The sequence below is a fragment of the Streptomyces sp. NPDC001056 genome (assembly GCF_053598955.1).
Genome location: NZ_JBSFLI010000009.1, coordinates 113,671 through 171,341 on the forward strand (window position 1 = coordinate 113,671; position 57,671 = coordinate 171,341).

At 73.5% G+C, this 57,671-nt stretch carries 46 protein-coding genes and 2 pseudogenes (2 of these 48 only partly in view); 15 read left to right on the forward strand and 33 right to left on the reverse strand.

What is annotated here, in order from left to right; genetic code table 11:
* The 11 genes from ACWDD7_RS13720 to ACWDD7_RS13770 all read right to left on the reverse strand — a co-directional run.
* Positions 1-1,111, reverse strand: partial view of an ATP-grasp domain-containing protein gene (locus ACWDD7_RS13720; RefSeq protein WP_450457463.1) — the 5' portion only. 125 nt of this gene lie to the left of the window's left edge; the window shows 1,111 of its 1,236 coding nt (coding positions 1-1,111); it begins with the start codon at positions 1,109-1,111; its stop codon lies off the left edge, out of view.
* Positions 1,112-1,218: 107 nt separating this feature from the next.
* Entirely contained in the window at positions 1,219-2,580 is a 1,362-nt protein-coding gene (locus ACWDD7_RS13725) for a methylaspartate mutase (protein ID WP_450457464.1), read from the reverse strand.
* Positions 2,577-3,068 (reverse strand): cobalamin-dependent protein, encoded by a 492-nt coding sequence (locus ACWDD7_RS13730; protein ID WP_450457465.1) that lies wholly within the window; start codon positions 3,066-3,068, stop codon positions 2,577-2,579. Before ACWDD7_RS13730 ends, ACWDD7_RS13725 begins: the two co-directional genes overlap by 4 nt.
* Positions 3,069-3,146: 78 nt before the next feature.
* A complete protein-coding gene (locus ACWDD7_RS13735) occupies positions 3,147-3,665 on the reverse strand; it encodes a hypothetical protein (RefSeq protein ID WP_450457466.1) in 519 nt (172 codons plus the stop codon).
* Between the two features lie 43 nt (positions 3,666-3,708).
* Positions 3,709-4,971 carry an ATP-grasp domain-containing protein gene (locus ACWDD7_RS13740; protein WP_450457467.1) on the reverse strand — a complete coding sequence of 421 codons (1,263 nt, stop codon included), beginning with the start codon at positions 4,969-4,971 and terminating at the stop codon, positions 3,709-3,711.
* Positions 4,971-6,335 (reverse strand): TrpB-like pyridoxal phosphate-dependent enzyme, encoded by a 1,365-nt coding sequence (locus ACWDD7_RS13745; RefSeq protein ID WP_351865253.1) that lies wholly within the window; start codon positions 6,333-6,335, stop codon positions 4,971-4,973. Before ACWDD7_RS13745 ends, ACWDD7_RS13740 begins: the two co-directional genes overlap by 1 nt.
* Positions 6,336-6,349: 14 nt before the next feature.
* Positions 6,350-7,063: a transglutaminase-like domain-containing protein gene (locus ACWDD7_RS13750; protein ID WP_392216355.1), complete on the reverse strand. Its 714-nt coding sequence runs from the start codon at positions 7,061-7,063 to the stop codon at positions 6,350-6,352.
* Positions 7,054-8,235, reverse strand: a complete 1,182-nt coding sequence (locus tag ACWDD7_RS13755; protein ID WP_351865257.1) for an acyl-CoA dehydrogenase family protein — start codon at positions 8,233-8,235, stop codon at positions 7,054-7,056. Before ACWDD7_RS13755 ends, ACWDD7_RS13750 begins: the two co-directional genes overlap by 10 nt.
* A gap of 1 nt (position 8,236) precedes the next feature.
* Complete coding sequence (locus tag ACWDD7_RS13760) at positions 8,237-8,614, reverse strand: ectoine synthase (protein ID WP_351865259.1); 378 nt, start codon at positions 8,612-8,614, stop codon at positions 8,237-8,239.
* A 29-nt stretch (positions 8,615-8,643) separates the two neighbouring features.
* On the reverse strand, positions 8,644-8,919 hold the full coding sequence (locus ACWDD7_RS13765; RefSeq protein ID WP_450457468.1) for an acyl carrier protein: 276 nt from the start codon (positions 8,917-8,919) through the stop codon (positions 8,644-8,646).
* On the reverse strand, positions 8,916-10,364 hold the full coding sequence (locus ACWDD7_RS13770) for an AMP-binding protein (RefSeq protein ID WP_450457469.1): 1,449 nt from the start codon (positions 10,362-10,364) through the stop codon (positions 8,916-8,918). Before ACWDD7_RS13770 ends, ACWDD7_RS13765 begins: the two co-directional genes overlap by 4 nt.
* A gap of 337 nt (positions 10,365-10,701) precedes the next feature.
* Here ACWDD7_RS13770 and folP point away from each other — a divergent pair, with 337 nt between their 5' ends.
* Positions 10,702-11,559 (forward strand): dihydropteroate synthase, encoded by an 858-nt coding sequence (folP, locus tag ACWDD7_RS13775; RefSeq protein WP_450457546.1) that lies wholly within the window; start codon positions 10,702-10,704, stop codon positions 11,557-11,559.
* Positions 11,556-13,643, forward strand: a complete 2,088-nt coding sequence (gene pabB, locus ACWDD7_RS13780) for an aminodeoxychorismate synthase component I (protein ID WP_450457470.1) — start codon at positions 11,556-11,558, stop codon at positions 13,641-13,643. Before folP ends, pabB begins: the two co-directional genes overlap by 4 nt.
* Positions 13,644-14,649: 1,006 nt before the next feature.
* Here pabB and pdxR read toward each other — a convergent pair.
* Entirely contained in the window at positions 14,650-16,194 is a 1,545-nt protein-coding gene (gene pdxR, locus ACWDD7_RS13785) for a MocR-like pyridoxine biosynthesis transcription factor PdxR (RefSeq protein WP_351865266.1), read from the reverse strand.
* A gap of 46 nt (positions 16,195-16,240) precedes the next feature.
* Between pdxR and ACWDD7_RS13790 the strand changes: the two genes are divergently transcribed.
* Positions 16,241-17,443: an MFS transporter gene (locus ACWDD7_RS13790; protein WP_450457471.1), complete on the forward strand. Its 1,203-nt coding sequence runs from the start codon at positions 16,241-16,243 to the stop codon at positions 17,441-17,443.
* Positions 17,444-17,471: 28 nt separating this feature from the next.
* On the opposite strand, the gene ACWDD7_RS13795 is transcribed toward ACWDD7_RS13790, so the two are convergent.
* From ACWDD7_RS13795 to ACWDD7_RS13810, 4 genes are all read right to left on the reverse strand, one after another.
* Complete coding sequence (locus tag ACWDD7_RS13795; protein ID WP_450457472.1) at positions 17,472-18,740, reverse strand: condensation domain-containing protein; 1,269 nt, start codon at positions 18,738-18,740, stop codon at positions 17,472-17,474.
* 11 nt (positions 18,741-18,751) lie between these two features.
* Positions 18,752-20,296: an amino acid adenylation domain-containing protein gene (locus ACWDD7_RS13800; protein WP_450457473.1), complete on the reverse strand. Its 1,545-nt coding sequence runs from the start codon at positions 20,294-20,296 to the stop codon at positions 18,752-18,754.
* Positions 20,289-20,564 (reverse strand): phosphopantetheine-binding protein, encoded by a 276-nt coding sequence (locus ACWDD7_RS13805; protein ID WP_450457474.1) that lies wholly within the window; start codon positions 20,562-20,564, stop codon positions 20,289-20,291. The genes ACWDD7_RS13800 and ACWDD7_RS13805 overlap by 8 nt, the downstream gene beginning before the upstream one ends.
* Positions 20,565-20,949: 385 nt before the next feature.
* The gene (locus ACWDD7_RS13810; protein ID WP_450457475.1) at positions 20,950-21,705 is read right to left on the reverse strand and encodes a thioesterase II family protein; all 756 of its coding nucleotides are present in this window, start codon (positions 21,703-21,705) and stop codon (positions 20,950-20,952) included.
* A 586-nt stretch (positions 21,706-22,291) separates the two neighbouring features.
* Between ACWDD7_RS13810 and ACWDD7_RS13815 the strand changes: the two genes are divergently transcribed.
* Positions 22,292-24,070, forward strand: a complete 1,779-nt coding sequence (locus ACWDD7_RS13815) for a GAF domain-containing sensor histidine kinase (protein WP_450457476.1) — start codon at positions 22,292-22,294, stop codon at positions 24,068-24,070.
* 166 nt (positions 24,071-24,236) lie between these two features.
* Here ACWDD7_RS13815 and ACWDD7_RS13820 read toward each other — a convergent pair whose 3' ends face one another.
* The gene (locus tag ACWDD7_RS13820) at positions 24,237-24,626 is read right to left on the reverse strand and encodes an STAS domain-containing protein (protein ID WP_351865285.1); all 390 of its coding nucleotides are present in this window, start codon (positions 24,624-24,626) and stop codon (positions 24,237-24,239) included.
* Between the two features lie 175 nt (positions 24,627-24,801).
* On the opposite strand from ACWDD7_RS13820, the pseudogene ACWDD7_RS13825 reads away from it, so the two are divergent.
* The 4 genes and pseudogenes from ACWDD7_RS13825 to ACWDD7_RS13840 all read left to right on the forward strand — a co-directional run.
* Positions 24,802-25,221: pseudogene (locus ACWDD7_RS13825) on the forward strand (pyridoxamine 5'-phosphate oxidase family protein); the annotation flags it as partial.
* Between the two features lie 194 nt (positions 25,222-25,415).
* Positions 25,416-27,677, forward strand: coding sequence for a formate C-acetyltransferase (gene pflB / locus ACWDD7_RS13830; protein WP_450457477.1), 2,262 nt, complete (start codon positions 25,416-25,418; stop codon positions 27,675-27,677).
* A gap of 20 nt (positions 27,678-27,697) precedes the next feature.
* On the forward strand, positions 27,698-28,423 hold the full coding sequence (gene pflA, locus ACWDD7_RS13835; RefSeq protein WP_450457478.1) for a pyruvate formate-lyase-activating protein: 726 nt from the start codon (positions 27,698-27,700) through the stop codon (positions 28,421-28,423).
* 91 nt (positions 28,424-28,514) lie between these two features.
* Entirely contained in the window at positions 28,515-29,333 is an 819-nt protein-coding gene (locus ACWDD7_RS13840; RefSeq protein ID WP_450457479.1) for a universal stress protein, read from the forward strand.
* A 64-nt stretch (positions 29,334-29,397) separates the two neighbouring features.
* On the opposite strand, the gene ACWDD7_RS13845 is transcribed toward ACWDD7_RS13840, so the two are convergent.
* The gene (locus ACWDD7_RS13845) at positions 29,398-29,874 is read right to left on the reverse strand and encodes a pyridoxamine 5'-phosphate oxidase family protein (protein WP_450457480.1); all 477 of its coding nucleotides are present in this window, start codon (positions 29,872-29,874) and stop codon (positions 29,398-29,400) included.
* Between the two features lie 437 nt (positions 29,875-30,311).
* On the opposite strand from ACWDD7_RS13845, the gene ACWDD7_RS13850 reads away from it, so the two are divergent.
* From ACWDD7_RS13850 to ACWDD7_RS13880, 7 genes and pseudogenes are all read left to right on the forward strand, one after another.
* Positions 30,312-31,007 (forward strand): response regulator transcription factor, encoded by a 696-nt coding sequence (locus ACWDD7_RS13850; RefSeq protein ID WP_351874850.1) that lies wholly within the window; start codon positions 30,312-30,314, stop codon positions 31,005-31,007.
* Positions 31,008-31,700: 693 nt separating this feature from the next.
* The gene (locus ACWDD7_RS13855; protein WP_450457481.1) at positions 31,701-32,321 is read left to right on the forward strand and encodes a hypothetical protein; all 621 of its coding nucleotides are present in this window, start codon (positions 31,701-31,703) and stop codon (positions 32,319-32,321) included.
* Between the two features lie 114 nt (positions 32,322-32,435).
* Positions 32,436-33,341 carry a universal stress protein gene (locus tag ACWDD7_RS13860; protein WP_450457483.1) on the forward strand — a complete coding sequence of 302 codons (906 nt, stop codon included), beginning with the start codon at positions 32,436-32,438 and terminating at the stop codon, positions 33,339-33,341.
* Between the two features lie 22 nt (positions 33,342-33,363).
* Entirely contained in the window at positions 33,364-34,386 is a 1,023-nt protein-coding gene (locus ACWDD7_RS13865; protein WP_450457484.1) for a zinc-dependent alcohol dehydrogenase, read from the forward strand.
* Between the two features lie 5 nt (positions 34,387-34,391).
* The gene (locus tag ACWDD7_RS13870) at positions 34,392-35,255 is read left to right on the forward strand and encodes a universal stress protein (RefSeq protein WP_450457485.1); all 864 of its coding nucleotides are present in this window, start codon (positions 34,392-34,394) and stop codon (positions 35,253-35,255) included.
* Between the two features lie 142 nt (positions 35,256-35,397).
* A pseudogene (locus ACWDD7_RS13875) lies at positions 35,398-36,190 on the forward strand (acetate--CoA ligase family protein); the annotation flags it as partial.
* A gap of 245 nt (positions 36,191-36,435) precedes the next feature.
* Positions 36,436-37,641 carry a globin domain-containing protein gene (locus ACWDD7_RS13880; protein ID WP_450457486.1) on the forward strand — a complete coding sequence of 402 codons (1,206 nt, stop codon included), beginning with the start codon at positions 36,436-36,438 and terminating at the stop codon, positions 37,639-37,641.
* Between the two features lie 9 nt (positions 37,642-37,650).
* Here ACWDD7_RS13880 and ACWDD7_RS13885 read toward each other — a convergent pair whose 3' ends face one another.
* The 15 genes from ACWDD7_RS13885 to ACWDD7_RS13955 all read right to left on the reverse strand — a co-directional run.
* A complete protein-coding gene (locus tag ACWDD7_RS13885) occupies positions 37,651-37,782 on the reverse strand; it encodes a hypothetical protein (protein ID WP_450457487.1) in 132 nt (43 codons plus the stop codon).
* Between the two features lie 84 nt (positions 37,783-37,866).
* Entirely contained in the window at positions 37,867-38,619 is a 753-nt protein-coding gene (locus ACWDD7_RS13890; protein WP_450457488.1) for a 4'-phosphopantetheinyl transferase family protein, read from the reverse strand.
* Positions 38,619-40,238 carry a condensation domain-containing protein gene (locus ACWDD7_RS13895; protein ID WP_450457489.1) on the reverse strand — a complete coding sequence of 540 codons (1,620 nt, stop codon included), beginning with the start codon at positions 40,236-40,238 and terminating at the stop codon, positions 38,619-38,621. The genes ACWDD7_RS13890 and ACWDD7_RS13895 overlap by 1 nt, the downstream gene beginning before the upstream one ends.
* Positions 40,235-41,512 carry an ATP-grasp domain-containing protein gene (locus tag ACWDD7_RS13900; protein ID WP_450457490.1) on the reverse strand — a complete coding sequence of 426 codons (1,278 nt, stop codon included), beginning with the start codon at positions 41,510-41,512 and terminating at the stop codon, positions 40,235-40,237. Before ACWDD7_RS13900 ends, ACWDD7_RS13895 begins: the two co-directional genes overlap by 4 nt.
* Positions 41,512-42,315 (reverse strand): thioesterase II family protein, encoded by an 804-nt coding sequence (locus ACWDD7_RS13905; protein WP_351874874.1) that lies wholly within the window; start codon positions 42,313-42,315, stop codon positions 41,512-41,514. Before ACWDD7_RS13905 ends, ACWDD7_RS13900 begins: the two co-directional genes overlap by 1 nt.
* Positions 42,312-44,123, reverse strand: coding sequence for a non-ribosomal peptide synthetase (locus ACWDD7_RS13910; protein ID WP_450457491.1), 1,812 nt, complete (start codon positions 44,121-44,123; stop codon positions 42,312-42,314). Before ACWDD7_RS13910 ends, ACWDD7_RS13905 begins: the two co-directional genes overlap by 4 nt.
* A gap of 53 nt (positions 44,124-44,176) precedes the next feature.
* The gene (locus ACWDD7_RS13915) at positions 44,177-44,440 is read right to left on the reverse strand and encodes an acyl carrier protein (RefSeq protein WP_351874880.1); all 264 of its coding nucleotides are present in this window, start codon (positions 44,438-44,440) and stop codon (positions 44,177-44,179) included.
* Positions 44,437-46,347, reverse strand: a complete 1,911-nt coding sequence (locus ACWDD7_RS13920; protein ID WP_450457492.1) for an HAD-IIIC family phosphatase — start codon at positions 46,345-46,347, stop codon at positions 44,437-44,439. The genes ACWDD7_RS13915 and ACWDD7_RS13920 overlap by 4 nt, the downstream gene beginning before the upstream one ends.
* A 24-nt stretch (positions 46,348-46,371) precedes the next feature.
* Entirely contained in the window at positions 46,372-47,388 is a 1,017-nt protein-coding gene (locus ACWDD7_RS13925; protein WP_450457493.1) for a 3-oxoacyl-ACP synthase III family protein, read from the reverse strand.
* Between the two features lie 72 nt (positions 47,389-47,460).
* Positions 47,461-48,939 carry a M20/M25/M40 family metallo-hydrolase gene (locus ACWDD7_RS13930; protein ID WP_351874888.1) on the reverse strand — a complete coding sequence of 493 codons (1,479 nt, stop codon included), beginning with the start codon at positions 48,937-48,939 and terminating at the stop codon, positions 47,461-47,463.
* Between the two features lie 60 nt (positions 48,940-48,999).
* Entirely contained in the window at positions 49,000-54,351 is a 5,352-nt protein-coding gene (locus ACWDD7_RS13935; RefSeq protein WP_450457494.1) for a condensation domain-containing protein, read from the reverse strand.
* Between the two features lie 16 nt (positions 54,352-54,367).
* Positions 54,368-55,609 (reverse strand): MFS transporter, encoded by a 1,242-nt coding sequence (locus ACWDD7_RS13940; protein ID WP_450457495.1) that lies wholly within the window; start codon positions 55,607-55,609, stop codon positions 54,368-54,370.
* Complete coding sequence (locus ACWDD7_RS13945; protein WP_450457497.1) at positions 55,606-56,364, reverse strand: thioesterase II family protein; 759 nt, start codon at positions 56,362-56,364, stop codon at positions 55,606-55,608. Before ACWDD7_RS13945 ends, ACWDD7_RS13940 begins: the two co-directional genes overlap by 4 nt.
* A gap of 39 nt (positions 56,365-56,403) precedes the next feature.
* On the reverse strand, positions 56,404-57,648 hold the full coding sequence (locus ACWDD7_RS13950) for a cytochrome P450 (protein WP_450457498.1): 1,245 nt from the start codon (positions 57,646-57,648) through the stop codon (positions 56,404-56,406).
* Positions 57,645-57,671, reverse strand: partial view of an amino acid adenylation domain-containing protein gene (locus ACWDD7_RS13955; protein ID WP_450457499.1) — the 3' portion only. 1,707 nt of this gene lie beyond the right edge of the window; only the last 27 of its 1,734 coding nucleotides appear in the window; its start codon lies beyond the right edge, outside the window; the stop codon is at positions 57,645-57,647. Before ACWDD7_RS13955 ends, ACWDD7_RS13950 begins: the two co-directional genes overlap by 4 nt.

Sequence of the window (57,671 nt, forward strand, 5' to 3'; positions counted from 1 at the left end):
CGTCGCCCGGACCCACCCACAGGTCGACGCCCACCGTGTCCGGCTTGGCCAGGATCTCGTCCAGGCCCCGGACCTCCCGCACCTTCCCGGGCTCGGTCACGACGAGCCAACTGGCCGCGCCGCCACGGGGCTTCGGCCGCTCGGTCAGCGCCCGCGCGGTGCCGAGCGGCCAGCTGAAGGCCAGCTCCTGGAGGTCCACTCCGTAGACGGTCTCGATGAGGTCCCCGAGCAGCGCCCCGCCGACCCTGGACTGGGACTCGATGATCACCGGGCCCTCGGGGGTCAGCTTGAACTCGGTGTGCGAGGCGCCGTCGCGGTATCCCATCGCGTCCAGGAAGGCCGCCGTCACCCGCACCACGTCCCCCTCGACCGCCGGGCTCACCCGCGCCGGAATGGCGTGGCCCACGTGGACGTGGTTGCTCTCCTCCGTGATGGCCTCGGTGACGGTCGCCACCACGTGGTGCCCGGCGAAGCTGAACGCCTCGGCGCTGCACAGCGGCCCGTCGATGTACTCCTCCATGATGAACTCGCCCAGGTCGTAGGCGTGCACGAGCGGATGGTCGGAGTCGCGCAGTCGGCCGATCTCCTGCCACGCCGCCGCCGTTCCGTCCTCCGTGTCCACCTTCAGCACGCCGAAACTCGCCGTGCCGCAGGTCGGCTTCACGATGAACGGGTAGCCGTGCGCGGCGCCGAAGCCGCGCAGGCTCTCCTCGTCCTCGACCAGCGCGGAGGCGACGATCCGGATGCCGGGCACCGCCGCCTCCACCAGGCGCCGGCGCATCAGGTTCTTGTCGGTGAACCGGTGCGCGACCTCGTAGCCGGTGCCGCCGAGGCCCAGCAGGTCGTTGATCCGGGCCGCGGGGTCGAGACCCGGCTCGGTCAGGGACACCACGGCGTCGAACGGCCGTACCGCGTGCGCCTCCTGGGCGATCCGGCGCAGCGTCTCCTCGTCCGCGTAGTCGGCGTGGACGACCTCGACGCCGCGCTCGGTGTCGGCCGGCCCGGTCTCGTCCGGCATCCGGACCCAGAGGATGTCGGCACCGCTGGCCCGTGCCTTGGACAGATGGGTGGCGGAACCGCCCACGAGGAGCAGGCGCTTGGCTGGCGTCATGGGATGTGTCGCTTTCTCACTGCGGATCGTGGCCGATCCGTGAACGGTTGGGTGCGGAACCGGAGTCGTGCGGGTGCCGCATCGAGACGGCGCGGAGAAGGGGGCGTTCAGGCGCGCGGCTCCCCGAAGAGATCGGGGAAGTAGTAGATGTCCGCGGTGACCGAGCCGAGCATCTGCCCGATGGGCCCTTCGCCGCGGCGGTCCAGCAGATCGGCGTTGCGCCGCAGGGTGCGCCGGGAGAACGGCAGCGCGCCGGCGGACAGATAACGGATCGCGCCCTCCCGGTCCCGCCCCGGAATGATCTCCGAGCGGGCGTGGCGGCTCGCGCTGAACGGGATGTCCAGCCTCCCCTCGGCGAACGCGTCCACGATCGCCGCCTTCAGGTCGCCGCCCCGGCCCAGCACCGGCGCCACCAGCTCGTCCACCTCGTCCAGGATCCACGCGCGTTCGGCCGCGACCCGCTCCTCGTCCACCGTCACGAAGCCCAGCAACGGGGAGTTGGCCCGGTCGGCCAGCCGGATGCCCTCGGCGTTGGCCTCGGTGTCCGGGATGCCCGCGGCCTCCTGGTGGGTCTTGGAGATCACCTTCCACGCCCCGCCGAGACGGGCCACGAGGGCGCCGTAGAGGATGAGGTCCTCCGCGTGGCCGCGCAGCCGCGGGAAGACCCCCATGAACTCGTGCAGCACCGGGGGCACCAGGACGTCCGGGCCCAGGTACCTGGCCGCCAGCTCGGGGATCGCCCGCAGCGCGGCGACGTCCTGGATCACGTGCCCGCCCTGCGGATAGGCGACGGAGACGCAGCGGACGCCCGCCCGTACCGCGAGGACGGCCTCCAGGACGCTGACGGCCAGGCTGATGGACGGCGGGACCAGCACGGCGGTCAGGGTCCCGAACAGCTCCCGGTCGACCACCACCCCCAGCTCCGCCAGCTCCCCGCACCGGCGGTCGACCTCCTCCCACGCCGCCAGCGACGCGGCCAGCGGAACCGCCTTCGAATAGGGCAGGTTGTAGGAGATGCCGCCGCCCTCGAACGAGGTGATGCCGGACGCCACGGCGACCTCGAACAGCAGCCGCGCGTCGGGTGAGCCGTGCCGCACCTCCAGGGGCGCGGCCACCGCCTCGTTGAGCTCCCGGCCCCGCCGCCAGCCGTGGGTGACCAGCGGATAGCCGTTGAGGTCCGTCGGATCGTCCAGCAGCGCGCGCCGGGCCTGCCCGAACCGCAGCAGCCGGGTGTGCGAGTCGATGGTGAGGGTCAGGACGTCGGGCGCCGCCCGCGCCTCCAGCGTCGTCAGCAGCCGCTTCATCTCCTCGTGCCCGCCCACCCCGCAGCGCGGCTGGACGGCGACCCGCCCGGCCTCGTGCGCCTGCCGCAGCACCTGCGCCACCGTGGGCTTGCCGAGCCGCTCGACGTACGCCGCGGACTCCCGCAGCGAGGGCGGCGCGGGAGCACGCGGGAGGGTCCGCTTCACGCGGCACCCAGACCGCTGTCCGGGGCCCGCCCCGCCGCGCGGGCCCGCCGCGCACGCAACTCGTCCAGGACGGCCGGCAGCAGCGAGGGGTCGGTGACGACCCGGTCCACGCCGAGCGCCAGGAGCCGCTCGGTCGCGGCCGCGTCCTTCGTGCTGCCCACCGACAGGTTGCCCCCGAGGATCACCGGGCACGGGACGGCGCCCGAGGCCCGTGCGGCGGGCAGCTCCCTGAGGTCCTCGTAGGCGTGCCCGTTCATGCTGCCGATGAGCACCGCCTCCGCCTCGGGATGCTCCCGGCACGCGGCGGCGAACTCCGCGACCGGGGTGCACGTCCCGAGGTTCACCACCTCGAAGCCCTGGGCCCGCAGGCCGTGGGCGATGAGGTGGTTGGCCACGGCGTGGCTGTCACTCGCGGCCACGCCGAGGATGACCAGCCTGCGTCCGGATGCCGCGTCGGCGCGCTGCCTCCGGTGGGCGGGACCTGTCACGGCTGCTCCTTCCGAGGAGACGACTTCAGGGGTACGAGGGTTCGCTTCAGTGGTACGACGGCGGGGGCGCGAACACTCTCAGATGAGCTGGCCCGTGCAGGCGTCGTCCAGGTACGCCTGCTTGGCGGCCTCGTCCCGGGAGGACTGGAGATAGCGGGACCAGCCGCGGCGCTCGTGCGAGGTGGCGTCCAGCTCCACGACCTCCTGGGTGGCGCGCAGGGTGCCCGGCGCGGCCTGGTAGGGGCCGTAACCCGACTCGTCACGGGCGAAGATCGCCTGGCACATCTCGTTCCTGTTGCGCCAGACGCACACGATCATGAAGTACTTGTCGCCGCACCGGTGGTTGAGCACGAAGCCCATCTCGTTGCGGAACTCCAGCCGCCCCGCGTCCACTTCGCCGCGCAGGAAGGCACGTGCCTCCTCGGTGACCTCGGGCGTGGCCTCCTGCTCCGCCGTGCGGATGTCGTACCACTTCAGCAGGGCGCCCGGCAGGCTCAGGTGCTCGCCCGGGTGGATGCGCTTCTCGGTGTGCCGCCAGTCGGCGGGGTAGGCGGCCAGCTCGGCCAGGTTCGCCACGGGCGTGGTCTCGACGGTCATCGTGCCAACTCCTCGAAAAGGGATGTTCGGTAAGGGAATGAGGTCAGCGGTCGCCGGCGGCCACCGGCGCCGCGTACAGGCCCGTGCGCTCCAGCTCGCGCAGCCGCCGGTAGTCGGCCTCGACCTGGGCGGCGTCCGGCGCGCTGAGGTACACGTAGCCGGGCGAGCTGCTCAGGTCCACGGTGGGGCGGACGGGCGAGCCCTCCGGTGCGGCCAGGACCAGCTCCGTGAAGGACGGCAGGGCGCGCACCGGGGCCAGCCGAGCGGCGTCGGGCACGACACCGTCGACGTGGCTGATCAGCGACACATAGCGCAGCGGGGTGCCGATCCGGTAGCGCGGCAGGGTGCCGTCGGCCAGTTCCCCGGGCCGGGCGATCACCCGGGCGAGCAGGTCGATCTGATTGGTTCCCAGGCAGCGGGAGACCACGTCCGGGGCGTGTGCGCCGCCGGGGCGTGCCGCGCACTCCACGAGCACCGGCCCGTCCGCGGTGAGCATCACCTCGGTGTGCGCCGCCCCGTTGCGGATCTCCAGCGCGTCCAGGACCGCCAGCGCGTACGCGGCGACCTGCCGCACGCCCGGGGCGTCGGCCGGTACGGGCTCCTCGTAGTCGTACATGGGGACGGTTCCGGCGATCAGCGACTTGTGGTAGCGCCAGACCTCGACCACGTGGTGGACGCCGTCGCGGCTGACGGTGTTCACGAAGTACTCCTCGCCGTGCAGGTACTGCTGGGCGAGGACCGTCGTGTTGCGCCCGCCGTAGCGGTCGGTGGCCGCGCTGATGGCCGCGAAGGCCGCGTCCACCTGCTCGGCGGAGTGGCAGAAGTGGACCTGGTCGGTGCCGGCGCTGGCCCGCGGCTTGAGCACCACGGGCCACTCGCCCCGCTGCCGCACCCACGCGCGCAGCTCGGCCGGCGAGCCGGTCACGAGCGAGGCGGCGGTGGCCAGGCCCGCCCCGGCGACGGCCTGGGCCATCGCGTACTTGTCACGGCGTGCGGTGGGCCGGGACATGCCGTTGCCCGGTGTACCGAGCGCGGCCGACAGGGCGTCGGCCAGCAGCACCCCGGACTCGGTGCCCGCCACGACGAAGTCCACCCCGCGCCCGCGCAGCGCCGCCGCGGTGGCCGACACGTCACCGGTGTGCACGACGTCGTACGATCCGGCCCCGTCCGCGTCGCGGGCGAAGCCGGCGTCCGGGGTGTCGGAGCGTACGACGACGCAGCCGAGCCCCTGGCGGGCCAGCGCCCCGGGCAGATGGGAGCCGATGCCGTCGGCGTCGACGACGGCCACCGCGCGCTGTGCGCCCATCAGCGGCCCACGTGGGGAATGCCGTCGGCCGCGTCGGCCAGCAGCGCCTCGTCCGGGCGGTCGTCGGCCAGCGTGCCCGCGAAGTACCGCTCGTAGGCGGCGAGATCGAAGTGGCCGTGGCCGGACAGGCCGAACAGGATCGTCTTGGCCGTGCCCTCCTCGCGGCAGCGCAGGGCCTCGTCCACGGCGACCCGCACGGCGTGGGTGGACTCCGGGGCCGGCACGATGCCCTCGGTGCGCGCGAACTGGACGCCCGCCTCGAAGCACTCGGTCTGGGGCACCGCCCGCGCCTCCATCAGCCCGTCCTCCACACAGCGGCTGACCAGCGGGCCGATGCCGTGGGCGCGCAGTCCGCCGGCGTGCACGGCCGGGGGCACGAACCCGTGACCCAGGGTGTGCATCCGGAACAGCGGGCCGAGCCGGCCGGTGTCCGCGTAGTCGTAGGCGATGGTGCCCTGGGTGAGGGTCGGGCAGGCGGCCGGCTCCACGGCGATGACGCGCACCTCGCGGCCGCCGCGCAGCTTCTCGCCGAGGAACGGGAAGGACAGCCCGGCCAGGTTGCTGCCGCCGCCGGAGCAGCCCACGACGATGTCGGGGTAGTCCTCGGCCAGCTCCATCTGCCGGATCGCCTCCTGGCCGATCACGGTCTGGTGCAGCAGGACGTGGTTGGCGGCGCTGCCGAGGACGTAGCCGAGGTCCGGGTCCTGCGCGAAGGCCTCCAGGGCCTCCGAGGTGGCGATGCCGAGGCTGCCGGGGCAGTCGGGGTCGTCGGCCAGGATCTTGCGGCCGACCTCGGTCTCCGTGCTGGGGCTGGCCGTGCACTGCGCGCCGTACGTCTCCATCAGGGCCCGGCGGTACGGCTTCTGCTCGAAGCTCACCTTGACCATGTAGACCTTGGCGGTCATCCCGAAGAAGGACGCGGCGAGAGCGGTGGCGCTGCCCCACTGCCCGGCACCGGTCTCGGTGACCAGACCGGTCTTCCCGGCCAGCTTGTTGTAGTAGGCCTGCGGGATCGCGGTGTTGGGCTTGTGGCTGCCGGTCGGCGCGCCGCCCTCGTACTTGTAGTAGATGCGCGCCGGAGTGCCCAGCGCGCGCTCCAGGCGGCGGGCGCGGAACAGCGGGGAGGGCCGCCACAGCGCGTACAGCTCCCGGACCGCCTCCGGGATCTCGATCTCGCGCTCGGTGCTCAGCTCCTGCTCGATGAGCGGCTCCGGCATCGTGTGCGCCATCTCCGCGCGGGTCAGCGGCTGATGGGTGCGCGGGTTGAGCGCGGGCGCCAGCGGGGCCCCGGGCAGATCCGCGGCCAGGTTGTACCAGGTCGTCGGAGCATCGTTCTCGCCGAGCGAGAAGCGCGTCCTGTCCATGCTGAAGGTCCTTTTCAGAGCGCCCGGCCGGCCGCCTCGGCGGCCAGCGATCCGGGAGTGGTGGTGTGCGAGCCGGCGAACAGCCTGGGGTGCGCCGCCCTGATCCCCTCGTAGACGAGGTCGTAGGGAACGTCGTCGAACTCGCCGTGGACGTGGAGGAATTCCATGTGCCGGCGGTTCTGCTCGTCGTAGGGGTGGTAGATGCTGTCGGCGCGCCCGTCGAACTCCAGCGGCTTGATCCCGTACAGCTTGCACAGCATCTTGTTGAACACCGGCGTGGCCTTGGTCCAGCGGCCGTCGAGCCGCACCACGGCCAGGCTGTGGAAGCGGAAGACGTCACCGCCGACCAGCTCGCGCAGCCGCGGGGAGGCGAGGTGGTTGCGTACGTCGCCGTAGTAGAGCCGGCTGGGGACGCCCACCGCGCGCACCGCGGCCGCGTACAGGGCGGACTTGTGCACACAGAAGCCGAAGCCGTGGGCGAGCACGCCGCTCGCACTGAGCCCGGTGCGGGTCAGGTCGGCGCCGTAGACCTCGTACGGGATCGAGTCGCGGACCGCGTAGTAGAGCGCGACCGCGTTGCGCCGGGCGCGGTCGGCGTCGGGGTCGGCGCCCTCGCCGGTGAAGACGTCCCCGGCGGGCAACACCTCGGCGACGAACGCGCGTACCGCCTGCGAGGTGTGGTCCAGGAACTCGGTCGGTGCCAGTGTCGTCTCCTGGCTCACTGCCATGTCTGCCCCTTCTTCCAGGTCGCGGTGAGGGGACGGTCGAGCCCCATGAGCACGGCGAGACGCTCGCGCTGGATCTCCGAGGTGCCGGAGTAGATCGTGCCGCCCACGGCGTCCCGCAGCTCCTTCTCCAGGCCGTACTCGGTCGTGTAGCCGTAGCCGCCGAAGATCTGTACGGCGGCCAGCGCCGAACGGACGTTGGCCTCGCTGACGATCAGCTTGGTGGTGGCGATGTCGGCGGCCACGTCCTCGCGGTCCTGGGCCCGGCGCGCGGTGTCGTGGAGCCACTTGCGGGCGGTCTCCACGTCGATGCGCAGGTCCACGAGCTTGTGCGAGACGGCCTGGTGGGAGCCGATGTGGACGCCGAACTGCTTTCTGCTGCGGGCGTGTTCGACGCAGCGCTCCAGCCGCCTGCGCATCTCGCCCGTGGTGACGGCGAAACCGCACAGGATCTCCCACTGCATGACGTGGTCGAAGACGAGGAATCCCGCGCCGACCCCGCCGATCACATGGTCGCGGGGCACCCGGACGTCCTCCAGGAACACCTCCGCGAGCGGCGACGTGCGCAGGCCGAGCTTCCCGACCGGCTGTCCGACGGTCACGCCCGGGGTGTCCCGGCGCACCAGGAAGGCCGTGAGGCCGCCGATGTCGCCGGGCTCGCCGGTGCGGGCGTACACCACGATCAGGTCGGCGAGGGGGCCGTTGCTGACGAACGCCTTGTTGCCGTTGAGCACGAAGGCGTCACCGTCGCGGGTGGCGCTCGTGCGCATGTTGGTCATGTCGGACCCGCCGTCGGGCTCCGTGATGGCATGGGCGCCGATCGTGGTGCCCGCGCAGACCCCGGGCAGATAGCGGGACTTGAGGTGCGCCGAGCCGAAGCGGTGCAGCGGGACGCCGGTGCTCACCAGGTGGGTGGTGGCGGAGAAGCTCAGCCCGGTGTCGTGGCAGCCGTACCCGAGTTCCTCCAGGACGGCGACCGTGGTGACCAGGTCCTCGCCGAGGCCGCCCCATTCCGTGGCGAACGGCAGCCCGAACAGGCCGACGTCGCACAGCCGTTTCCAGCCCTCCGTGTCGAACTCGCCGGCCCGGTCGCGCTCGATGTGGCCCTGCCCGGCGGACCGGGCCACGTCGCGGATCGTGCGCAGCAGTGCGCGCTGTTCGTCGCTCTGTGGCATCTCAGTAGTGGGAGAAGCCGTCGGCGCCGAGGTTGTGCCGCTCGTCGCCCCGCAGCGGCGGGTTGAAGACGCTGATCAGCTCCATGTCGCCGTCCGGATCGGCGATCAGGTAGTGCGCGTCGTGCTCGTCGAGCGCGTACAGCATGCCGGGCCGGATGTCCTGGCCCACGCTGCCGTCGGCGGTCTCCACCCGGCCGGACCCGGAGATGCAGTAGCAGGCCTCCAGATGACGGCGGTACTCCAGCTTCGACTTGGTGCCGGCCTTCACGATGGTGTGGCAGACGGTGAAGCCCATCCGGTCGTGCTCCACGACCATGCGGTAGCTGAGGCCGTTGCCCCACTCGACCGGCTCGATGTCTTTCTTGTCGCGAATGAACATGTTGTCGCTGGCCCCCGTTCGTCCTCGGATCAGTTGGCTGGAAGGGATGACGTGCCGAGGGACCGGCGGTGCCGGTCGATCAGCTCCACGATCGCCCCCACCGAACGGAAGTCGTCCGGGGTGACGTCGAGTTCGTCGAAGGGAACGTCGTAGTGGTTGCCGAGCCAGGCGATGAGCCGCAGCAGTTGAAGGCTGGACACCACGCCGTTGCGCAGCAGGTCGTAGGAGTCCTCCAGCTCCTCGGGAGGAGTCCCGGGCAGGTACTCGTCCACGATGTGCCGGGTGATCTCTTGGTTCAGACTCATGTCACGTGCTCCTGGAGACGGCGACGGTCCACCTTTCCGGTCGGCCCCACGGGCAGCGGACCGGACAGGAGATGGAAGCGGCTGGGGATCGCCACCCGGTTGAGCCGGGCGGCGCAGAGGGTGCGCAGCTGGAGGCCGGTCACCTCGGCGCCGCTGGGGCGCACGAAGGCGTGCAGGGCCACGCCCGCGTCCGGGTCGGGCAGGGCGACGACCGCCGCCTCGGCGACCTCGGGGCGGTCGGTGAGGACCCGCTCGACCTCCTCCACGTTGACGCGGACGCCGCGCACCTTGACCTGGAAGTCGGTCCGGCCGACCAGCCGCAGCCGTCCGTCCGCGCCACGCTCGACCAGGTCACTGGTCCGGTACCAGGTACGGCCGTCCCGCTCCGGGAAGCGGTCGCGGGCCGCGGGCTCGGCGAGGTATCCGGGGGTCTGGAACGGCGTGGAGACGAGGAGTTCGCCACGGCCGGGACCGCTGATGTCGCGCTCGCCGTCGCGCACGGCGATCAGCGTGCCCTGGACCGGCTCTCCCAGCGGCAGCACGTCCTCGTCCGCGGCCTCGGCGGGACCGAAGCTGTGGATCATGCTGTCGTTGGTCTCGGTGCAGCCGTAGACGTTGTGCAGCCCGGCCCGAGGGAACAGCCCCGGCAGCTGCCGGCGCACCTGCCGGGGCACGTGGTCGCCGGTCAGCAGGACGTGCCGGACGCCGTCGCCGCGCAGGTGCGCGCCTGCCTCGGCGAGCAGCCGGAACAGCAGCGGCACGCCCTGGACGACGTGCGGCCGGCCGACGCGTATCAAGCGGGCCAGATACGCGGGCTCGGCGGCCCGCGCCGGGTCCACCAGGAGCACCCGGCCGCCGTGGCGCAGGGTGGCCCAGATGTCCAGCAGGCACAGATCGAAGTTGAGGGGCGCGTAGTTGAGCACCCTGCTGTCGCCGTCCAGACCGAGGAAGGCGCCCGCCCACGCGGTGAAGGCGTCGAGCGCGCCGGCGGTCAGCGGGACGAGTTTGGGGACTCCGGTGGAGCCGGAGGTGGTGAGGACGAGGGAGGTCCCCCCGGGCAGCGCGGCGGCGGTCTCCGGGCCGTCCGGCAGGGTCGTCCAGGTCAGCCGGCCCCCGTCCACCGTGGCCAGCGCCTGCGCCCCCGCGCGTCCGACCAGGGTGGTGACGGTCTCGTCGCCGAGGTCGGGGGAGAGCAGCAGCAGCGGTCGGCCGGCCGACAGACAGGACAGGATCAGGGCGATCGAGGCGGGCGTCTTGGCGGCCACGAGGGCCAGGGGGCGGTCCGCGGCGAAGGAGGCGTCGAGAACGCGCCCGGTGCGTTCGGCGAGCGCGGCCAGTTCCCCGTAGCCGACGTCGGTGTCCTCGCCGGGCATTCCGGCCAGAGCCACCGCGCCGGGTCGCAGCCGCGCGGTGGCGAGGATGTCGCTCGCGAGTGTTGCCGACACAGGTCCCCCGGTCCGTTGGAAAGCGATGCGGTGACGGTCGGATTCGGCCATCGGTCCGTCGCCGAGGAGTCTGCGTCCCCGCCCCGCGCCGCGTCTTCGGTCCCACGGCGGGGTCGCACCTGTACTCGGGGTCGGGTCCCCGTCGCCGTGAGCTGGACCTGGATCGGAAGACGGCGCGCCGACGGGCGCGCAGACTGCGGACGGGGGAGTCGGCGTGAGCAAGATATTGCCGAGTGACCGCCCTCACGGCCGGAGAATCTTCCGCCGAAGGCCCTTCGAATGCGTAACCTTGCTGCGCCGAACCGCTTTTGAAGGACGGAGAAATTCCATGCTCCCTATGGCCCTCGGTGCGCCCTTGGCGACGAGCGACCGCCGTGGACCGCTGCTCGTCGGCATCGTCAACATCACGGAGGACTCCTTCTCCGACGGCGGCCGCTACCTGGACGCCGAGGCGGCCGTGCGGCAGGCGCTGCGGCTGCGGGCGGAGGGGGCGGACATCATCGAACTCGGCCCCGCCGCGAGCAACCCGGACTCCGCCCGCGTGCCCGTCGAGCAGGAGTGCGCGCGCCTGGCGCCCGTCCTCGACCGCCTGGCCGACGCAAACATCCCGTCCTCGGTCGACTCGTTCCTGCCCGGGACACAGGGCTTCGCCCTCTCCCGCGGGGTCTCCTACCTCAACGACATCCAGGGCTTCCCCCACCCGGAGATCTACGGCGAACTGGCGGCGGCGCGCTGCGGACTCGTGGTCATGCACTCGGTGCAGCGCCTCGGTCCCGCCACCCGGGTGCCGACGGACCCGGCCGAGGTCTGGGACGGGATCCTCCAGTTCTTCGCCGAGCGCCTGGCCGCCCTGCGCGAGGCGGGGATCGACCGGGACCGGCTCGTCGTGGACCCGGGGCTCGGCTACTTCCTCGGCAGCAACCCCGAGACGTCCTTCGCGGTGCTCGGCGGAGTCCGGTCGCTGAAGGAGGAGTTCGGGCTGCCGGTCATGATCTCGGCCTCGCGCAAGTCGTTCCTGCGGTCGGTGACCGGCCGCGCGATCGCCGAGAGCGGCCCCGCGACCCTGGCCGCCGAGATCCACGCCGCCCTCGACGGCGCCGACTACATCCGCACCCATGACGTCGGCGCGCTGCACGACGCCCTGACCGTCCTGCGCGCGGTCACCGACCAGGCCTCGGTGCTGTCCGCGCGATGAGCACCCAGGGACAGGCACAGGTGACGCGCACGCTCCTCATCGACAACTACGACTCCTTCACGTACAACCTCCACCAGTTGCTGACGGAAGTGAACGGACGTGAGCCGGCGGTCGTCCGCAACGACGCCGACTGGTCCACGCTCGACCCGCGGGACTTCGACAACGTCGTGATCTCCCCCGGACCGGGCCGGCCCGAGCGGCACCAGGACTTCGGCATCGGCGCCCGCGCGATCCAGGAGTGGGACCTGCCGGTCCTCGGGGTGTGCCTGGGCCACCAGGGCATCTGCCACCTGCTGGGGGCCGAGGTACGGCATGCGCCCGAGCCCCGGCACGGCCGCATCTCCCTGGTCACCCACACGGGCCGCGACCTCTTCGCCGGACTTCCCTCGCCCTTCGGCGTGGTGCGCTACCACTCGCTCGCCGTCGGCGCGCTGCCCGACGAACTGGAGGCGCTCGCCTGGTCCGAGGACGGCGTGCTGATGGGGGTCCGCCACCGCACCAGGCCGCTGTGGGGAGTGCAGTTCCACCCCGAGTCCGTCAGCACGGAGTACGGCCATGAGCTGCTCGCCAACTTCCGTGACCTCACGCACGCGTGGCGCGGCCGTGCGCTCGCTTCGGCGGCGGACGCCGACCCGCCGTACCAGCTGCACGTCCGCCGGCTGCCCTGGGCGCCGGACCCGGAGGCCGCCTACACCGAACTCTTCGCCGCCGCCCCGCACGGCTTCTGGCTGGACAGCGGCAGCGCGCCGCGGCAGGGGCGCTTCTCCCTCATGGGCGACGGCGCCGGTCCGCTCGGCGAGTACGTCACCTACCGGGCGGCGGAGCGGCTCGTCCGGGTGGAGCCGAGCGGACGGCGGGTCCGCAGCACGTTCCTGGAGTACCTCGACGGTGAACTGGCCGCCCGCCGCGTCGACGGCGGCACCGAACTGCCCTTCGGGTTCCGGCTCGGGTACGTCGGCTACCTCGGCTACGAACTCAAGGCGGACCTGGGCGCGTTCACCACGCACACCGCCGAGACGCCCGACGCCGCCCTGGTCTTCGCCGACCGGGCACTGGTGGTCGACCACGCCGAGCAGACGTGCTACCTGCTGCGACTCAGCCGGCACCAGGTGGACGCGGAGGTTGCCGCGTGGTTCGAGACGACCGGTGAGCGACTGCGCGGGCTGCCCCCGACGCCTGCGCTCCCCAAGGGGGTCGGGCGGGCGGACGCGCACCCGGCGCAGGTCGAACTGCGCCACGGCAAGGACGCCTACCTCCGCATGGTCGGCGAGTGCCTGGAGGAGCTGCGCCAGGGGGAGTCGTACGAGATCTGCCTGTCGAACACCGCCGTCGCCGAGACCCGCATCGACGCGCTGACCACCTACTCCACCCTCAGACGCGTCAGCCCGGTCCCCTACGGGGCGCTGCTCGACTTCCCGGGCGTGGCCGTGCTCAGCGCCTCCCCGGAGCAGTTCCTGGCCGTCGCTCCCGACGGAGCCGTCACCTCGAAGCCGATCAAGGGCACACGGCCGCGCGGCGCCACCGAGGCGGAGGACGCGCGGCTGCGGGACTCCCTGACCGGCAGCGAGAAGGACCGGGCCGAGAACCTGATGATCGTGGACCTCGTCCGCAACGACCTGGGCGTCGTCTGCCGGCCCGGCTCGGTCCACGTGCCGGAGCTGTGCGGGGTGGAGACCTTCCCCCAGGTCCACCATCTCGTCTCCACCGTCCGCGGCACCCTGCGCGAGGGGCGGTCGGCGGTCGACTGCGTACGGGCCGCCTTTCCCCCCGGCTCCATGACCGGCGCGCCCAAGCTGCGCACCATGGAGATCATCGACCGGCTCGAACAGGGCCCGCGCGGGGTCTACTCGGGCGCGATCGGCTGGTTCTCCCTCGGCGGCGGCTGCGAACTCAGCGTCGTCAACCGCACCATCGTGGCCACGCCGGAGACCGTCGGTTACGGCGTCGGCGGTGCCGTCGTCGCGCTGTCCGACCCGGTGGAGGAATTCGCCGAGACGATGGTCAAGGCACGCGCGATGGCGACGGCGCTCGCCCTGAGCCGACCGGAACCGCGCCGCGTCCTCGCCCCCATGTGCCGGAAATAGGATGCGCGGCGAGCGGTACGGCCGCGTACGCCCGGGCGCGGGAAGCCGGAGGGCCGGCGAGCGGTACCCCGTCTGCCGTCGGCGGGCGGTGTGGTGAGCGGTGTCCCCGTCCGCCGGGAGCGGGCGGTGCGGCGAGCGGTGTCCCCGTACAGCGAGCAGTGAAGGAGCCTCTCGGATGAAGAGCCCAGCGGCCGACCGGGACACCGGTCTGCTCTCCCCGGTCCGGGCGGGAACACCGGTCGAGCGCGCGGTCAGCGACCAGGCCTGGCTGCAGGCCATGCTGGACGCCGAGGCCGCGCTGGCCCGCGCACAGGCACGGCTCGGCATGCTGCCCGAGAAGGCCGCGGCGGTCATCACCGCCGCGGCCAGGGCGGAGAGTGTCAACCCCCGGGACATCGCGGTCCGCGCCCGGGGGAGCGCCGACACCGTCGCCGAGCTGATCGGGGCGTTCACCCGGGTCGTCGGCAAACTGGACGCGGACGCCGCGCCGTACGTGCATCACGGGGCGACCAGCCAGGACATCCTCGGCACCGCCGCGATGCTGGTGTGCGGGCGCGCCCTGCCGCTGATACGCCGGGACCTGCGACGGGTACGGCCCGCCCCGCACGGCCGGCAGGGGTGGGCGATCGAGGCACTCCGGGCGGTCGAGGAGGCGGACGGGGCGCTCGCCCGGCTCGTGGAAGGCGGCCTGACCGTCGTACTCCATGGCGCGGGCAGCGCTCTGACCGCCGCCTTCGCCGGGGAGACCGGGCTGGCGGCCGCCGGGCCCGCCGTCACGGGACCGCTCGCCGAGATCGGGCGGACGCTGACCGAAACGGTCCGTGCCCTGGACGGACTGGCCGACGCCGTCGACGACTTCGGGTCGTCCGGGGCCGGCTCCGCCGTGGCGGATCTCCGCGCGCGGACCCGTGGGCCCGTCGAGCTGATCCGCGGCGCCGCGCTCCAGGTTCCCGCGCTCTGCGCCATCTTCGCGCCGCGGCATTCCGGGTCGCATGCCCGGTACGCCCTATGGCAGCCCCTCAGGGAGACGATCAGGCTGACCGGTGGCGCGGCCCACACGGCGGCCCGGCTCACCGAGGACCTGGACGCCACGCTCCGGGCGGCCTCCCGGACGCGGGCCCCGGCTCCGCGCTGAGCCCTGGCCGGTGAGCAGATCACCGATCGCGGCGATCCCCGCGGTGACGGCGCGTTCGCCGACGTTGCCGAAGCCGAGCACGAGCCGGGGCGGAGCGGTCGCCCGCGAGGTGCGGCAGGTGCTCATCCCGTACAGGCCGACCGAGCGGGCGCGCGCGGCGGTCACGAGGGCCTGTTCGTCCGCCGTCTCCGGCAGATGGGCCACGGCGTGGAAGCCGGCGGCGAGGCCCGTCACCGCGACGTCGGGGGCGTGTTCCGCGAGCGCGGCGAGCAGCGCGGTGCGCCGGGCCGCGTAGGTGGCGCGCATCCGGCGCAGGTGCCGGTCGAAGCGGCCCGACTCCATCAGCCTGGCGAGGGCCAGTTGGTCGAGGACCGGTGAGCCGCGGTCGCTGATGTGCTTGACGGACACGAGGGTCCGCGTGAGCGCCGGCGGACACAGCACCCAGCCGATGCGCAGCGCCGGTGCCAGGGACTTGCTGACGGTGCTTATGGAGACGACCCGGTCCGCCGCGAGCCCCTGGAGGGCGCCGACCGGCTCACGGTCGTAGCGGAACTCGGCGTCGTAGTCGTCCTCGATGACCACCCCGTCGTGCGCGGCCGCCCACGCGATCAGGGCCAGCCGCCGCTCGGGGCCGAGCACCACCCCGGTCGGCCACTGGTGTGCCGGAGTGACGACGACCGCCCGCGCGCCGGTGGCCGTCAACGCCGTGACGTCTATGCCCTGTTCGTCCACCGGCACCGGGACCGCCTCCAGACCCGACGCCGCCGCGGCCGCCCGCACCGAGGCGGGCGAGCCGGGGTCCTCGTAGGCGACGCGGCGCACCCCGCTGCGGGCGAGGGCGCCCAGGGCCAGGGACAGACCCTGCGCGTACCCCGAGCAGATGACGGTGTGCTCGGGGTCGGCCGCGGCCGCGCGTATCCGGCGCGCGTACCCGGCGACCACCTCGCGCAACACCGCGCTGCCCCGGGGATCGCCGTAGTCCAGCTCGGCCACCGGCATCCCGCGCGCCGCCTCCCGCACCGCCCACAGCCAGTCGGACAGCGGGAACGCGCCCAGGTCCGGTACGCCCCAGCGGAAGTCGGCCAGCAGCGGCGGCCGCCCGACGGGCCGGGACGGCGAGGGCGGCGGGGACGGCGGCGGGCAGGCACCGGCCGCCACCCGGGTGCCCGAGCCCACGCGCGCCACCAGATAGCCCTCGGCCAGCAACTGGGCGTAGGCGTCCTGGACCAGCCCCCTGGACAGCCCCAGCGCGCCCGCGAGTTCACGCGAGGGCGGCAGTCGCTCGCCGACCCGCAGCCGGCCGGTGCGGATCGCCTCGCGCACCTGGCGTTCCAGCTGGGACCGCAGGGGCTCGTCACTGTCGCGGTCGATCGCGACGAGCAGGTCCGAGGACGCATTGGACCACTCGGGAGACATGGAATTGGAGCTTACCGGTGAGCTGATTGCTCCCTAGGGTTCGACCATGACCACCACTGATCCGCGGAAACCGTCGTCGCCCACGACACCGCCCACGGGCCGGCCACCGCTGGTGACCCGTCCGCTGCTGCTCCGCTTCGTGAGCATGTTCGGCGCCTCGGCGAGCTTCTACCTGCTGCTGTCGGTCGTCCCGCTCTACGCCAAGCACTCCGGGGCCGGCGGCAACGGCGCCGGGGTGACCACGGGCGCCCTGATGCTGGCCACGGTGGCCGGCGAGATCGTGGCACCCCGGTTCATCGAGCGCTTCGGCCACCGGGTCACTCTGGGCGCGGGACTGGTGCTGATGGGCGTGCCGTCGCTGGCGCTGACGATGTTCTCCGGCGTCGTCTGGATCACGGTGGTCTGCCTGCTGCGCGGCGCGGGCTTCGCCCTGACGGTCGTCGCGGGCGGGGCGCTGACCGCCTCGTTCATTCCGTCCGAACGCCGGGGAGAGGGACTGGCGTTGGTCGGCGTCGTCTCCGGCGTGCCCTCGCTGCTCGGACTGCCCCTCGGCGTCTGGCTGGTCTCCCAGGTCGGGTACGCGACGGTGGGCGTGACCGCGGGTGTGTGCGCGCTGGCCCCGATCCTGTCGGTACCCGCGCTGCCCGAGAAGGAGTACATCGCCGGCCGGCGGATCGGCATCCTCGACGGCGTCCGCGATCGCGCGATATCCCGGCCCGCCGTCCTGTTCGGGGTCACGGCGCTGGCCGCCGGGATCGTGGTCACCTTCCTGCCGCTCGCCGTTCCCTCGGCGTCCGCGGGGCTGGTGGCGGTGGCCCTGTTCGTCCAGCCCGCCGGGGCGGCCGCGGCGCGCTGGGTGGCCGGGCGCCTCGGCGACCGCAAGGGCTCGTCCCGGCTGGTGCTGCCCGGACTCGCCGTGTCCGCCGCGGGCATGTTCGTCACGGCGTACACCCACAGCGCCGTCGCGGTCGTCCTCGGCGTCGCCGTCTTCGGCATCGGCTTCGGCATCACCCAGAACTCCACGATCACCCTGATGTACTCCCGCGTCCCCGCCTCCGGCTACGGCACCGTGGGCGCCCTGTGGAACATCGCCTACGACGCCGGGATGGGCATCGGCGCCGTCTGCTTCGGCGTCCTCGCCCAACAGGTCGGCTACGCCTGGGGCTTCGTCTGCACCGGCGCCCTCATCGTCCTCGCCCTGCCCTCGGCCTGGCGCGACCGGCCCACCGGCCCCGCAACCGCCGGGTGACGGCGTTTCCCGGCGGTTGCGGACCGTGTCACCCGACGAGCGAGGCGACCGAACGGTCCGGGTCGGTGGCGCACCGATCGAGCAGCGCGAGCATCCGGTCGGTCCAGCGCCGGGCCGTGGCGGCGCTGTAGCGGTCGCTCGCGTAGTCGAGCGTGCAGGTGTAGCCGCCGTCCGCGGCCGTGAAGAAGAAGGAGAGGTCGAATTTGGACGTGCCCGGGAACACGAAGAGCCGTTCGGCCCGTACACCCGGGAGGTCCATGCCGGAATCGGCCGCGTCGTCCAGGACGACGGAGGTGCGGTACAGGTTCCGCCCGAGCCTGCCCCGCCGGCGTGTCCACCGCACCAGGTCGACGATGGACACGCCGCGGAACTCGATGGCTTCGTGCGTTCTGGCCCGTGTCTGGGCGAGGAGACCGGTGAACGTGTCGTCGGGCCGTACCCGCAGCCGCAGCGGCAGCAGATTGTTCAACGGAGCGACCATCTGGTCGAGGTCCGCGGAGCCCCGGAGCGAGACCGGCGTGACGACCAGGAGGTCCTCGGCGCCTCGTGCGGTGTGCAGCAGCAGCGCCGTGGCGGCGGCGAAGACGGTGAACGGCGTCACCCGCGAGCGGCCGGCGAGTCTCCGCAGACGACGCGTCGCCTCGGGGCCGACCGTGAACTCCACTCGCCCGCCGTGCCCGGGTGACACCGGGAGCCCGTCGTCGGCCGGCAGCGTGCTGTCGGCGTCGTCGGGCAGGTCGGCGAGGTTCTTCCGCCAGTAGTCCATGGCGGCCGGATCACGCGGGGCGGACCGCTGCCGCAGCGCGTACGGTCCGGGCTGCAAGGGCACCGGCCGCACATCGGCGGGCCTGCCTTCCGTGCGGGCCCGGTAGAACTCCTCGAACTCCCGATCGAGGATGTGCAGGGCCCAGTCGTCGAGCACGATGTGGTGCATCTGGACGACCAGGATCACCCGGTCCGCGCCGGTCTCCAGCAGGGTGGCCCGCACCGCCCCGCGGGCGAGGTCCATCGGCGCGCGGACCAGTTCGCGCAGCCTCTCGGCGGCCTCCTCCTCGCTCCGGCACGACACCTGAGCCAGCGGGTCCCCCTCGGGCCGCACCCGCTGGACCGGCTGGTCGTCGACCAGGTCGTAGCAGGTGCGCAGCGCCTCGTGCCGGGCCACGACCGCCTCCCAGGCCCAGTGGACCGCCGACCGGTCGACGGGCCCGGTCAGGCGGTGGACCCAGGGCTCCAGGTACCGGCAGGGTCCTTCGGTCATCCGGTCGTCCAGCCACATCGCCTCCTGCTGGACGGTCATGGGATAGACCTTCACCGCTTCCTCCGCCGGGGCGCGGCCGCGAGGTCGCGGAGTTCGGCCTGATCGGTCTTGCCGTTCGCCGTCACCGGGAACCGGTCGAGCCGCCGCACGATTCCGGGGACCAGATAGGAGGGCAACTGCCTGACGAGTTCCGAGCGCAGGTCCGCCTCCTCCAGTGCCGAGCCGTTCTCCCCGGTGCCGGGTTCGGCGACGAAGAACAGCGCCATCCCGGTCACGGTGCCGTCAGGGGTGCCCAACGGGATCACGACGCACTCGCGGACCCCGGCCACACCGCGGGCGGCGATCTCGACCTCGGCCAGCTCGATCCGGTGTCCGCCGATCTTCACCTGCCGGTCACGCCGGCCGCGGAACCGCAGGGCGCCGTCCTCGCCGAACAGGCCCAGGTCCCCGGTGCGGTAGACCCTGGTGGGTGTGCCGTCCACGTCGATGGTCGGGAACTTCTCCCTGGTCAGCTCGGGCTGATCGAGGTAGCCCAGAGCCAGACCGCGGCCGGCCGCGACGATCTCGCCGATCTGCCCCGGACCCAGCCCGCGGTCGTCCTCGTCCAGCACCAGCACGGTCGTGCCCGGCACCGCGGTCCCGATCGGAATGCCTTCGGGGATCTCGCAGTCGGCCTCGGTGATCCGCCGCGTCGTGGTGAACATGCAGTTCTCCGCGGGGCCGTAGCCGTTCCACAGCGAGATCCCCGGATGCCGGCGCAAGAAGCTGCGGGTATGCGCCGACGACAGTTTCTCGCCGCCGACGAGGACCCGGCCGAGACCCTGGAAACAGTCCACGTCCTCGTCGACGAAGAGGTTGAACAGCGTCGTGGTGATCCAGAGCGTGTCGACGCCGGCCGCGCTCACCAGTTTGCGCAGCTCGTTCGGCATCAGCGGGTCGGTGTCGGGGAAGACGCCGGTGCCGCCGGCGACGAGCTGGCCCCACAGTTCGAAGGCGTACATGTCCCACGCCAGCCCGGCCGCCAGCGGGATGGCGTGCCCCGGCCCGAACCCGGGCAGCCGGTCGGGCCCGCTGAACATCCGGGTCACGGCGCGGTGCGGAACGACCACGCCCTTGGGGCCGCCGGTGGTGCCGGAGGTGAAGAAGAGCGTGGCCGGATCGTCGTCGGCGACCGGCGGCGGGGTGAACTCCGCGCCCCGGGCCGCGGCCTCGGCCACGTCGAAGTCCAGCCGCAGCGCGGCGAACCGGCCCGGCGCCGAGGCGTCGTCGGTGACGACGGCCTTCGGGGCGAGGCGGTCCACGATCAGCTGCTTGCGCTCCGCGGTCCACGCGGGGTCCAGGTTGACGTAGGCCGCGCCGCACTTGAGGACCGCCAGCTCGATCGCCGCCAGCCGGGCCGAGCGCGGCAGGACGAGCGGCACGTTCGCCCCGGGCCCGATACCGGCCCGGGCCAGTTCCACGGCGTAGGCGTCGGAGGCCGACGCGAGCTGGCCGTAGGTGATCCGGGCACCGCGCCCGGTCAGCGCCACGGCCTCGGGACGCTCGGCGGCGTGGCGGGCGAACGCGGTGTGGATCACCGCCTGCGACTCACTCACCGGCGCCGGCCAACTGCCCCACGAAGTCTTCCAGGACGTCGTTGTCGAAAAGCCACAGCGGCATGGCCTTGAGCCCGAGCTTCGACTCGATCCGGGCGCAGATCCGGATCGCCTGGAGCGATGTGCCCCCGAAGTCGTAGAAACTGTCGGACCGACCGATGCGGTCCACGCCGAGCACCTCCGCAACGATCCCGGCCACGGTCTCTTCCAGCCGGCCCACCGGGGCCGCGTACTCGTTGTCCACGACGTCCTCGCGGCATTCAGCCATCGGCCGATCCCCCTTGTCTCGGTTCTCGTGTCTCGGTTCTTGTTTCCGGTCGTGTCTTGTCTCCGGTCGTGCCGACCGCTCGGTCCCGCGTGTCCGCCGGTGCCGCGGCGATCCGCTCGACGCCCGCCGTGAGATCCGCCGGACCGGGAGTCATGCTGGTCCGCGCGCACCGGCGGGGAGGGCGACCGAGCCCCGCACCGCGTCCGGGCTCGGTGAAGAGGCGCGGCCGGGAGACCTCGCGGCGGGGCCGCCCGCTCCCGCGTCGCGCCACTCGCGGCCCGGAGCGGCGCCGGTCGCCAGGGCGATGTCCTCCGTGATCCCGCGGAGGCCGGACAGCCCGGCCATCGCGAGGCCGGCGCGACAGTTCCATCGATGGATTCCTTGGTCAGGCCGTCCGGCGCAGGTACGCGGACAGGTGCGCGGCGATGTGCGCGTGCACCTCCGTGCTCCGGTCGAGGATCGCGAAGTGACCGCCGGCCAGCTCATGGAGGGTGAAGTCGGAGGTCGTCTGCTCCTTCCACGGCGCCATCAGTTCACCGTCGGCACCGGTGTCCTCGACGCCGGCGAACGCGGTGAGCGGGATGTCGAGGGGCGCCGCGGGGACGAAGTCGTAACCCTGGTTCACGGCGAAGTCGGCGGCCAGGAGTGGCTGCAGGGCGCCGAGGATGTCGTGGTCGGCCAGGACCTCTTCGGGGGTCCCGCCCAGCTTCTCCAGGAATTCCGCCAGCTCCGGAAGGCTCATGGCGGCCAGGTCGTCCCGTTCCAACGGCATGTGGGGAGCGCGCCTGCCGCTCACGAACAGATGGACCGGCATCGGTCCGCCAGTGGCGCGCAGTTCACGAACGGCCTGGAAGGCACAGAGGGCACCGGTGCTGTGGCCGAACAACGCATAGGGCTCGGCGACCGATTCGGATATCTCCGCGACCAGTTCGCGGACCAGAGGCTCGACACGGGTGAAGGGCGTCTCCTTGCGGCGTTTTTCGCGCCCGGGGGGCTGCACGGGGCAGACCCCTATTCGGGGGTCGATCCCCTTGCCCCAAAGTCTGAATGCCGACGCTCCGGCTCCCGCGTGCGGCAGGCACACCAACCGGATATCCGCGTCCGGTCGCGTCCCCAGCGGCAGCCATGGTGATCTGGTCATCACTCGATCCCTTAGCCGTGAGCCCGGAGACGTACCCGGCGTGCCGGGTCGAACGCGGTCACGCTAGCGGAAGTCCGGGCATCGACACAAGAGTTGACCACGGCGGCAGGCCACGTTGAGCTGGGGGGATTTCGAGGACGGCCCCCTGTCCGGACCTGATGGGGCACCGGTTCCGGCTTTCTCGCGGCAGGCGGGTCAAAGCGCGCGCCACCGGGTTTCTGTGAGTTCTCCCGGCCCGGATCGGATGCGCGGGGACCGTCCGGGAAAACCCTCGCCGGGGCGGTCCCTTTTCCGGTCGGAGCCTGGTATCGGACATTCCGGTTCACGGTCCGGGCGAAATGCCGACATGCCGGGGGATTCAGCGCGCCCCGGGGAATCGGGTCGTGGCGTTCGGCGCTTTTGAACGCTCAGCACGCATTCGGCTTCCGAGGTCTCCCGAGCACGACATGCGGAGGTTCCTGGTGGGCCTGTTCCTGGAGACGGACGGCAGGGGGCACCGGCGGCCGGCCCCGGGGGCCGTGCGAGCGGCTCTGCCATAGCAGGCCCGGCTGTCCATCGGTAGGGCCGTTCGGGCATGCTGTATCCCATGGTCAGGAAAGAGGACGAGGGCGCCGCCATGGACGAACGGTCGGGAGCGGAGCGTCTCGGTTCGGTCGCGCCGTTGCGGATGGACGCGCTGCTGAGCGAACTGCAGGAGCATGTGGAGCGGGTGCGCGGTGGCCGGGACCGCATGCAGACCCTGCTGGACGCCGTGATGGCGATCGGCAGCGACCTCGAACTCAAGGATCTGCTGCGACGGATCGTGCAGTCCGCCGTCGACCTGGTGGACGCCTCGTACGGTGCGCTGGGCGTGGTGGGTGAGGAGGACACCATCCGGCAGTTCATCACTGTCGGTATGGACGACGAGGCGATCGCGAAGATCGGGCACTACCCCGAAGGGCACGGCATCCTGGGTCTCCTCATCCGTGAGCCCCGGCCACTGCGTCTGGAGGACCTCGGGGAGCATCCGGAGGCGACGGGTTTCCCGGCGGGCCATCCGCCCATGCGCACGTTCCTCGGTGCCCCCGTCCAGGTGCGCGGCAAGGTCTTCGGCAACCTCTATCTCACCGACAAGCGCGGCGGGCTGCCCTTCGACGCCGACGACGAGGTGGTGCTCCAGAGCCTGGCCGCCGCGGCGGGCGTGGCGATCGACAACGCCCGCCTGTACGACGCCAGCCGCCACCGCGAGCGTCGCCTGTCCGCCAGCGCCGACATGACCCGGGCCCTCCTGTCGGGCGCGCCGCCCGAGGAGATCCTGCGCTCGCTCGCCGACACCGTGCGGCAGATGACCGGTACCGACCTGGTCACGCTCGCCCTGCCCGTCGGGGACGGGCCCGACCTCACCGTGGAGGCGGCGGCGGGCGAGGCGGCCGACCGGCTGCTCGGACTGGCGCTCCCGGCGACCACCATGGCGTCGAAGGTGTTCACCGCCGGAGAGCCGGTCACCAGCGCAGCCCTGAGCGACGATCCCCGCGGATCGGGCGGCAGCGCCTCCGTGGTACGCCTGGGTCCCGCCTTCTTCGTGCCCGTGGGCGACAGCGAGCGGGTGCGCGGTGTGCTCCAGGTGGCCAACGTTCCTGGCGGCCCCTCTTTCAGCGACGCGACCATCGACATGGTGTCCGCCTTCGCCGACCAGGCGGCCCTGGTCCTGAAGCTCGCCGAGCACCGTCGGGAGACCGAGCAGCTGACGCTTCTCGGCGATCGCGACCGTATCGCCCGTGACCTGCACGACCAGGTCATCCAACGGCTCTTCGCCGACGGGCTGACGCTGCAGGCCGTACTCGGCCGCGTCCGCGACGAACCCGTCGCGACGGAGCGCATCCTGCGGGTCGTGGACGACCTGGACGACACCATCAAGATCATCCGCACGACCATCTTCGCGCTCCAGCACCGGGACCGGCAGGAACAGGCCGGCGGGCTGCGCACCCAGCTGCTGGCCCTGACCGACGAGTCGGCGCGGGTCCTCGGCTTCGCCCCGGCCCTGCGCATGACCGGCCTGCTGGACACCGGAGTGCCCGGTGCCCACGCCGACCACCTCCTCGCCGTCCTGCGGGAGGCCCTGTCCAACGCGGCCCGGCACGCCCGGGCCACCACGGTGGAAGTCACCGCCGAGGCCTCCGACCGGTCACTGCGGCTCACTGTCGCCGACAACGGACGTGGCATCGACCCGGCCGCCACCCGGCGCAGCGGACTGGCGAACCTGCGAAGCCGTGCCGAAGAACTCGGCGGCACCTGCCATGTCGCGCGCCGTGATCCGACCGGCACCCTCCTGGAGTGGAGCGTGCCCCTGCCCACCGACGGCGAGACCGCCGCGGAGGGCTGGTGATCCCCCGACGCCGGCGTGCGGGTGCGTCGGCCGGCCTTCGGCGCGATGCCCTGGCCGTGTGAGTGACCACGGCCTGTGCCGAGGCCGTCGGTGATCGAGGCCACCAGGCGCAGGCCGGCCGTGGACCTTCGAGGTCCGTGCTCGTCCGTGCTCGTCCGCGCCCTGGTCAGCTCGCCATGGCGTAGCGGGCCGTCCCGGGCTCCACGGCGAGAGCCTCGGGCAGGCGGTCCTGGATCTCGAAGACGTCCCGCAGCCCTGCCCCGCTGAGGACGCGCCGAAGCCGGTCGCTGTCGGAGACGAGGCGTAGTCGGCCGTGCCGTCGTGCGATCCGGTTCCGCGCCCGGCACAGCGGGGCCAGCCCCGCGCAGTCGATGAAGGAGACGGCGCGGAGATCCACCACGAGGTCCGGGCGGGCGGAGGCCGTCAGGTCGTCCAGGCACGCCGCCACAGAGGGCGCGGCGGCGACGTCGATCTCGCCGTACAGCTCCACGACGGTGGTTCCGGCGGTGGTGCGGTACGTGGGGCGGCGTTCGGATCCGCTCGTGGTTTCGGCCATGGTCACAGGAAAGCCGGGGAGGACGGCGGGCCGGAAGGGCCGTTGTACCTCTTCGTCGGCACGCCTGCCTGGGCCGCTCTCCGGCCAGAGCGGGACCGGTGGCACTCATCGGAGGCCGCGGCCGGGACACACCATGGACAAAACTCCTTGTGTCGTGCCGAGGGAGGGCTGACCCGTGCATCCGGACGACGGCTTTTGCGAACTCGATCGTGACGAGTGTCTGCGCCTGCTGGCGACGGCACCCGTGGGCCGCGTCGTCTACACGCGGCAGGCCCTGCCTGCGGTGATGCCGGTCGGCTTCGGCCTGGACGAGGACGGAGCGGTGCTGCTGCGCGCGCCGGCGGCGTCCGAGCTGGTCCGCGCGGTCGACGGCGCGGTCGTCGCCTTCGAGGCGGACGCGGTGGACGTGGCGGCACGGTGCGGCTGGAGCGTCGTCGTGACCGGCCGGGCCGTGGTCGTGACCGGCCGCGCGGAACGGGAAGGTGCCGAGCGGGCGGCGCCGCCTTCCCGGGCCTCCTCGCCCGACGAGGTTCTCGTGCGGATCGACGCCGAACTGGTCACCGGCCGCCGGCTCGTCGTCGGCCGCACGGCGTACCGCGTGCCCTGCCGGGCGGACCGTCAGGCGCCGCCCTCCCCGACCGGGACCGAACGTCCCTACGGCGGTGGGGTCGGACGGCACGGCGACGGGCTCCCGCAGGCCCTGCCCCCGGTGGCGGCGAGCGACGAGCATCGTCGGTGGAGCTCCCCGGCGAACCCCTGGGCAGCGTCGCGAACGATGCGGAGGCAGTGATGACCGTGGCACCCCACGCGGACGTGGCCGCGCCCGCCGAGGCATGGCGGGGCTTCCGCGGACTTCGGTGGCGCGAGAGCGTCGACGTGCGAGACTTCATCCAGGCCAACTACGCCCCGTACGAGGGGGGTTCCGAGTTCCTGGCCGGGCCGACCGAGCGAACGCTCTCCGTCTGGCAGCAGGTCAGCGGGCTGTTCCCCGAGGAGCGCCGCAAGGGCGTCTACGACGTCGACGCCGCCACCCCTTCCACGATCACCTCGCACGCCCCCGGTTACATCGACCGGGAGCGCGAGCTGATCGTCGGCCTCCAGACCGACGCCCCGCTCAGGCGGGCGATCATGCCGAACGGCGGCCTGCGCATGGTGGAGAACGGGCTCAGGGCGTACGGCTACGAGCCCGCCCCGTTCGTGACCAAGGTCTTCGGCACCTACCGCAAGACACACAACGACGGCGTCTTCGACGCGTACACCCCCGCCATGCGCGCCGCCCGCAAGGCCGGCGTGATCACCGGACTGCCGGACGCCTACGGACGGGGCCGGATCATCGGCGACTACCGGCGCGTGGCGCTCTACGGCACCGACCGGCTGGTCGAGGCCAAGCGGGCCGAGCGGGCCCTCCTGGACGCGCGGCCCTCCACCCCGGACGTCATCCGCGACCGGGAGGAACTGGCCGAGCAGATCCGCGCGCTGGGTGAGCTGACGCGGATGGCGGCCTCGTACGGCTGTGACGTGTCGCGGCCGGCCGCGACCGCGCGGGAGGCCGTGCAGTGGCTCTACCTCGGCTTCCTGGCCGCGGTGAAGGAGCAGAACGGCGCCGCGATGTCGCTGGGCCGCACGTCGACCTTCCTGGACGTCTACCTTCAGCGGGACCAGGACGAGGGCCGCATCGACGAGACGCGGGCCCAGGAACTGATCGACGACTTCGTGATCAAGCTGCGGATCGTGCGGTTCCTGCGCACACCCGAGTACGACGCCCTCTTCTCCGGTGACCCGACCTGGGTGACGGAGTCCATCGGCGGCATCGGGGCCGACGGGCGGCCGTTGGTCACCCGTACCTCGTTCCGCTTCCTGCAGACCCTCTACAACCTGGGGCCCGCGCCGGAGCCGAACCTGACGGTGCTGTGGTCGCCCCGGCTGCCGGAGGGGTTCAAGCGGTTCTGCGCCCAGGTCTCCATCGACACCAGCTCCATCCAGTACGAGTCCGACGACCTGATGCGCCCGCGCACCGGCGACGACACCGCCATCGCCTGCTGCGTGTCCGCCATGGCGGTGGGCAGGCAGATGCAGTTCTTCGGCGCCCGGGTCAACCTCGCCAAGGCCCTGCTGTACGCGATCAACGGAGGCCGGGACGAGCTGACCGGCGAGCAGGTCGCGCCCCCGATGCCCGCCCTGACCGGCACGTACCTGGACCACGACGAGGTGTCGGCGGCGTACGACCGGATGCTGGACTGGCTGGCCGAGACGTACGTCGACGCGCTGAACGTCATCCACTACATGCACGACAAGTACGCGTACGAGCGCATCGGGATGGCGCTGCACGACCACCCCGTGCACCGCTTCATGGCCTGCGGGATCGCCGGCCTCTCGGTCGCGGCGGACAGCCTGTCCGCCGTCAAGTACGGCCGGGTGAGAGTGATCCGGGACGACACCGGACTCGCCGTGGACTACGCCACCGAGGGTGACTTCCCCTCGTACGGCAACAACGACGACCGGGCCGACGCCCTCGCCGTGCACCTGGTCGAGTCGTTCATGGCGAAGGTACGCAAGCACCCCACCTACCGGGACGCCGAGCACACCCAGTCCGTGCTGACCATCACCTCCAACGTGGTCTACGGCAAGCACACCGGCAACACGCCCGACGGCCGGCGTGCCGGACAGCCCTTCGCGCCGGGCGCCAACCCGATGAACGGCCGGGACCGGCACGGGGTCGTCGCCTCGGCGCTGTCGGTGGCGAAGCTGCCGTACGAGGAGGCCCGCGACGGGATCTCCCTGACCACGACCATCACCCCGGAGGGACTCGGCCACGACCCGGCCGAACGCGCGGGCAACCTGGCCGGCGTCCTCGACGGCTACATGGCCGCGGGCGGCTTCCACATGAACGTCAACGTACTGGACCGGGCGACCCTTGAGGACGCCATGGAACACCCGGAGGACTACCCGGAGTTGACCATCCGGGTCTCCGGGTACGCGGTCAACTTCGTCCGCCTGACGCGGGAGCAGCAGCTCGACGTGATCAGCCGCACCTTCCACGGGTCCCTGTGAGGGCCCCGGCGGTGCCGGCGGTGACCGGCCGGACCCACTCCTGGGACCTGTCCACCGGAGTGGACGGCCCCGGGACCCGGTTCGTGCTGTTCGTCAGCGGCTGCCCGCTGCGCTGTCTGTACTGCGCCAACCCGGACACCTGGCACCTGCGCGACGGACGGGAGACCTCGGTGGACGAGGTCATGGCGGAGATCGGGAAATACCGGGACTTCCTGACCACGGCCGGGGGAGGGGTCACGATCACGGGCGGAGAGCCCCTGCTCCAGCCCGCCTTCACCGGCTCCCTCCTGCGCCGCTGCAAGGAGGCGGGGCTCCACACCGCGCTGGACACCTCCGGTTTCCTGGGCGAGCGGGCCTCCGACGAACTCCTCGCCGACACCGATCTGGTGCTGCTGGACGTCAAGGCGTTCCACGCCCCCACCTACCGCAGGCTCACCGGGGCCGGCCTGGCCCCCACACTCGGCTTCGCCACCCGCCTGGACCGGCTCGACGTTCCCGTGTACATCCGGTACGTCCTCGTCCCCGGCCTGACCGACGACCCCTCCGCGATCGACGGCCTCGGTGCCTTCCTCGCCGGGCTCGGCAATGTCGACCGCGTGGACGTCCTGCCGTTCCACAAGCTCGGCGCCCACAAGTACGACGCCCTCGGCATCGACTTCCCGCTGCGCGGCACGCCCGTCCCGGACCCGGGTCTGACGGAGCGCGTGCGGGGACGGTTCCGGGCGCACGGTCTGCGGGCGGTGTGAGCCGGGCGGCGGACCCGCCGGGACCAGTGGCATCTCCTGGCCCGAGGGCGCTGCCCCGAGACCCACTTCGTGTTCGAGAAGGAGACCAAGCATGCCCCGCACCATCACCGTCGGCGTGGACGGTTCACCCGGCTCCCGTATCGCCACCGACTGGGCCGTCCGGGAGGCCCGGCGTCGTGACGTCCCGCTGCGTCTGGTCCATGCCGCACGGCAGCGTGCCGAGCCCGACCGCGTGCTCAGCGAGGCCGAGGCGAGGATCGCGCGCCGCGGCACGGACGTACGGATCGACAGCGACCGCGTCCCGGGCGCGCCGGTGTCCGTGCTGCTCACGGCGGCGGGCGATGCCGAGCTGGTCGTGCTCGGCTCGCCCTCTTCGGCGGCCGGCGTGGCGAGCCGCCTGGCCGGGTCGGTCGCCCTGGCGGTCATCGCTCGCTGCCGGCGGCCCGTCGTGCTCGTACCGGGCGGGCGCCGTCAGGACGAGCACCGGCCCGGCGACGTCGTCCTGGGCCTCGACCTCACGGACCCGCACGACGCGGTGATCGAGTTCGCGTTCGACGCGGCGTCCCGCCGCGCGGCGAGGCTGCGCGTCGTCCACGGCCGGCACGCGGAGCCGGACGCCCACGACGCGGGCGGCGCCGCCGACGCCGGACGGTCCGGGGCGACGACGGGCGGGCGCACTCTGTCCGAGGTGCTGCGGCCCTGGCGGGAGAGGTTCCCCGGTGTCGAGGTGGCCGAGCAGGCCGTGATCGGGACGGCCGGCAGGCATCTGGCCGAGGCATCGGGGGACGCGTCCCTGGTCGTCGTCGGCCGCACCCGGCGGCGCGGGCACGCCGGTGCCGCGCTCGGGCCGGTCACCCAGGCCGTGCTGGAGCACAGCTCGGTGCCGGTGGCGGTGATCCCGCACGTTTGAGTCCCGCGCGTGGTCCCGGCGGCGCACTGCCGCCGGGACCACGCGCGGGACCGGAGCGTTCTGGTCAGCCCTCGCCGACGGCTTCGCCGGGCGCGTCGTCGGCCGTGAGGCGGATGCCGGTGATCAGATCGGGGCGGATGCGTACCGCGTAGTCCATGGTCTGCTGCACCCAGGACGTCAACAGCTGCTGGTACCGGGCGAGTTCCTCGGGGTCGGTCACCAGATGGGCGTAGCCGGTGGCCACCACACTCCAGCCGAGATGGGTGTCCGGGTCGATGACGTCGGCCTCGTAGGCGACGACGACGCCGGAGCCGTCGGCCTCCTGGGCGCGGGAGGTGAGGGCCGCCCCCGCGTGGGTGCGGATGACGATGTCGCCGCCGACCATGACGTGGTTCACGGGCCGCACGGTCGGCAGCGCGCGCTGGGTGAAGACGATCCGTCCGAAGGAGACGCTTCCCAGCAGCCGCATGGCTTCGTCGCGGTTCAGCTCGATGCTTCGGCGCGGTCCGGGGGGAACGGGCTGGGCGTTGTCGAGGGTCATGGAGGGCCTGCTGCGCTTTCGTTGCTCAGTGCGGATTGCCTTTGCCCGAGGTACCGGCGAGACGCCGAAGCGTCTGCCGCGGACAGAGGTGGTCGGCTCATTCAAACCGTGCCGGGACGTCCCGCGCCAGGGCCGTTCGGCCCTGTTCCGGGTCCGGTCGGTCCTGTACTCCGCGCGCGGCACGGCGAGCGCCGGACGCGGCCTTCCCCGGGCCGACGGCTCGTCCGGGCCGGCCCGGGGGAGCGCGACACGGCGTCGGGGTCGCGGCGTCCCACGTAGGCTGGACCGGTCCGCGGCATGGGGGTAAGGGAAACTGGGGAGGAGACAGGGTCGACAGGCCCTGGACCTTCTGCCCGCAGGCCAGAAGGATCTCAGGACGGAGCGCGGCACCGTCCAGCGAGTACAACGGCGAGGCACGCCGGAACAGGGAGCGATTGATGGCAGACAGCAAGCAGCACGGCCCCGACAACCCGATTCGCGTCGTCCTGATGGACGACCACGAGGTGGTACGGCGTGGCGTGCGCGACCTGCTGAACGACGAGCCGGACATCGAGGTGGTCGGCGAGGCCGGTTCGGCGGAGCAGGCCCTGGTGCGCATCCCCGCGCTGCGCCCGCACGTGGCGGTGCTGGACGTCCGTCTGCCCGACGGCGACGGTGTGAGCGTCTGCCGTGAACTCCGCTCGCGCGTGCCGGAGCTGGCCTGCCTGATGCTGACCTCGTTCGACGACGAGGAGGCGCTGCTGGACGCGATCATGGCAGGCGCCTCCGGGTACGTCCTGAAGCAGATACAGGGATCGGAACTGGTCTCCGCCGTGCGTACCGTCGCCGGGGGCCAGTCCCTGCTCGACCCGAGCGCCACGACCAAGCTGATGGCCCGCCTGCGCGGCGGTCAGGAGCGGGAGGAGCCGGACGCGCTGCCCGGCCTGACCGACCGGGAGCGGGAGATCCTCGCCCTGATCGGAGAGGGGCTGACCAACCGCCAGATCGGCCAGCGCCTCTACCTGGCCGAGAAGACGGTGAAGAACCACATCTCGCGCCTGCTGGCGAAGCTCGGTGTGGAGCGCCGCGTCCAGGCGGCGGTGATCGCCACCCAGGCCGCGGACCGGCAGAAGCAGGGCGGGCAGGCCCGCTGACCGAGATGTCCGGCCTTATGTCCCTCTTGTGACGTAATGTCTGTTTCTTGACGGCGCTGAGGGTGCGGCCGATCGCGTCGGTCGAGGTCCACGCCGACCCGGCCCTCGACGGCGCGCACCAGTCGCGCGGCCAACGGCGCCGAAGACGTGTCCGCACATCGCCGGAGGACTCGACGGCGTCGCCCTCCGCCTCCGCCCGCACGACCGAAGCCGGGGCCGGTGAAGAGGCTCGGCACGCCCTCGCGGCGCCCCTCCTCGGCGGGCGGGCGCCGCGTCCGCGCGGATCGTCGGAGCGCGTGACGACGCCCCCCGGGCCGCTCGGCCGCCGGACGGGTCCACGAGCCGGGACGCGACGTCATGGGGATCGCGGCCGATCCCGCGTCCGGTGCCCCGTACCCGCTCGACCCGTTCGGCCTCGGTGTTCCGGCGATCCGCGCCGGCCGGGAGGAGTCCCCGTCACCTCCGGCCGCGACTCCGGCCCCCTGAACCGCGTCGAGGCACCCCGGCCCGCCCGCATCCCAACGTCGGCTGCACAGCGGCCCGTCCGCCGTGTGTGCCGTCAACAGGCCCGGCCGGACAGGGACCTTCAGGCCCCGCGGTCGTGCCCTTCGGCATCGGGCGCAACGCCGCGCACACCGCGAGAGTGAGGGTGTCAAGCGAACGAGGCCGGAGAACGCCGGAAGGGACACCGACATGGCCGTGCACCCTCACTCCCACCGCAACCCGGGCTTCCACTTCTCGTTCCGCCCGAACCGGACCGGGGCCCCGGTCGCGGTGCCGGCCGGACTCGACGCGCACACCGCGCAGACCCACGCCCTCGCCGCGCTGCGCATCCTGACCGGGTTCGTCTTCCTGTGGGCGTTCCTGGACAAGACCTTCGGGCTCGGATACGCCACGGCGTCAGGCCGGGGCTGGATCGACGGCGGCTCCCCGACGAAGGGCTTCCTCGGCTCCGTCGCCGCCGGGCCCATGCGGTCCACGTTCCACGCGTGGGCCGGCGCCCCCTGGGCGGACTGGCTGTTCATGCTCGGTCTGCTGGGCATCGGCGTGGCCGTCACGACCGGTGCGGCGCTGCGGCCGGCCGCGGGGGCGGGCACGGTGATGCTGGCGCTGATGTGGCTCGCCGAGTGGCCGCCGGCCAGGCACCTGGCCGACGGATCGCCGACCATGTCCACGAACCCCTTCGCCGACTACCACGTGATCTACGCCGCCGCGCTCCTCGCCATGGCGGCAGCGGGCGCGGGCACCACCTGGGGCCTGGGCCGGCTCTGGGCACGCCTGCCGATCGTCCGCGACCACAGCTGGCTGCGCTGACCGCGACGGCCATCGCCGCGCCCACCGCAGGAGGCGCGGCGTCCCGACCCTCACCGACCCCCGAAAACGACGTTCGAATCGGCCCGCACGGGTCCGATTCAGGAGGTGGAGAACATGCTTCGCACCATCATCGTGGGCCTCGACGGCTCGCCCGAGAGCCGTGCCGCCGCCGAGTGGGCGGCCCGCGAGGCCGAGATGCGCGGACTGCCGGTGAAGCTCGTCCAGGCTTGGGAGCCGGTGCCGGCCCCCATGGCCGAGGCCCCTGTCCTGGGCGCCGAGACGCACCAGCACTGGACCGGACGGATACTCCGCGAGGCCGCCGCGGCCCTGCGGCTGCACCGTCCCGGGGTCCAGGTGATCACCGAACAGCTCACCGGATCACCGGCCGAGGCCCTGGTCGACGCCGCACGGGACGCCGACATGCTCGTCCTCGGCTCGCGCGGCCTCGGCGCGTTCGAGGGTTTCCTGGTCGGCTCGGTCGGCCTCGCGGTCGTGGCGCACAGCGAGCGGCCCGTCATCCTGGTCCGCGCGGACGACAAGGCCTCGGACTCGCCCGGGAAGGCCCCGGCGGGGACCGCTGACGGTGCCGCACCCGTGCTGCCCGTCCTGCTCGGACTGGACACCGGCAACCCGGACGCGGCCCCGATCGAGTTCGCCTTCGAGGCCGCCGCGCACCGCGACGTGCCGCTGCGGGTGGTGCACGGCTGGAACCCGCCGTACTACTACCCCTACGGCATGGCTCCCGACCCCGCGATCAACGAGACGGTGGCTGCGGGCGACATCGACGCCCTGAAGGAGACGCTGCGGCCCTGGCGGCAGAAGTACCCCGATGTCCAGGTCACCACGGTGTCCCACTGCGGCAGCCCCTCGCTCGCCCTGGTCGACGCCTCCCGCGAAGCCTCCCTGGTCGTCGTCGGCCGGCGCATCCGCCGCTCCTCCGTCGGCGCCCACATCGGCAGCGTCACCCACGCCCTGCTGCACCACGCCGCCACCCCCGTTGCCGTCGTCCCGCACGACTGACCCGGCACTCCAGGAGGAACCCATGAAAGCAGCTGTCGTACGAGCCTTCGGCGAGCCCTTGGTCATCGAGGAGCGGCCGGACCCCGAGCCCGGACCCGGCCAGGTCCGCGTCCGCGTCGAAGCCTCCGGGCTGTGCCACACCGACATCCACGCCGCCCGCGGGGACTGGCCCGTCAAGCCCCGACCGCCGTTCGTCCCCGGCCACGAGGGCGTCGGCCTCGTCGAGAAGCTCGGTGACGGGGTCACCCACCTCCAGGTGGGTCAGCGTGTGGCGGTCCCATGGCTCGGCAGGGCCTGCGGGCGCTGCGAGCACTGCCTGTCCGGCTGGGAGACGCTGTGCGAGCGGCAGATCAACACCGGGTACGGCTGCGACGGCGGGTACGCCGAGAAGATGCTGGCCTGGGCGGACTTCGCCCAGCCGGTGCCCGCGGGGGTCACGCCGTTCGACGCCGCCCCGCTCACCTGCGCCGGCGTCACCACCTACAAGGCCCTCAAGGTCGCCGGCGTCCGGCCCGCCCAGCTCGTGGCGGTCTCCGGTGTCGGCGGGCTCGGGCACCTGGCCGTGCAGTACGCCAAGATCGCCGGTGCCACGGTCGCCGCGATCGACGTCACCGACGACAAGCTGGAGCTGGCCCGGGAGCTGGGCGCGGACCTCGTCATCGACGCCCGCGCGCAGGATGTCGGTGCGGAGCTGAAGAAGCACGGCGGCGCACACGCGGCCATCGCGCTGGCCGTGAACCCCGCCGCGTTCGAGGCCGTCAACTCCGGTCTGCGGCGCGGCGGAAAGCTCGTCATGGTGGCACTGCCCGCGCACGGCACGATCCAGGTACCGATCTTCGACACCGTCCTGAACGGCACCTCGGTCATCGGCTCCATCGTCGGCACGCGGCAGGACCTCGACGAGGTCTTCCGACTGCACGCGGCCGGCCGTACGAAGGTGATCCGCGAGACGCGCCCCCTCGACTCCGTGAACGAGTCCATCGACGCCGTGCTGCGCGGCGAGGTCAAGGCCCGGATCGTCTTCGACCTGGGCGTGGACGGGTGACGACGATGGCGCCGCCTCTGATCGTCGGCGTGGACGGGTCCGCGCCGAGCCTGCGCGCCGTCGACTGGGCGGCCGATGAGGCCGCCCTGCGCGGCCTGCCGCTGAAGCTGGTCCATGCCTCGCTCTGGGAGCGGTACGAAGGCACCGCGCTCGCGGAGGACCTCGGCAAGCCGTCCGAGCAGGTCATGGCGGAGAACGTCGTCGAGACGGCCGCGCGCCGGGCGCACCTGCGCCGGCCGGCGGTGGAGGTCACCACCGACGTGCTGCCGGAGGAACCGGAGTACGCGCTGGTACGGGAGAGCCGCACCGCCGCGGCGGTGGTCCTCGGCTCGCGCGGCCGGAGCGGCCTGACCGAGGCGGTCCTCGGCTCCGTCAGCGTGACGGTGGCGGGCCACGCGCACTGCCCCGTGATCGTGCTCCGAAAGAACCACGACGACCGGGTCCGCTCCGCAACGGGCCGCGTCGTCCTGGGAGTCGGCGGGCGGCGGGAGGACGCGGCGGCGGTGCGCTTCGCCGTCGAAGAGGCGCGGCTGCGCGGCGTGCCCCTGGAGGTCGTACGAGCCCGGCTCCGCCCCGGACCCGAGGCACCGCACCCCGCCGTGGAGCCCGGTGAACCGGTCGCGTCCCCCGCGGAGCGGGCCGCCGAGGAGTTGACGGCCGCCTTGCGGGACATCCCGTCCGGCACCGTGTTGCGTCGGCGCACCGTCGAGGGCCCCGCCCACAGGGCCCTGATCGACGCCTCGGCCGGCGCCGACCTGCTGGTGATCGGCGCCCGGCGCCGCGAGGGCCACTACGGCCTGGCACTCGGCCGCGTCGCGCGCGCGGTACTGCACCACACCGGCTGCCCCGTCGCGGTCGTGCCCGAGTGAGTGCGAGCGGTGCCGTCGAGACGCGCGGGACGCCGTCGAGCGGCCCTCGGCGGCCGCGGCGAAGGCCGCGTTGATCTCGTCGGCGGTGGCCTCCCGCTTCACCGCCACCGCCGACGCCCGGCCAGGACCGGAACCCCGGGCAGCCCATGAGCCCGGCACCATCCCCTCGTGCACCGAACCGCAGGCGGCGGTCCGTGCGCCGGCCCACGCCGCCCGGCGCGCGGCCTGGCTCGCCCGGCCCGCCGGCACCGTCCCCGGTCTCGACGGCGTCGACACGGCCCGCGCCCGGCGGATCACCGAGACATCCCCCAACTGCCCTGGGCGTGGGCAAGGACCGAGGACGACGCGGTCGCCGCCGCCCGCCGGTTGTGCGGCGCGGACGGCCGGGTGGTGATGAAGGCACCCTGGCCAGGACCGGTGCACGGGAGCCGACGGCACGCCGTCCACCTCGACGTGCGGGACGAGGCCCGAGTGCGGTCCGCCTAGAAGGACTTCGGGACCGGATTCGCCGGGCTGCGGACGGGCGTGGTGATCCAGCCGCTCGCGGCGCGGGGCACCGAGCTGTTCGCCGGGGCGGTCCAGGACGAGGTCTTCGGCCCCCTGGTGCTGTTCGGCCGGGGGGCACCGCGAACGGGGTACGCGCCGACCACGCCGCCCGCCTGGCACCGCTCACCGACCACGACGTCCACGACCTGGTCACCGCCCCGCGCTGCGCCCCGCTGCTGTTCGGCCCCGACGCCGCCGGACCGGTCGACCTCGCCGCCCTGGAACAGCTGCTGCTGCGGCTGTCCCGCATGGTGAGCGACCTGCCGCAGCTCGCGGAGGTCGGCTTCGACCCCGTTCTGGCCGCACCGGACGGCATCACCGTGCTCGACGCGCGCGTGCGCCTGCTGCCCCGCAGGCCCCAGGACCCGTATCTGCGCCTGCTGCGCTGAGCGAGGGCACGCGTGGCACCGCGACATCGGGTCCGCGGCCGGGGCTTCGCCGGTGAGCCGGTCGGAAGTCGGATCGGCCCCTTCCCGCGGGCCCGCCGGCCCTGCTCCGGAGGGAAGCCAGGCCCTATCGCGCGGGACAGCCCCTCGGAACGATGGATGTGCCGGTCCGGGATCCCGCACGGCGGATTCCGGCGGCGGTGAGTGCCGCCACCCCTCGACGTTCCCCACACCACCGAAGGAGTCCCATGCTTTCGCCCGAGTCCGCCGCTGTCGTCCGTGCCACCCTGCCCGCCGTGGGCGGCGCCCTGAACGAGATCACGACACGGTTCTACGGCACCATGTTCGCCGAGCAACCCGAACTGCTGGACGGCCTGTTCAACCGCGGCAACCAGGCCAGCGGCGAGCAGCGCCAGGCGCTGGCCGGATCGATCGCGGCGTTCGCCCAGGGGCTGCTGGCCGACCCCGACTCCCGCCCGGACGCCCTCCTCGCCCGGATCGCTCACAAGCACGCCGCGCTCGGCGTCACCGAGGACCAGTACACGATCGTCCACAAGTACCTGTTCCGTGCGATCGGCGACGTCCTGGGGGAGGCCGTCACCGCCGAGGTGGCCGCCGCCTGGGACGAGGTGTACTGGCTGATGGCCGGCGCCCTCATCGCCCAGGAGGCCCGCCTCTACCAGGAAGCGCAGGTCGACCCGCGCACGCCGTGGCGGCGGTGGACCGTGGTGGAGCGGCGCGAGGAGACCCCCGACGCGGTCTCCTTCCTGCTGCGCCCGGCAGACGAGGGCCCCCTGCCCCGGGCGCGCGCCGGACAGTACGTCAGTGTCCGCGTGCTCATGCCGGACGGCATCCACCAGACCCGCCAGTACAGCCTGTCCAGCGCGCCGGACGACGGCCTGCGGCGCATCACCGTCAAGCGAGTGGCGAGCGTGGCCGACACCCCCGAGGGCGAGGTCTCCAACCGGCTGTACCGCACCGTGCGCGCCGGCGACGAACTCACCCTGTCGGCACCGTTCGGTGACGTCGTCCTCGACGACGCCGACACCCCGCTCGTCCTCGTCTCCGCCGGCATCGGCTGCACCCCGATGGTCGGCATGCTCGAACACCTCGCCGCCACCGGCTCGTCCCGGCCGGTGCGGGTGCTGCATGCCGACCGCGCCCCGGCCGACCACGCCCTGCGGGCCGACACCCGCCGCCTGGTGGCGGAACTTCCCGCCGCGACGGCCGAGTTCTGGTACGAGCAGGACGCCACCGAGGAGCCCGGCTCGCACCCGGGCCTGATGGACGTCGACGGCCTGGACCTGCCCGTCGACGCCGACGTCTACCTGTGCGGCTCGCTCCCCTTCATGCGTGTCGTCCGCACCCAGCTGCTCCGGGCCGGAATCCCCGCGCGCAACATCCGCTACGAGGTCTTCGGCCCCGACCTGTGGCTCGCGAACGCGGAGCGGTGACGGGGACGATCACACCCCGGGCAGGGGCCGTTCAGCGCCGCCGCGGCACAGCGGCACCCGGGACGCGCCGGCCGCCCGCCGCACCGGCCCGGCGACCGCCCGGGTGCCCTGGCCGTCACCCTGCCGGGCGACGGCACGCATATCCTCATGGCACCGTTGCCGGCGGCGGCGCGCCGTAGCGAGGCGGCGGCCCGCCGCCCGCGCCCACGGGCGAGGAGGCAGCCGTCACCGCCCTGGGCGTGGACGAGGGCCCGTGTCAACTGCCGCCGCGATGAGGGGTGTTGGTTTCGGGGGTGGGGCAGCGCGGCACCCGGCACGCGCGTGTCCGGCGTGGCCGGTCCGGTCGCGCCGCGCGGGCAGCGCGACGGCCGTCGTGAGCAGCCGGGGCGTCGCCGCCCAGCGGCCGCGCAGCCGGGTCTCGGCCAGGTCCGCGGTGAACGTACGGGAGTCCGGGTGGAGCGTCACCCGCGCGTCGTGGAAGTCCAGCCACTGGCCGGTGAGCGGGTACCAGGCCTTGAAGACGCTCTCCTTCGCGGAGAACAGCAGGCGGCCCCAGTGCACCCGCGGGTGCCGTGCCGAAAGGCGTTCCAGAGCGGCCCGTTCCTCGGCGTCGGTGATGAGCGCGCCGACCTCGGGCGGCAGCGTTTCGTGGGGTTCGGCGTCGATGCCCACCGCGCGGATCCGGGAGGCCGCCGCGACGGCCGCCGCCCGGTAGCCGGTGCAGTGGGTCATGCTGCCCACCGCGCCGGCCGGCCAGCGCGGCGCCCGGTCGGCGCCGGGCAGCAGCGGACCGGCCCGGAAACCGGCCGCCGTCAGGGCGCGCCGGGCGCACTGGCGCACCTGGAGGAACTCCTCGCGCCGCGCCGGGGCGGCGTGCGCGATGTGGCCGAGCTCCTCCGGGAAGGCGGGCGGGTGCCGCGGGGCCGATCCTCCGGCGCCCGCGGCCACCGCCACACAGGCCGGCAGGAGGCCCGCCATCACCGGACGTCGACCGACCCGTCGGGCGCCGTGACCAGGGCGTGCACCGCGCCGAGCAGTCTGGCGAGCAGATCGCCGGGCAGGTCGGCGCCGCACCGGTTCACATCGGCGGTCACGTGCAGGCTCAGGCCCGAGCCCGCCGTCTCGTTGAGCGCCTCGATGCGCACGGGCAGGCTGGTGTGGTCGCGCATGTCCTCCTCGACCGCGAGCAGACCGGAGTCGAGGAGTTCGTCGCGCGGGTGGAAGCGGACGTAGTTGAAGGTCACCTCGAACGGGTTGTGCCCGAGCAGCCTGCGCACCTCGGAGTGCGGGAAGCGGCGGTGCGGAAGGAGATCGTTCTCGGCGTCCAGGGCGAGACGGCCCGCGGCGCGCCAGGTCGCGCCGGTGAGGTCGAGGCGGACCGGGAGCTGGTTGAGGAACAGGCCGAGGGTGACGTCGGCACCGGTGCGTTCGGGCCGCCCGTTGAGGAGCAGGCCGACGACCGGCGTCGTGGTCTCCCAGGCCGCGCCCACGGCGACGCAGGCGGCGGCGAGCAGCAGGCTCTTGACGGGCAGCCCGGACGCGGCGGCCAGTTCGTCGAGGCGGCGGGCGTCGTCGGCCGGGACGGCGGCGCTGACCTTGTGGTGATCGGGCGTCTCGACGCTCGCGGTGCGCTGGGCGGGCAGCAGCTCCCTGAGCCCCTCGAAGTGCTGTGCGCAGGCGAGGTCGGCGACGGCCTCGCGCTCCAGGCGCACGAACTCGGCGTAGGGCACCGGCTCGGGCAGGTCGAGCTGTTCGCCGGCGAGCGATGCGGCATAGCAGCGCACGAGTTCGTTGAAGAAGACGGCCTCGCTCCAGCCGTCGAGGATCGCGTGATGGAAGGAGTACGAGAGCCGGAACGAGTCGGCGCCGAGGCGGGCCGCGTGCACCCGCAGGAGCGGGGCCCGCTCCGGGTCGTAGGGGCGGCCGAGGTCCGCCATCGCCTCCTCGTAGCGCGCGGTGGCGCTCGCCTCGTCCAGGCCCTCGTGGTCGTCCGTGGTCAGCGGGACGGGGGCGTCGCGCAGCACGAGCTGCATCGGTTCGCTGAACGTGCCGAGGTCGAAGCGGGTGCGCAGGACGGGATGGCGGTGCGAGAGCCGGTCGAGGACGGCGCGCAGCACCTCGGGGTCGAGCGGCCGGTTGACCGTGCGGGAGATGACGTCGAGGTAGAAGGCGCCGTCGCTGACCAGACTCTCGTAGATCAGGCCGAGTTGGAGGCGGGCGGCGGGGAAGGCGTCCTCGGCGTCGTCGGGGATCCGGGCCCGGTCGAGGGGGCTGAGCAGCTCGGCGGCGCTGCCCCCGGCGGCGGGCCCGCCGCTGCCGAGGGCCTGGCAGGCGCCGCGCGGGGTCGGGTTGCGGAACAGGTCGAGCAGCGAGAGCGACAGGCCCTGTTCCTGGGCCGCGCCGATGACCTGGAGGGCGAGCAGGGAGTCACCGCCCAGGGAGAAGAAGTCGTCGTCGGGGCCGACCTCTTCGGCGCCGAGGATGTCCTTCCAGATCCCGGCGAGCAGGACCTCGGGGGCCATGGTCGTGGAGCCGTCGTTCATCGCGGTGTGTCCCTCTCGGTGATGCTCGTGGTGCTCGGTGGTGTACGCGGTCACAGCGCCCCCAGGTCGGCGCCGGAGACCTCGCGGGGCTCCTGGGCGTCGAAGGCGAAGCGGTAGCGCAGGGTGGCGTCGATGTCCTTGGCGATGGCGGCCAGTTCGGGGACGTCGTCGGCCTCGCCCATGACGATGTCCAGCTCCAGGGTCTGGACGCCGCCGGGCAGTGCGGTGCCCGGTCGCGCGTACGGGCGGTACAGCGTGACCCCGGGCAGTCGCTTGACCTCGTCGGCGCCGTCGATGCCCAGCAGGGTGCCGGGGGCGCGGGGTGCGGGGTGGAACAGCTGGAAGTAGGCGCGGCCCCGGTAGAGGGCGGGCAGTTCGGGCCGTTCGGCGAGGGCGACGCGGCCCGCCAGCTCGATCAGGTCGAATCTCTGGGCGCGGACGGACAGTTCGTTGATGCCGCCGCCGAGCCGGCCGTTGACCTCGATGAGCCGGGGGCCGTCGGGGGTGAGCTTGATCTCGGTGTGGGTGAGTCCGTCGCGGACGCCGAGGGCCTCGACGGCGCGGCGCCCCAGGTCGCGGCATTCCGCGTCCTCGTCGGCGCCGAGCGGCGACGGCCAGAACCGTCCGGTCTCCCGGAACGGGGGCACCATCGGGAACTTGCCGGTGACGGCGAGGTCGGTGACGGTGCCGCCCTGGACGACGCTCTCGATGGACACGTAGTCGCCGAACGGGCCGCAGTCCCGGCCCCGCAGATACTCCTCCAGGACGAGGGTGCCGCCCGCGACCAGGCCGGGGCGCTCGTCGCCGAGCAGGGCGCGGGCCAGTTCGCGCCCGGCGTCGGCGTCGGTGACGTAGAAGGTGTTGCGGCTGCCGCCGCCGTGCGCGGGCTTGAGGACGGCGGGCAGGCCGGTCTCGGCGACCGCGTCGTCCCAGTCCGCGAGGCGCTCGATGCGGCGGCAGCGCACGACGTCGACGCCGGCCGCGGAAAGCGCGGCGCGCTGCTGCCATTTGTCGGTGAGCAGACCGATGGTGCCGCGGTCGTGGAACGGCAGCGTGAGTTGCTCGGCGAGCGCCGCGGCCAGATGCAGGGCGCGTTCGCTGTAGGTGACGATGCCGTCCGGGGCGTGGGCCCGCAGCCGCCGTGCCGCCTCCGGCACCGAGTCGGTCAGTACGACGGGCCCGAACTGGGCGAGCAGCGGCTCCATCGCGCGGGTGTGCGCGTCGGGTTCGGCGACGAACACACAGTCGGCCCACGAGGCGAGGCCGACGGCGATGTCCCCGGGGTGCGCCGCGCCGTCCGCGTACACGACGACGAGGGTCTTGCGCATCAGATGTCCCTTCCGGTCGTACGGGTGCCGGCGGTCACCGGGTGGCGCAGCCGGGCCCGGATCAGGCCGCCGAACTCGGCGGTGGCGCCGCGGTAGTAGAAGTGGTCGCCGGGCAGGACCGCCGCGGCGAACGGGCCCGTGGTCCACGACTGCCAGGCGTCCAGGTGGGGGCGTTCCACCCAGGGATCGGCGGCGCCGCCGAGGGCGAGCAGGGGGCAGGTGAGGGGGCGTGGCGGGCCGGGGCGGTAGCGGGCCAGCAGGAGGTAGTCGGCGCGCAGGACCGGGATGGCCAGGTCGGCCACGTCCGCCAGCGGGGACTCACCCATGCCCGCGTTGCCGCCGGTGGCCAGCTCCTCGATCCAGTCGTCGCGGGTCATGGCGAGCACCGCGGCCGGGTCGAGGCGTTGCAGGTCGGGGGGACGGGCCGCGGACACGGCGAGCAGTTCCACGTCCCGGGCCATGTCCTGGAGCCGGTGCGCGATCTCGTAGCCGAGGACGGCGCCCAGGCTGTGGCCCACCAGGACGAGCGGGCCCTCGGTGGCCTCGGCGATCTCCTCGGCCGCGGTGTCCGCCAGCGCTGCCAGGTCGGTGGCGTGCGGTTCGGCGGAGCGGGGGCCGCGTCCCGGGTACTGCAGGGCGAGGACCCGCTCGCCGGGTGCGCGCAGGTCGGGCAGCCACTCGCCGAGGGCGTAGGCACTGCCACCGCCGAACGGGGCGAGGACGAAGGTGCGCGGCGGCGGCTCCGGGCGGGCCGTCTCCTCGGTGATCTCCCAGAGCAGTGGCGTCAGCCGGCATCGCCTCACAGGTCGACCACCGTGGTCCGCGCGGGCGCGTCCTGGGCCGTGGCTTCGGCGCCGGTCAGCGCGGCGGCCAGCTCGGCGACGGTCGCGTGCGCGTACAGCTGTGCGATGACCAGGCCGGGGTGGTGGCGGCGCAGCCGGGCGAAGACGGTGAGCGCCTTGAAGGAGTCGCCGCCGATGTCCAGGAAGCGCTCGTCGCGGCCGATGCCGGTGCGGCCGAGCGCCTCCTCCCAGATACCGGCGATGAGTTGCTCGGTGCCCTCGCGCGGCGCCTGCCCGGGGTCCGTGGCCGAGGAGGTCGCCGCGGCGGGCACGGCGGCGCGCAGCGCCCCGAAGTCGGTCTTGCCGTTGAGGTTGACCGGGATCGCCGCGACGGTGTGCACGGCGCCGGGCACCAGGGCGGAGGGCAGCGTGGCACGCAGCTCGGGCAGCAGGGCGCGCGGGTCGGCGTCGCCGACGATGTAGGCCACGAGCTCCAACGGGGCGTCCGGAGTGGCGCGTTCACCGGTGACGACCGCCTGGCGCACCCCGGGCCGGGCGAGCAGTGCCGCCTCGACCTCGCCGGGCTCGACACGGTTGCCGCGGATCTTCAACTGCCGGTCGGCGCGCCCGAGGTAGTCGAGCCGCCCGTCCGGCTCGCGTATGACGAGGTCGTCGGTGCAGTAGTGGACGCCGGCGCCCGGTCCGTCCAGCTCGACGAACTTGGCCTGGGTCAGGGCCGCTTCACCGAGGTACCCGGCCGCGACGCAGGCGCCGCCGAGGTAGAGGACGCCGGGGGTGCCGTCGGGCACCGGCTCCAGCCCCTCGTCGAGGACGCGGGCCTCGACCCCGGCCAGCGGGGTGCCGATGGAGACGCGCGGGCCCGCGGTGTCGGCGGGCCGCACCTGGTGCATGGTGGCCAGGATGGTCGCCTCGGAGGGGCCGTAGCCGTTGTGCACCTCAAGGTCGGGGCGGACCCGCAGGATCTGTTCGGCGAGCCGCGGCGGGAACGCCTCGCCGGCCACCACCAGCACCCGGCGCGGCAGCAGCGCGGCGAGGTCGCCCTCGGCCGCGAGCGCGGCCAACTGCGAGGGCGTGTAGGTGAGGCAGTCGGCGGGGTGCGCGGCGAGGTCGGCGGCGAGCGCCTGCGGGTCGAGCGTGGTGTCGCGCGGGTAGACGTCGAGCCGGGCCCCGGACAGGAGCGCGCCGTACACCGACACCTTGCCGAGGTCGGCGGCGAACGTGGTGGCGAGGCCGTAGCTGTCGAGACCGGTGGCGGTCACCCGCTCGTCGAACGCGGCGCAGTAGTTGAGCAGCGCCCGGTGCTGCACCTCGACCGCCTTGGGCGCGCCGGTGGAGCCGGAGGTGCACACCAGGTACGCGGTGTCGTCGGGGTGCAGCCCAGGGTCGACCGTGTACGGGGTGCCGGGTCCGTCGCCGGTGACGGTACGCACCGGCGCGGCGACGTCGGCGAGCCGGGGCCGGTTGCGCTCGTCGGTGAGGACGGCGGCGGCCTTGGCGGTGCCGAGCAGGGTGGCGACCCGGTGGTCGGGGTCGGTGGCCTCGATGTGGACGTAGGCGGCGCCGACGGCCCAGGCGGCGAGCACGCCGATCATGCACCGGTGCGAGCGGTCCATCAGGGTCGCGACGATGTCCCCGCGGCCCACGCCCCGCTCGCGCAGCCAGACGGCACTCTCTCCGGCGGCGGCCGCCAGCTCCGCGTAGCTCAGCTGCTCTCCGTCGTGGCGCAGGGCCGGGCGCCGTGCCGCGGAGTGCGCCGTGTCCGCGAAGACGTGGGCCGCCGTGCGCGGGGTCGGGGTGGTGCTGGTCATCGGGTGCTCCGTTCGGTGGGTCGAGGCGGCTCGGGGCGCGGCGGCCGGGGCGGTCATCGCTGCCGCCCGTCGGCCGCGGCGTCGATCAGGCCCGCGAGGCCGTCGACCGTCTCGGTGCCGAGGTAGGTGCGCAGGTCGAGCTTGACGCCGAAGTGCTCTTCCACGGCGGTGAGCAGGCGCAGCGCGGCGAAGCTGTTCCAGTGGCCGAGGGCGTCGAAGCGGGTGTCCCCCGTGAGCTGCCCTGCGGGCACGTCGGTGACGCCGGAGATCACCTCGGCCAGTGCCGTGGAGGCCGGGGCGGCGGTGTGGTCGCTCATGGGATGCGGTGTCCTTCGCGGGAGTCGGAGAGGGCCGGGGCGGTGACGGTGGTGGTGATCCACGCGGCCGTGGACAGGGGTCCGGAGTCCAGCGCGAGGACCCGGCGTCCGGCGCCGTCGGCCTCCGGCGCGGCCGGGGCGAAACCGGCCTCGTCGAGGAAGCGGGCGGCGGGCCCGTTGCGCGGGGTGCTGCGGAAGTCGGCCTCCAGGCGGTGCGCGCCGGCGGCCCGTGCCGCGTCGGCGACGGCGCCGAGGACCGCGTGCTCCACGCCGCGCGCGAAGACCCGGCAGCTCATCACGGCGTTCTCCAGCACCCAGTGGTCGGGGTGGCGGGCGATCCAGAGCGCGCCCACGATCCCCTCGTCGCCGAACCGGTCGGCGACCTCGAAGGCGAGCAGGGCGTGCTCGGGCGAGTGCGCCATGCGCCGGGTCTCGGCCTCCGGGTGGCAGCGGCCGATCAGGTTGAACTGATTGGTGCGACCGCCGAGCTGGACGATCCGCGGCAGCGTGTACTCGTCGGCGGCGCTGAGGGTGACGCGCAGGCCGAGGCCGTGCAGATAGTCCTCGGGCGAGGACTGCTCGGCGCCGAAGCGGTGCCGCTCGGCGCGCGCCCGGTACAGACCGGTGCGCTCCTTGTCGGTGTCCGTCGTGGTGAGCGAGTCGAAGCCGCCCCGGGCGAGAAGGGCGGCCGCGTGCTCGGCCGGGTCGCCCGCCAGGTGGATCACGGTGACCTCGGGAACGGAGTGCCGTACGAGATCGCACTCGAAGGCCGAGTCGTCGGCGAAGACGATGCCGTCGAGGCCGATGTTGAGCTGCTTCGCGATCCGCCGGATGCTCTCGTCCTTGGCGCCCCAGCCGGCCTCGATGGCGACGAAGTCGGAGGCCCGCAGCACGAGTTCGGGGTGTTCGTCGAGGACGCGGGCGACCAGGTCCGGGTCGTTCTTGCTGGCGACGGCGAGCAGCACACCCTGCCGGCGCAGGGCCAGGGCGGTGCGCTGCACGGCGGCGTAGGCGTTGCCCGGGTACATCGGGCCGATCTCGATGTTCTCCGGGCCGTCGTCGCCGAGGACGCCGCCCCACAGGGTGTTGTCGAGGTCGAGGACCAGGCACTTCTTGCCGCGTCCGGTGAACGCGCGGGTGTAGGCGGCCACTTCGGCGGCGTAACGGTGTTCGACGCCGGGCGCCCAGGCCATCTGCGCGAAGGCGTGCAGACGGGCGTCGCGCAGCGGCCCCGGGTGTTCGGCGAGCAGGGTCTCCAGGTCGAGGACGTCGACGCGGTCGGCCCCGTCGGCGAGGTCGAGGATCCGCAGGTTCAGCTCGCGCCACAGCCGCGCGAGGGCGGCGCGGCCCCGGTGCGAGACGACTCGGCGCAGCGCGGCGGCGGGCAGCGGCACCGTGGTCAGCAGGACGGCGCCCGTGGTGCGCGCGGCGTATCCGGTGACGGCGGACGCGAACCGCTCCCAGCGCTCGTCGACCGCCGCGCGCACCGCCGCCCCGTCGCCGGGGTCGTGGTCGCGCGGCAGGAACACCTCCTCGTGCACCGGGCACAGGGTCAGCTCGGCGTCGAACGCGTCGAGGTCGGCCACCGCCCCGCCCAGACGCAGGAGTTGCTGGTCGGGGGCGGCGATCTGGAACTCGGGGGCGAAACCGGCGGCGAGCAGCGCGATCCGCAGCGGTGCGGCCAGCTGGTCGGCGGTGAAGGAGGGTACGAGGGCCACCCGCAGCGGGCGCGGCTCGTGACCCGGCGGGCTCAGCAGCCGGGAGTCCACGGCGGCCAGGATCCGGCCGGCCTCCCGGACCACCGGGATGTCGGAGCTGTCGGCAAGGCGGGCCACGAGGCCCGGGTCGGGGGCGGCGGCGGGTTCGGCCAGGCGCCTGGCCCGGGTCAGCAGGTCGTCGTCAGCCATCGGGTCCTTGGGTCCTTCCAGGGTTCAGATGCGCAGCAGCGTGCAGGTCCAGTGCATGCCGGTGCCCATGCTCAGGAGGGCTACGGTGTCGCCCTCGACGAGTTCTCCGGCCGCCGAAAGGCGTTCCAGGCTGAGGAGTTGGTCGGCCGGACCGAAGTGGCCCATGGACAGGGCGAGTTCGGCGTTGGTGGCCTCCAGCGGGATACCCAGCTCCTTGGCCAGGTCGCGGAAGGCGCCGATGTTGTCGTGCAGATACAGCACCCGCTCCAGTGCGCCGGGGGTCAGCCCGGCGCGGGCGCAGGCCTTCGTGAGCACCTCGCGGTTGCGGGCGTGCATGAGGGTCATGAAGTCGTACGTGGCCCGGCCGTCGCCCGCGAAGAAGGTGTCCATCCGATCGATCAGCGGGGCGATGACGGCCGGTTCGGGAGCGTCGGCGCAGAACGGGCGGGCCGCGCCGCCGGTCTCCATGCGCATGAAGTCGGCGTACCGGCCGTCGCTGATGGTCTCGGTGGCGAGCCATACCCCGGAGCCGTGGCCGCGGCGCAGCACCGCGGCGGCGGCGCCGTCCGAGGAGAGCGAGGTGCCCGTGGCGGTGCGGTCCCAGTACGCCTCCGTGATCCGGTTGGCGGCGACGATCAGGGCCGCGTCGTGGTCGGGGTGGGTGGCGAGGCGTCCGGCGACGGTGTCGAAGGCGGTGACGCCGCCGCCGCAGGCCTGGGCGATCAGGACCGCTTCGGCGCCGGTGGCGCCGAGCCGTCCCTGCAGGGCGGCGGCCGCGTCCCAGTACAGGTACTCGGGGACGTCCGGCAGCGCCAGCACGACCAGGTCCAGGTCGGCCGCGGCCACCTCGGCCCGGCGCAGCGCGGACTCGGCGGCCCGCAGCGCCAGGTCGGTCAGGCCCTCGCCGTCGTCGGCGCGGTGCAGCCGCCGGTAGCCGAGCCCGGTCAGCCTGCGCTCGTCGGCGCCGTACCGCTCGGCGGCCTCCGCCACCGAGACGGGGCGGCCCAGCGCGTGTCCCTGGGCCACGATCCCGAATGACATTCCTCGTCCTTCCCGGGGAGCCGGGGGCGGTGCGCCCCCGGCTCGTGTGCGGTGTACGTCGCTCGGGTGCGGCTACTGCGCCGTGGCCCCGATGTCGGAGGTGTCGACCGCGAAGCGGCCCACGGCCCAGGCCATGGCGCGCGCGTTCTGGTCGAGGATCGTCTTGTTGACCGCGCTGAGGACGTCACAGGACTGGTGGTAGCAGGGGTCGAGCATCTGGCCCGCGGTGCCGCCGAACAGGTCCGCCCACTCCTGGGACTTGACGGTGTCGGCGCCGGCGTTGACACCGCCCGCCGGGATGCCCGCGTTGACGAACGCCGAGTGGTCGGAGCGGCCGTCGAGGACGAGGCCGACCGTGGGCAGGTTCTGCTCGGCGAAGTAGCCGTTGACGAGATCGCTGATCCGCGTGGACCCGGCGGGCGCCGGACCGGTCGCGGTCTGCCCGTTGTAGACCTGGCGGGCGTAGTTCGGCGAGGCGATCATTTCGAGGTTGAGGTAGAGCGCGGTGTGCGCCTTCTCGTCGGCGGTGAGCTGGTCGACGTAGAACTGCGAGCCGGCCAGGCCCTTCTCCTCGGCGGCCCACCAGGCGAACCGCACCCGGTTCTTGAGCTGCGAGCCGTGCTCGGCGAGCTGGACGGCGGTCTCCAGGACGGCGGCGGCGGCCGCGCCGTTGTCGTTGGCGCCGGACGTGGTGTCGACGGTGTCGAGGTGGGCGCCCATGACGACGGTGTGGTCCGCGCTGCCCGTCGGGGTGTCCGCGAGCAGGTTGTACGTCTTCGTCATCTTGTTGTTGCCGCGCAGGTCCAGGTCGAGGGTGACCGGGCCGTTCGCGGCGTCGGCGCGCAGCGCCTCGGACTCGGCCCGGGTCAGGGTCGCCGTCGGGATGCGCGCGTCGCTCGGCGGGACCATGCGGTAGCGCAGGTTCAGGTCCGCGTTGGGCGAGTTGACGTTCATCAGCATGGCCGCCGCGCCGAGCTGCGAGAGGACGAGCTGCTTCTGCGTGATGAAGCAGTCGGTGCCGACGTCGACGAGGACGATCTTGCCCGTGACGTCCTGGCCCGCGTAGTCGTCCGCGCTGCAACCGGTGCTCTTGCCGGCGGGCTGGGCCAGTTCCGCGGTCAGGCCGCCCTCGGGCGTGGAGACGGAGAAGCGGGCGATGACCGGGTGCAGGTCACGGGCGGTGGGTGAGACCTCCGAGCCCTTCTCGGACAGGATGTCGTAGTCGAGGAACTCGAACGGCTGCTTCTTGACCTCGTACCCGGCCTGGGTGAGGGTCTGGGTGATGTAGTCGGCGGAGGCGTCGTAGCCGGCGGTGCCGGAGACACGGGTGCCGCCGTTGTCGAGCGTGGCCTGCTGGATGGCCTGGAGACGCTCATAGGTGTTCGCGCCGGTGACCTCGTGGGACATCACGTCGGCCAGGACGTCGGAGGGCATGTCGGTGGTCTCGGCGCCGGCCGGGGCGGACGCGGCCAGCGGAAGGAGGACGGCGCCCGCCGCCAGGGCGGCCAGCGTCCGCAGACGGAACGGTGTACGCCGGGATCTCGCGTTCATGTGCTGTGGGCTCCTCGCTGCGTGCGGTGCAGGGATCGGTTCGGGTGGTCCCCGGGGGCGTCAGCCCACCGGGCGGTCGGTGAGTGCGGCGGCGTAGGCGTCGGCGAGTCGGCCGACGCGTTCCGCGTCGAAGAGTTCGCCGCTGTAGCGCCACAGGACGGTCAGCCGGTCGCCGTCGACGCTCGGGTAGACCTCCAGCGGGCAGGGCCGCTCCATGTCGGCCGGGCGGTCCCGGCCGACGCGCTCGGTGTCCACGTCGCGCAGCACCCCGTCGCTGGCCCGGAAGGCGGGCGCACCCCAGAAGGAGAACAGCACGCCGGGCACCGGGATGTCGCCGAGCGCCCGGCGCAGCCGGGGGTCGGGGTGGTGGTGGCGCAGCACCTCGAAGTCGAAGCCGCTGCGGGGCACCGCGCGCAGTTCGGCGGCGACGTGGGCACGGTGCGCGCCGCGGTCGCGGCGGCCGGGCAGGGCCAGGGCGAACGGGTAGGTGGTGTTGAAGTAGCCGACGGTGCGGCCCAGTTCGAGGTCGTCGAAGAGGTCCTCGCGGCCGTGGGCGACGAGTTGCACGGCGACCTCGCCGCCGCGCACGCCGAGCCACTCCTGGAAGGCGCCGCCGAGCCCGCTGAGCAGCAGCTCGTAGAGGGTGCCTCCGTCGGCGGCGGGCAGCGGGTGGTGGGTGATCAGCTCGCGGGTGTTGCCCTCGACGCCGCGCGGCCCCTCGGGCACGGTGGCGCGCTGGGCGCCCTCGCCCCAGGCCCGGTCCAGCCAGTAGCCGCCGTCGAGGGCGTCGGGGCGGGTCCGGGCCCAGTGGCCGAGCCGGTCCGCCCACTGGAAGCAGGACGGCCCGGGGGCGCCGAGCGCACGGTCGTCGCCGTCGCGCAGCAGTGCGTCGAGTTCCTCGGTGAGGATGTTCCACGAGTACAGGTCGACGGCGAGGTGGTGCACGACGAGCAGCAGACGGTCGGCCTGCCCGTCCGGCAGCCGGACCAGGGCGGCCCGGGTCACGGGCCCTTCGTAGAGGTCGAGCGCCTCGTGCAGCGCGTCGGCCCGCTCGTCCAGCTCGGCGAGCGCCCGCTCGGCCGTCAGCTCGCGCAGGTCGAACTCCACGACCTCCGGATCCTGCCGGGCGGCGTACTGCCGCAGGCCATCGCCCTCCTCCGTCAGCCGTGTGCGCAGCGCGGGGTGGCGGGCGGCGAGCCCGGCGAGGGCCCGTCGGGCCTCCTCCAGGGTGACCGCGCGGCCGAGGCCGTAGCTGACGCCGTGGTTCCAGTGGTCGGGGCGCTTGGCGCCGCGGGCGAGGAACTCTCGCTGGGGCGGGGTGAGTTCCGCAGGACCGTCGGCTTCGACCAGGGTCCGCTCGGGCTCCGCGTCCAGGACCTCGCGCGCGTCGGCGCCGGCGCGGGACGCGGCGGCGGCCACGGCTTCGACGGTGCGGCCGTCCAGGATGGCGCGGGGGCGCACCGGGTGGCCGAGCCGCTCGGCCTGGGAGGCGATGGCGATGGCGATGAGCGAGTCGCCGCCCAGGTCGAAGAAGTCGTCGGTGACGCCGACCGACTCCCGCTTGAGGTGCTTGGCCCACAACTGGGCGAAGGCGCCTTCGAGTTCGGTGCGCGGCGCCACCTGTGCGGGCCGCTCGGCGCACAGCGCGGCGGTGCGGGCGGCCGGTCCCTGCGCCGCGAGCCGGTCGAGGAGCGCGCGGTAGTCGTCGAGCCAGCCGCGCACGCTGTCGCCCGCGGGGCCGCCGGGGGCGTACTGGGCGGTGGCCCGCAGTTGTGCGCCGTACTCCAGGACGGACAGCTGGACGGGGAAGGTGGCGGCGCCCTGGCCGATGTCGAGGAGTTCGACGCCGGGTCCGCCGCCGGCGAGCGCCCGCAGCGGTTCGACGTCGCTGTTGAAGCCGAACATCGTGGCGGCCAGCGGACGCGCGGAGCCGGGGTGGGCCAGGCGCCGGATGCGGTCGGTGGGCAGGCCCTGGTGGGCGAGGGTGGTCAGGGACGCCTCGCGCACGGCGGCGAGCAGCGCGGCGAACGGCTCGTCGGGGCGCACCTCGACGCGGACGACCAGCGTGTTGGCGTAGTTGCCGACGATCGGCTCGTCGGCGGCGGCCCGCCCGGCCGCCGGGACGGCCACGGTGATGTCGTGCTCCCCCGTGATCCGCCACTGGAGCGCGATCCAGGCGGCGAGCAGCACCATGTGCGGTGTGCACCGCTCGGCGGTCGCCAACTCTCTTACCTGGTTCATCAGTTGGTCATCGAGACGCAGCTCGGCACGACCACCGGTCCCGGCGGCGCCGGGCAGGCCGACCTGGGGGGCGCCCGCCAGATAGCGGGACCAGAACGCGGTGAGCTCCTCGCCCTTGGGCGAGTCGAGCAGCGCCCGCTGTTCGTCGACGTGGTCGAGGAAGGTGCGTGTCCCGCTGTCGCCGGGCCCATCGGCGAGGTCAGCGAAGAGGATGCGCCACGACCAGCCGTCGACGAACAGGTGGTGGTGGGTGAGCAGCAGCACGTCCCGCTCCGCGTCGGCGAACCGGACCCGGATGAGCTGGTGGCGTGCGGGCAGTTGGGCGTACGGGTCGAGCGGCCTCGCCACCTCGTCCCGCAGCCGGGCGAGCAGCGCCTCGTGCCCGTCGGCGGCGGTGTGCGCGGTGAGGTCCCAGTCGAGCCGGTCCAGCGGGATGTGCGCCCGCTCCCGCGGTACGACGTCCTGGCGCGGCCCGTCGTCGGTGTCGCGCAGGTGGGTACGGAGCATCGGGTGCCGGCGCACCAGCGCGGCGAGTCGTGCGGCGAGGTCGTCGGGTTCGGCCGGGCGGTCGAGCAGGAGGGCGGCGGGCACGTTGTAGGCGCCGGTGTCGGGGTCGAGCCGGTCGGCGGCCCAGATGGCGGTCTGCTCACCGGAGAGCGGGCCGCTGTCCGGCGCGGCCCGCGCCACGGCGGGGGCCTCGGGGACGACCATGGCGGCCGCGGGCTCCCCTTCCATGGACGCCTGTTCGGCCACGTACTCGGCGAGTGCGGCGAGGTCCGGCAGGTCGAACAGGTCGAGGACCTCGATCTCGGTGCCGTAGCGCTCGTTGAGGCGGGCCACCAGCTGACTGCCGTTGAGGGAGTTGCCGCCCGCGTCGAAGAAGTCGTCGCTCGGCGCGAGGCCGGGCTCCTTCAGGACGTCGCGGGCGAAGGCGAGGACCGTCTCCTCGATGCCGAGTCCGGGCACGGACTCGGATACGGACACGGATACGGGTACGGGAGCGGCGGCGGGTGCGGCCTCGGCCGTACGCGGCCAGCAGTGCTCCTCGGCCAGGGCCGCCGACGGGAGTTCGACGCGGCGGCGCGGGGCCCGGCCGAGCGCGGCCCGCCAGTCGAGGTCGCGGCCCCGCCCGTAGACCTGGCACAGGGCCGCCACCGGCGAGTCCGCCACCGCCGTCGCGCGCCCGGCGAGCAGCGTCGACAGCGCGCTGCCCGGGGCGAGGTCGAGGACGAGCAGGTGTTCGCCCCGGGCCGCGAGCGCCGTGTCGAGCGCCGCGGCGTCGGGCGGTGCCACCGGCGGCCCCGGCTCGGCCAGCGCGTCCAGCTCGGCCACGAGGGGAGCCCCGCCGGCCACCCGGACCGCGGCCTTGCCGAGGCCGTGCGCGAGCACCAGGTCCGGTACGAGTCCGGCCGCGGCCTGCACGGCCTGGGCGCCGACGAGCGCCACCAGGGCGCGTTGCGCCGCGTTCCACCCGTCGGCCGCCAGATGCGCCTCGGCAGCGGCGACGACGTCCGCGAACCGAGGCTGCGCGGCGGCACGTCGGCGCAACTCGGCCAGGTCGGCGTCGGCCAGGTCGCCGACGGCGAGCACCAGCGCCCCCGCCGACGGCTCCGGTACGGTGTCGCCCCGGCCGTGCAGCGCCGCGTCGAGCCGGTCGAGGAGCTCGGCGCTGTCGCGCACCGCCACCCCGTACCGGTGCGCGAAGTGCTCGCGGCCCACGGTCAGCGTCTCGCTCGCCGCGGCCAGGTCGAACCCGTCGACGTCGGTGGCCACCACGTCGCGCAGGGCGCGCAGTTGCTCGCGCAGACCCCGCTCGGTGGGGGCGGACAGCACCACGGGCCGCTCCGCCGCGGGCTCGGCGTCGGCGCGGTCCGACACGGCACGGCCCTGCTCGATGACCATGTGCGCGTTGGTGCCGCTGAGCCCGAAGCTGCTGAGTCCCGCGATACGGGGGCCGCGCGCCGCGGGCCACGGCTCGGCGCGGTCGGCGATCCGCAGCGGCGTGCCGTCCAGGGCGAGCAGGTCGGAGGGCGCGGTGAAGTGGGCGGTGGGGAAGATCTCTCCGGCCCGGAACTGGGCGAGGACGCGCACGAGGCCGGCGAAGGACGCCATGCAGCCCAGGTGCCCGAGGTTGGCCTTGACGGAGGACAGCGGGCGGACTCCGGCGAAGTCGGGGCCGAACGCGGCGGCCAGCCCCTGGATCTCGATGGGGTCGCCGATCCGGGTGCCGGTGCCGTGCGCCTCGACGTAGCCGATGTCGGCGGGGGTCACGTCCGCGTCCCGCCACGCCGCGGCGACCACCTCGCCCTGCGCGGCCGGGCTGGGCGCGGTCAGTCCCGTGCTGCGGCCCGCGTCCTGGTTGACGGCGCTGCCGCGGATCACGGCGTGCACCGTGTCGCCGTCGCGCAGCGCGTCGGAAAGCCGCTTGACCAGGACGAACCCGCCGCCCTCGCCGTGCATGGTGCCGTCCGCCGCGGTGTCGAAGGGGCGGCACCGACCGGTCCCGGAGAGCACGCCGAGCCCGTCGTCGGCGGCGGCACCGTGCCGTGGCACCGGGCCGAGCACCAGCTCGTAGCCGCCGACGAGGGCGAGGTCGCTCTCGCCCCTGGCCAGCTTCCAGCGCGCCTCGTGCAGCGCCACCAGGAACGAGGAGCAGGAGGTGTCGACGACCTGGGCGGGGCCACGCAGGTCGAGATGGTAGGAGATCCGTCCGGCGGCGTAGGCGTGCAGGCTGCCGGTGGTGGCGGGGCCGCCGCGCTGCTCCTCGGGCGGCAGCAGGTTGAACAGGCTGGGGTGCGGTGCGCCGTAACCGCCCACCAGGACGGCCGTGTTGGTGCCCGCCAGCTCGCCCGGCGCGTAACCGGCGGCGCCGATCGCGCGCACCGCGAGCTGTAGCATGCGCCGCTGGCGCGGGTCGATGAGCTGGGCCTCGGCGCGGGACAGGCCGAAGTAGCGGTGGTCGAAGCCGGTGACGTCCTCGATCCAGCCGCCCGCCCGGTCCTCGGGGGTGGGTGTGAGGCCGGTCGCCTGGACGCGGCGTTCGGGCATGGGGCGCATGGTGTGGCCGCCGGCGCGCAGCAGCGCGGTCAGCGCGGCCCAGTCGGCGGCTTCGGGGAACTCGAACGCGACGCCGATCACGGCGAGTCGGTCAGGTGTGGCGGGGTGGGCCATGGCGATGCCTGCCTCTTCAGCGAGGGTTGACGTCTTGAGGGGCGCGGCTGGTGATGGCGCGGGCGTCCGGCAGGGCGATCACGCCGAGGTTGGCGACGACCACCAGCACCGCCGCGGTCAGCAGCGGCAGCGCCTCGCCGGTCCAGGCCGCGATCGGCGCCGCGACGGCGAGGCCGAGCGGCCGGGCGGCGAACGACAGCAGCGCGTCGTAGGAGTCCGCGCGGGCCAGGGCGTCGGGCGGGAAGTGCCGTTGCATGGTCGTCTGCCACAGCGTGTTGAGCACGCCGATGCCGCACATGGCGATGCCGTACGCCACCGCGTCGGTCCAGGTCGGCCACCGCGCGGCGAAGGTGGTCAGCGGCAGCGCGAGCAGGGCGCCGCACACGGAGGTCGCCACGAGCGGCCGCCCCACACTGAGCCGGGGCGCGACGAACGCGCCGATCAGCATGCCGGCCATGCCCGCCTGGTAGACCACCACCCAGGCGAACTCGCCGCCGAGCCGGTGCACGGCGATCAGCGGGCCCAGCGTCATCAGGACACCGGCGGCCAGGTTGGACACACCGTGCCCGATGAGGTTGGACCAGAACCAGGGGCGGCTGCGCACTTCCTGCCAGCCGTCGGCGAGTTGCCGGAAGAAGCCGGTGCGCGCGTCGCGGCCGGGAACGGTCGCGGGCAGTCCGCCCAGGGTGACGGCGGCACAGCCGAACACCGCGGCGGTGGCGAGAAACGCCCAGCCCGCGCCGACCGCGACGACCAGGACGCCGGCGACCCCGGGCCCGGCGACCAGGGCGATGCCGCGGGCCACCCCGAGGTGGCCGTTGGCCCGCAGTCTGGCCTCCTGCGGCACGGTGGCGGCGACCAGCGGCGACATCGTGGGCGTGCCGAAGGCGATGGCGGCGCCGGTGACCGCGGACAGCGCGGCGAGGTCGAGGACACGTACCGAGCCGAGCAACAGCTCCGCCGCGATGACCAGTTGGGCGAGGCCGCGGACCAGGTCGGCGAGGAAGGCGACCCGCTGGGCGGGGAACCGGTCGGCGACGACCCCGCCGATGGGCAGCAGCACGAGCTGCGGCACCAGTTCGGCGGCGAGCACCAGGCCGAGGTCGGTGGCGCTTCCGGTGGCCTCGATGACGGCGAGGGTGAGGGCGGTCGGCACCAGGGCGGTGGCGAGGAACGACAGGGACCGTCCGACGAGCAGCCGCGGGAAGCCGGGTATCTTCAGGACGCGCGGGGGAACGTGCTCCTTCAGCTCGGTCACGGGCGGGCCGCCAGCCCGGCGCCCAGGGTGTCGAGGAGTTCGCCGGGCGCCTTCAGGAAGGCGTAGTGCCCGCCGGGCAGCACCGGGAAGATGACGTCGTCCGCGTAGTCCTGCCAGCCCCTGAGTTCGTCCTGGGTGACCTCCGGGTCGCCGTCCCAGTGCAGCACGCCGATCGGGAAGGGCACGGGGGTGGGGGCGTCCCTGCGGTAGACGCGGTTGGCGTCGAGGTCCTCCTTGAGGACGGCGAGGGCGAGGTCGAGCAGCTGGGGGTGGGCCAGGCCGCCGCGCAGCAGCGTCAACTCCTCAAGTTCCGCGCGCAGTTCCGCATCGGTCATGTCGAGGAAACGGTCGTGCGGGCAGTGATGCGGGGCGACCTGCGCGGAGACGAAGACGCGTTCGGGCGTCGGCAGTCCGCGCTCGGCGAGCAGCCGCGCCGTCTCGAAGGCGGGCAGCGAGCCCGCGCAGTGCCCGAAGAAGACGAACGGCCGGTCCAGGTGCGGGGCGAGCGCGTCGACGAGCCGCTCGGCGAGGTCCTCGTACGTGCCGTAGTGCGGTTCGCGCAACCGGCCCTCGCGGCCCGGTAGTTGCACCACGCACACCTCGATGCCGTCGTCGGGTCCGAACCGCCTGGGCCAGGCGTTGAACATCGACGCGCCGACGCCCGAGTAGGGGAAACAGAAGACCCGGGCGGCGGCGTCGGTGGCGGGTTTCCTCAGGAGCCAGCGGGAGCTGGGCAGGGCGGTGCCGGCGGACATGGGTGATCCGTCTCGCAATCTAGTGGAGGGACGCTTGGGTCAGCGTGGCTCGGTCACCACGGGCAGATGGGTCAGCCCGGCGATGAACACCGACCGCAGATGGCGGGCGGGGCCCGCGGTCTCGACGGACCGGAAGACGCGGAAGAACTCGTCGAACAGGATCCGGAAGGTGATCCGGGCGAGCGGTGCGCCCAGGCAGTAGTGCGGACCGTGGCCGAAGGCGAGGTGTCGGTTGTCCTCGCGCAGCACGTCGAAGCGGTACGGGTCGGTGAAGACGCGCTCGTCGCGGTTGGCCGAGCCGATCCACGCGGCGACCGCGTCACCGGCGGCGACCCGGCCCCCGGCCAGTTCGGTGTCCTTGACGGCGTAGCGCAGGAAGCTGCTGGCCGGCGATGTCCAGCGCAGGCCCTCCTCCACCAGGGTGGGGACGACCGCGGCGGGGTCACCGGCCGCCTTGCGCAGCTCGTCCGGGTGCTCACCGAGGGCGAGCAGCGTGCCGGAGACGGTGTGCGGGGTGGTCGCGTTGGCGCCCAGCAGGATGCTGTAGCAGTTGTAGATGACCTCTTCGTCGGTGAGCGGGGCGTCGCCCGCGCTCATGGTCATCAGATGCCCGATGAGGTCATCGGCGGGTTCTGTCAGCCTGCGTTCACGCACCCGCGCGGCGAAGTAGTCGAACGTCTGGTGGTGGGCGACGGCAAGGGTGGCGGCGCCGCTGCCGACGCTGAACTCGGCGTCGTCGGGTGCCGCGGCCATCGCCGTCCAGCGCACGAGGTCGTCCCAGTCCTTCTCCGGTACGCCCATCAGGGCGCCGGCGACGGTCATGGGCAGCCGGTAGGCGCGCTCGGCCACGTCCCAGACCCCGCCGCCGAGCGCGGGGGAGAGGAACTCGGTCACCGCCTGCCGGATGCGGCCCTCCCAGTCGGCGAGGGCCCGCGCGGTGAGCCTGCGGTTCAGCGGGCGGCGCAGCAGGCCGTGGCGCGGCGGGTCGGTGGAGACCAGCATCTTGCCCGACGACACGTCGTCGTGGCCGAGCTGGGTGAGCACCGAGCCGCGTTCGGAGGTGAACTCCCGGTGGTCGCCGAGCACCCGGCAGACGTCGTCGTAGCGGGTCACCGACCAGAACCGCCGGCCGTCGGGCAGCACCTGGCGATGGAGCGGGGCGTGCTCGCGCAGATGGGCCCACACGGCGTGCGGGTCGCCGCTCGCGTGGAACTCCGGGTCGAACAGGTCGGCGGCGGCCGGGTCGGCGGTCTCGCCGACGAAGGGGGCGGCAGCGATCCTCACCGGGCGCCTCCGGCCTGGACGAC

Coding starts and splice junctions, on each gene's coding strand:
- ACWDD7_RS13740 (WP_450457467.1), bottom strand. CDS start 4,971: ATGGGCGCACAGCGCGCGGTGGCCGTCGTCGACGCCGACGGCATCGGC.
- ACWDD7_RS13755 (WP_351865257.1), bottom strand. CDS start 8,235: ATGCCACAGAGCGACGAACAGCGCGCACTGCTGCGCACGATCCGCGAC.
- ACWDD7_RS13795 (WP_450457472.1), bottom strand. CDS start 18,740: ATGACCGTCCAGCAGGAGGCGATGTGGCTGGACGACCGGATGACCGAA.
- ACWDD7_RS13735 (WP_450457466.1), bottom strand. CDS start 3,665: ATGACCGTCGAGACCACGCCCGTGGCGAACCTGGCCGAGCTGGCCGCC.
- ACWDD7_RS13810 (WP_450457475.1), bottom strand. CDS start 21,705: ATGACCAGATCACCATGGCTGCCGCTGGGGACGCGACCGGACGCGGAT.
- ACWDD7_RS13880 (WP_450457486.1), top strand. CDS start 36,436: ATGCTTTCGCCCGAGTCCGCCGCTGTCGTCCGTGCCACCCTGCCCGCC.
- ACWDD7_RS13745 (WP_351865253.1), bottom strand. CDS start 6,335: ATGGACAGGACGCGCTTCTCGCTCGGCGAGAACGATGCTCCGACGACC.
- ACWDD7_RS13805 (WP_450457474.1), bottom strand. CDS start 20,564: ATGGCTGAATGCCGCGAGGACGTCGTGGACAACGAGTACGCGGCCCCG.
- ACWDD7_RS13920 (WP_450457492.1), bottom strand. CDS start 46,347: ATGGCTGACGACGACCTGCTGACCCGGGCCAGGCGCCTGGCCGAACCC.
- ACWDD7_RS13915 (WP_351874880.1), bottom strand. CDS start 44,440: ATGAGCGACCACACCGCCGCCCCGGCCTCCACGGCACTGGCCGAGGTG.
- ACWDD7_RS13935 (WP_450457494.1), bottom strand. CDS start 54,351: ATGGCCCACCCCGCCACACCTGACCGACTCGCCGTGATCGGCGTCGCG.
- ACWDD7_RS13865 (WP_450457484.1), top strand. CDS start 33,364: ATGAAAGCAGCTGTCGTACGAGCCTTCGGCGAGCCCTTGGTCATCGAG.
- ACWDD7_RS13750 (WP_392216355.1), bottom strand. CDS start 7,063: ATGGCAGTGAGCCAGGAGACGACACTGGCACCGACCGAGTTCCTGGAC.
- ACWDD7_RS13930 (WP_351874888.1), bottom strand. CDS start 48,939: ATGAACGCGAGATCCCGGCGTACACCGTTCCGTCTGCGGACGCTGGCC.
- ACWDD7_RS13885 (WP_450457487.1), bottom strand. CDS start 37,782: ATGCGTGCCGTCGCCCGGCAGGGTGACGGCCAGGGCACCCGGGCGGTC.
- ACWDD7_RS13765 (WP_450457468.1), bottom strand. CDS start 8,919: ATGAGTCTGAACCAAGAGATCACCCGGCACATCGTGGACGAGTACCTG.
- ACWDD7_RS13910 (WP_450457491.1), bottom strand. CDS start 44,123: ATGACCAGCACCACCCCGACCCCGCGCACGGCGGCCCACGTCTTCGCG.
- ACWDD7_RS13890 (WP_450457488.1), bottom strand. CDS start 38,619: ATGGCGGGCCTCCTGCCGGCCTGTGTGGCGGTGGCCGCGGGCGCCGGA.
- ACWDD7_RS13855 (WP_450457481.1), top strand. CDS start 31,701: ATGGCCGTGCACCCTCACTCCCACCGCAACCCGGGCTTCCACTTCTCG.
- ACWDD7_RS13925 (WP_450457493.1), bottom strand. CDS start 47,388: ATGTCATTCGGGATCGTGGCCCAGGGACACGCGCTGGGCCGCCCCGTC.
- ACWDD7_RS13870 (WP_450457485.1), top strand. CDS start 34,392: ATGGCGCCGCCTCTGATCGTCGGCGTGGACGGGTCCGCGCCGAGCCTG.
- ACWDD7_RS13840 (WP_450457479.1), top strand. CDS start 28,515: ATGCCCCGCACCATCACCGTCGGCGTGGACGGTTCACCCGGCTCCCGT.
- ACWDD7_RS13900 (WP_450457490.1), bottom strand. CDS start 41,512: ATGCGCAAGACCCTCGTCGTCGTGTACGCGGACGGCGCGGCGCACCCC.
- ACWDD7_RS13760 (WP_351865259.1), bottom strand. CDS start 8,614: ATGTTCATTCGCGACAAGAAAGACATCGAGCCGGTCGAGTGGGGCAAC.
- ACWDD7_RS13790 (WP_450457471.1), top strand. CDS start 16,241: ATGACCACCACTGATCCGCGGAAACCGTCGTCGCCCACGACACCGCCC.
- ACWDD7_RS13820 (WP_351865285.1), bottom strand. CDS start 24,626: ATGGCCGAAACCACGAGCGGATCCGAACGCCGCCCCACGTACCGCACC.
- ACWDD7_RS13860 (WP_450457483.1), top strand. CDS start 32,436: ATGCTTCGCACCATCATCGTGGGCCTCGACGGCTCGCCCGAGAGCCGT.
- folP (WP_450457546.1), top strand. CDS start 10,702: ATGGCCCTCGGTGCGCCCTTGGCGACGAGCGACCGCCGTGGACCGCTG.
- ACWDD7_RS13850 (WP_351874850.1), top strand. CDS start 30,312: ATGGCAGACAGCAAGCAGCACGGCCCCGACAACCCGATTCGCGTCGTC.
- ACWDD7_RS13845 (WP_450457480.1), bottom strand. CDS start 29,874: ATGACCCTCGACAACGCCCAGCCCGTTCCCCCCGGACCGCGCCGAAGC.
- pdxR (WP_351865266.1), bottom strand. CDS start 16,194: ATGTCTCCCGAGTGGTCCAATGCGTCCTCGGACCTGCTCGTCGCGATC.
- pflB (WP_450457477.1), top strand. CDS start 25,416: ATGACCGTGGCACCCCACGCGGACGTGGCCGCGCCCGCCGAGGCATGG.
- ACWDD7_RS13945 (WP_450457497.1), bottom strand. CDS start 56,364: ATGTCCGCCGGCACCGCCCTGCCCAGCTCCCGCTGGCTCCTGAGGAAA.
- pabB (WP_450457470.1), top strand. CDS start 11,556: ATGAGCACCCAGGGACAGGCACAGGTGACGCGCACGCTCCTCATCGAC.
- ACWDD7_RS13815 (WP_450457476.1), top strand. CDS start 22,292: ATGGTCAGGAAAGAGGACGAGGGCGCCGCCATGGACGAACGGTCGGGA.